43 protein-coding genes and 1 pseudogene are annotated in these 55,915 nt (G+C 55.3%); 27 read left to right on the top strand and 17 right to left on the bottom strand.

All coding sequences use genetic code 11. The features are described from left to right. The 3 genes and pseudogenes from AMR42_RS06360 to AMR42_RS06350 form a co-directional block, all read left to right on the top strand. Positions 1-601: pseudogene (locus tag AMR42_RS06360) on the top strand (photosystem II D2 protein (photosystem q(a) protein)); the annotation flags it as partial. Positions 602-608: 7 nt separating this feature from the next. Then, positions 609-1,970, top strand: a complete 1,362-nt coding sequence (gene psbC / locus AMR42_RS06355; RefSeq protein ID WP_099532620.1) for a photosystem II reaction center protein CP43 — start codon at positions 609-611, stop codon at positions 1,968-1,970. A 116-nt stretch (positions 1,971-2,086) separates the two neighbouring features. Beyond that, the gene (locus AMR42_RS06350; RefSeq protein ID WP_099532619.1) at positions 2,087-2,767 is read left to right on the top strand and encodes a YkgJ family cysteine cluster protein; all 681 of its coding nucleotides are present in this window, start codon (positions 2,087-2,089) and stop codon (positions 2,765-2,767) included. A 119-nt stretch (positions 2,768-2,886) separates the two neighbouring features. On the opposite strand, the gene AMR42_RS06345 is transcribed toward AMR42_RS06350, so the two are convergent. Both AMR42_RS06345 and AMR42_RS06340 read right to left on the bottom strand, forming a co-directional pair. Next, positions 2,887-3,159, bottom strand: coding sequence for a hypothetical protein (locus AMR42_RS06345; protein ID WP_099532618.1), 273 nt, complete (start codon positions 3,157-3,159; stop codon positions 2,887-2,889). 80 nt (positions 3,160-3,239) lie between these two features. Continuing rightward, positions 3,240-3,806, bottom strand: coding sequence for a phycobiliprotein lyase (locus AMR42_RS06340; RefSeq protein ID WP_099532617.1), 567 nt, complete (start codon positions 3,804-3,806; stop codon positions 3,240-3,242). Between the two features lie 230 nt (positions 3,807-4,036). Here AMR42_RS06340 and rpmF point away from each other — a divergent pair, with 230 nt between their 5' ends. The 7 genes from rpmF (at position 4,037) to AMR42_RS06305 (ending at position 9,340) form a co-directional block, all read left to right on the top strand. Next, the gene (gene rpmF, locus AMR42_RS06335) at positions 4,037-4,213 is read left to right on the top strand and encodes a 50S ribosomal protein L32 (protein WP_099532616.1); all 177 of its coding nucleotides are present in this window, start codon (positions 4,037-4,039) and stop codon (positions 4,211-4,213) included. A 468-nt stretch (positions 4,214-4,681) separates the two neighbouring features. Continuing rightward, complete coding sequence (locus tag AMR42_RS06330; RefSeq protein WP_099532615.1) at positions 4,682-5,290, top strand: sulfite oxidase-like oxidoreductase; 609 nt, start codon at positions 4,682-4,684, stop codon at positions 5,288-5,290. A gap of 161 nt (positions 5,291-5,451) precedes the next feature. After that, a complete protein-coding gene (locus tag AMR42_RS06325; protein WP_234406703.1) occupies positions 5,452-5,886 on the top strand; it encodes a DUF2237 family protein in 435 nt (144 codons plus the stop codon). Positions 5,887-6,550: 664 nt separating this feature from the next. Continuing rightward, a complete protein-coding gene (locus AMR42_RS06320; RefSeq protein ID WP_099532629.1) occupies positions 6,551-6,784 on the top strand; it encodes a Calvin cycle protein CP12 in 234 nt (77 codons plus the stop codon). Between the two features lie 258 nt (positions 6,785-7,042). Further along, positions 7,043-7,780 carry an orotidine-5'-phosphate decarboxylase gene (pyrF, locus tag AMR42_RS06315; protein WP_099532628.1) on the top strand — a complete coding sequence of 246 codons (738 nt, stop codon included), beginning with the start codon at positions 7,043-7,045 and terminating at the stop codon, positions 7,778-7,780. Positions 7,781-7,974: 194 nt separating this feature from the next. Next, entirely contained in the window at positions 7,975-8,256 is a 282-nt protein-coding gene (locus tag AMR42_RS06310; RefSeq protein WP_099532613.1) for a DUF4090 family protein, read from the top strand. After that, positions 8,231-9,340, top strand: coding sequence for a pentapeptide repeat-containing protein (locus AMR42_RS06305; RefSeq protein WP_099532612.1), 1,110 nt, complete (start codon positions 8,231-8,233; stop codon positions 9,338-9,340). Before AMR42_RS06310 ends, AMR42_RS06305 begins: the two co-directional genes overlap by 26 nt. Before the next feature lie 201 nt (positions 9,341-9,541). Here the strand turns inward: AMR42_RS06305 and AMR42_RS06295 are convergent, their stop codons facing one another. Both AMR42_RS06295 and AMR42_RS06285 read right to left on the bottom strand, forming a co-directional pair. After that, a complete protein-coding gene (locus AMR42_RS06295) occupies positions 9,542-9,763 on the bottom strand; it encodes a hypothetical protein (protein WP_099532610.1) in 222 nt (73 codons plus the stop codon). A gap of 200 nt (positions 9,764-9,963) precedes the next feature. Next, positions 9,964-10,371, bottom strand: a complete 408-nt coding sequence (locus AMR42_RS06285) for a hypothetical protein (protein ID WP_099532608.1) — start codon at positions 10,369-10,371, stop codon at positions 9,964-9,966. A 174-nt stretch (positions 10,372-10,545) separates the two neighbouring features. Between AMR42_RS06285 and AMR42_RS06280 the strand changes: the two genes are divergently transcribed. Both AMR42_RS06280 and AMR42_RS06275 read left to right on the top strand, forming a co-directional pair. After that, positions 10,546-11,625, top strand: coding sequence for a DUF1565 domain-containing protein (locus AMR42_RS06280; RefSeq protein ID WP_099532607.1), 1,080 nt, complete (start codon positions 10,546-10,548; stop codon positions 11,623-11,625). 83 nt (positions 11,626-11,708) lie between these two features. After that, positions 11,709-12,284 (top strand): Npun_F5749 family FMN-dependent PPOX-type flavoprotein, encoded by a 576-nt coding sequence (locus tag AMR42_RS06275; protein ID WP_099532627.1) that lies wholly within the window; start codon positions 11,709-11,711, stop codon positions 12,282-12,284. A gap of 34 nt (positions 12,285-12,318) precedes the next feature. On the opposite strand, the gene AMR42_RS06270 is transcribed toward AMR42_RS06275, so the two are convergent. Continuing rightward, a complete protein-coding gene (locus AMR42_RS06270) occupies positions 12,319-14,577 on the bottom strand; it encodes a pentapeptide repeat-containing protein (protein WP_099532626.1) in 2,259 nt (752 codons plus the stop codon). A 385-nt stretch (positions 14,578-14,962) separates the two neighbouring features. Between AMR42_RS06270 and AMR42_RS19765 the strand changes: the two genes are divergently transcribed. The 4 genes from AMR42_RS19765 to ureG all read left to right on the top strand — a co-directional run bounded on the left by AMR42_RS19765 (position 14,963) and on the right by ureG (position 24,086). After that, complete coding sequence (locus AMR42_RS19765) at positions 14,963-15,358, top strand: hypothetical protein (protein ID WP_143472961.1); 396 nt, start codon at positions 14,963-14,965, stop codon at positions 15,356-15,358. A gap of 137 nt (positions 15,359-15,495) precedes the next feature. Further along, positions 15,496-17,601, top strand: coding sequence for an FAD-dependent oxidoreductase (locus AMR42_RS06265; protein WP_099532606.1), 2,106 nt, complete (start codon positions 15,496-15,498; stop codon positions 17,599-17,601). A gap of 359 nt (positions 17,602-17,960) precedes the next feature. Continuing rightward, positions 17,961-23,351 (top strand): ATP-binding sensor histidine kinase, encoded by a 5,391-nt coding sequence (locus tag AMR42_RS06260; protein WP_099532605.1) that lies wholly within the window; start codon positions 17,961-17,963, stop codon positions 23,349-23,351. 117 nt (positions 23,352-23,468) lie between these two features. Further along, positions 23,469-24,086 (top strand): urease accessory protein UreG, encoded by a 618-nt coding sequence (gene ureG, locus AMR42_RS06255; RefSeq protein WP_368670725.1) that lies wholly within the window; start codon positions 23,469-23,471, stop codon positions 24,084-24,086. 89 nt (positions 24,087-24,175) lie between these two features. Here the strand turns inward: ureG and AMR42_RS21075 are convergent, their stop codons facing one another. Beyond that, complete coding sequence (locus AMR42_RS21075; protein WP_099532603.1) at positions 24,176-26,170, bottom strand: MASE1 domain-containing protein; 1,995 nt, start codon at positions 26,168-26,170, stop codon at positions 24,176-24,178. Positions 26,171-26,814: 644 nt separating this feature from the next. After that, positions 26,815-27,486, bottom strand: coding sequence for a Fe2+-dependent dioxygenase (locus tag AMR42_RS06245; protein ID WP_099532602.1), 672 nt, complete (start codon positions 27,484-27,486; stop codon positions 26,815-26,817). Between the two features lie 310 nt (positions 27,487-27,796). On the opposite strand from AMR42_RS06245, the gene efeO reads away from it, so the two are divergent. Further along, the gene (efeO, locus tag AMR42_RS06240) at positions 27,797-28,828 is read left to right on the top strand and encodes an iron uptake system protein EfeO (protein ID WP_099532601.1); all 1,032 of its coding nucleotides are present in this window, start codon (positions 27,797-27,799) and stop codon (positions 28,826-28,828) included. A 78-nt stretch (positions 28,829-28,906) separates the two neighbouring features. Beyond that, positions 28,907-30,154 (top strand): iron uptake transporter deferrochelatase/peroxidase subunit, encoded by a 1,248-nt coding sequence (gene efeB / locus AMR42_RS06235; RefSeq protein WP_099532600.1) that lies wholly within the window; start codon positions 28,907-28,909, stop codon positions 30,152-30,154. A 121-nt stretch (positions 30,155-30,275) separates the two neighbouring features. On the opposite strand, the gene AMR42_RS06230 is transcribed toward efeB, so the two are convergent. Both AMR42_RS06230 and AMR42_RS06225 read right to left on the bottom strand, forming a co-directional pair. Further along, entirely contained in the window at positions 30,276-31,292 is a 1,017-nt protein-coding gene (locus AMR42_RS06230) for a sulfate/molybdate ABC transporter ATP-binding protein (RefSeq protein ID WP_099532625.1), read from the bottom strand. 223 nt (positions 31,293-31,515) lie between these two features. Then, on the bottom strand, positions 31,516-32,631 hold the full coding sequence (locus AMR42_RS06225) for an alkene reductase (protein WP_099532599.1): 1,116 nt from the start codon (positions 32,629-32,631) through the stop codon (positions 31,516-31,518). Between the two features lie 389 nt (positions 32,632-33,020). Between AMR42_RS06225 and AMR42_RS06220 the strand changes: the two genes are divergently transcribed. Next, positions 33,021-33,410 (top strand): helix-turn-helix domain-containing protein, encoded by a 390-nt coding sequence (locus AMR42_RS06220; protein WP_099532598.1) that lies wholly within the window; start codon positions 33,021-33,023, stop codon positions 33,408-33,410. Positions 33,411-33,617: 207 nt separating this feature from the next. On the opposite strand, the gene AMR42_RS06215 is transcribed toward AMR42_RS06220, so the two are convergent. Further along, positions 33,618-34,595, bottom strand: a complete 978-nt coding sequence (locus tag AMR42_RS06215; protein WP_099532597.1) for an alpha/beta fold hydrolase — start codon at positions 34,593-34,595, stop codon at positions 33,618-33,620. A gap of 468 nt (positions 34,596-35,063) precedes the next feature. Between AMR42_RS06215 and infC the strand changes: the two genes are divergently transcribed. The 3 genes from infC to AMR42_RS06200 all read left to right on the top strand — a co-directional run bounded on the left by infC (position 35,064) and on the right by AMR42_RS06200 (position 39,507). Next, positions 35,064-35,606 (top strand): translation initiation factor IF-3, encoded by a 543-nt coding sequence (gene infC / locus AMR42_RS06210; RefSeq protein ID WP_099532596.1) that lies wholly within the window; start codon positions 35,064-35,066, stop codon positions 35,604-35,606. 185 nt (positions 35,607-35,791) lie between these two features. Then, positions 35,792-38,809, top strand: a complete 3,018-nt coding sequence (locus AMR42_RS06205; RefSeq protein WP_099532624.1) for an Npt1/Npt2 family nucleotide transporter — start codon at positions 35,792-35,794, stop codon at positions 38,807-38,809. A gap of 209 nt (positions 38,810-39,018) precedes the next feature. Then, a complete protein-coding gene (locus AMR42_RS06200; RefSeq protein ID WP_099532595.1) occupies positions 39,019-39,507 on the top strand; it encodes a Crp/Fnr family transcriptional regulator in 489 nt (162 codons plus the stop codon). 192 nt (positions 39,508-39,699) lie between these two features. Here the strand turns inward: AMR42_RS06200 and AMR42_RS06195 are convergent, their stop codons facing one another. Then, complete coding sequence (locus AMR42_RS06195) at positions 39,700-42,210, bottom strand: DNA topoisomerase (ATP-hydrolyzing) subunit A (protein WP_099532623.1); 2,511 nt, start codon at positions 42,208-42,210, stop codon at positions 39,700-39,702. A 150-nt stretch (positions 42,211-42,360) separates the two neighbouring features. Here AMR42_RS06195 and AMR42_RS06190 point away from each other — a divergent pair, with 150 nt between their 5' ends. Further along, positions 42,361-42,762, top strand: coding sequence for a response regulator (locus AMR42_RS06190; protein ID WP_099532594.1), 402 nt, complete (start codon positions 42,361-42,363; stop codon positions 42,760-42,762). A gap of 96 nt (positions 42,763-42,858) precedes the next feature. On the opposite strand, the gene AMR42_RS06185 is transcribed toward AMR42_RS06190, so the two are convergent. From AMR42_RS06185 to AMR42_RS06175, 3 genes are all read right to left on the bottom strand, one after another. After that, the gene (locus tag AMR42_RS06185; RefSeq protein ID WP_099532593.1) at positions 42,859-45,102 is read right to left on the bottom strand and encodes an ABC transporter ATP-binding protein; all 2,244 of its coding nucleotides are present in this window, start codon (positions 45,100-45,102) and stop codon (positions 42,859-42,861) included. Between the two features lie 221 nt (positions 45,103-45,323). Beyond that, a complete protein-coding gene (locus tag AMR42_RS06180; RefSeq protein ID WP_099532622.1) occupies positions 45,324-46,532 on the bottom strand; it encodes a glycosyltransferase family 4 protein in 1,209 nt (402 codons plus the stop codon). A 117-nt stretch (positions 46,533-46,649) separates the two neighbouring features. Continuing rightward, complete coding sequence (locus AMR42_RS06175; RefSeq protein ID WP_099532592.1) at positions 46,650-46,850, bottom strand: hypothetical protein; 201 nt, start codon at positions 46,848-46,850, stop codon at positions 46,650-46,652. A 106-nt stretch (positions 46,851-46,956) separates the two neighbouring features. On the opposite strand from AMR42_RS06175, the gene gloB reads away from it, so the two are divergent. From gloB to AMR42_RS06160, 3 genes are all read left to right on the top strand, one after another. Next, positions 46,957-47,739, top strand: coding sequence for a hydroxyacylglutathione hydrolase (gene gloB / locus AMR42_RS06170; RefSeq protein ID WP_099532621.1), 783 nt, complete (start codon positions 46,957-46,959; stop codon positions 47,737-47,739). Between the two features lie 365 nt (positions 47,740-48,104). Next, complete coding sequence (locus AMR42_RS06165; protein ID WP_099532591.1) at positions 48,105-48,908, top strand: response regulator transcription factor; 804 nt, start codon at positions 48,105-48,107, stop codon at positions 48,906-48,908. A gap of 59 nt (positions 48,909-48,967) precedes the next feature. Next, on the top strand, positions 48,968-49,675 hold the full coding sequence (locus AMR42_RS06160; protein WP_099532590.1) for a rhomboid family intramembrane serine protease: 708 nt from the start codon (positions 48,968-48,970) through the stop codon (positions 49,673-49,675). A 167-nt stretch (positions 49,676-49,842) separates the two neighbouring features. On the opposite strand, the gene AMR42_RS06155 is transcribed toward AMR42_RS06160, so the two are convergent. Beyond that, positions 49,843-52,650: a bifunctional acetate--CoA ligase family protein/GNAT family N-acetyltransferase gene (locus AMR42_RS06155; protein WP_099532589.1), complete on the bottom strand. Its 2,808-nt coding sequence runs from the start codon at positions 52,648-52,650 to the stop codon at positions 49,843-49,845. 449 nt (positions 52,651-53,099) lie between these two features. Then, the gene (locus tag AMR42_RS06150; protein ID WP_158234380.1) at positions 53,100-54,170 is read right to left on the bottom strand and encodes a glycosyltransferase; all 1,071 of its coding nucleotides are present in this window, start codon (positions 54,168-54,170) and stop codon (positions 53,100-53,102) included. A 154-nt stretch (positions 54,171-54,324) separates the two neighbouring features. Here AMR42_RS06150 and AMR42_RS06145 point away from each other — a divergent pair, with 154 nt between their 5' ends. Next, entirely contained in the window at positions 54,325-54,861 is a 537-nt protein-coding gene (locus AMR42_RS06145) for a DUF4112 domain-containing protein (protein ID WP_099532587.1), read from the top strand. A 24-nt stretch (positions 54,862-54,885) separates the two neighbouring features. Here the strand turns inward: AMR42_RS06145 and AMR42_RS06140 are convergent. Next, positions 54,886-55,915 (bottom strand): D-alanyl-D-alanine carboxypeptidase (locus AMR42_RS06140; protein WP_099532586.1); only part of this gene is annotated, 1,030 nt, incomplete at its 5' end.

The following is a 55,915-nucleotide window of genomic DNA, read 5'->3' as shown; positions in this document are numbered from 1 at the left end:
TGTGTCGGTGTTCCTGATGTATCCCTTGGGTCAATCGGGCTGGTTCTTTGCACCCAGCTTTGGAGTGGCATCGATCTTCCGGTTCCTGCTGTTCCTGCAAGGGTTCCACAACTGGACGCTGAATCCGTTCCACATGATGGGTGTCGCCGGGATTCTGGGCGGTGCGTTGCTGTGTGCCATTCACGGTGCAACAGTAGAGAACACCCTGTTCCAAGACGGTGAAAAGGCGAACACCTTTGGTGCATTTGAGCCGACCCAAGCCGAAGAAACCTACTCGATGGTGACGGCGAACCGATTCTGGTCGCAAATCTTCGGGATTGCGTTCTCGAACAAGCGTTGGCTGCACTTCTTCATGCTGTTCGTGCCCGTGATGGGATTGTGGACCAGCTCGATCGGGATTGTGGGATTGGGCTTGAACCTGCGAGCTTACGACTTTGTGTCGCAAGAGCTGCGGGCGGCTGAAGACCCCGAATTCGAGACGTTCTACACGAAGAACATCCTGTTGAACGAAGGCATCCGCGCTTGGATGGCTCCGCAAGACCAACCCCACGAAAACTTCATCTTCCCCGAAGAGGTCCTGCCCCGTGGAAACGCCCTTTAATACTGCAATGGTCGTGGGCGGCCGTGACCAAGATTCCACCGGGTTTGCCTGGTGGTCGGGTAACGCCCGTCTGATTAACCTGTCCGGAAAGCTGCTGGGTGCTCACGTGGCCCACGCTGGCTTGATTGTGTTCTGGGCCGGTGCGATGACGTTGTTTGAACTGTCGCACTTCATCCCCGAAAAGCCCATGTATGAGCAGGGCTTCATCCTGCTGCCTCACCTGGCCACGTTGGGCTTGGGTGTGGGTCCCGGCGGCGAAGTGGTGGATACCTTCCCCTACTTCGTGACGGGCGTGCTGCACTTGATTTCGTCGGCGGTGCTCGGTTTGGGTGGGATCTACCACGCCATCCGCGGCCCCGAAACCCTCGAAGAGTACTCGTCCTTCTTCGGTTACGACTGGAAGGACAAGAACCAAATGACCAACATCATCGGCTATCACCTGATCCTGCTGGGTTGCGGTGCGTTGCTGCTGGTGTTCAAGGCCATGTTCTTTGGCGGCGTTTACGACACCTGGGCTCCCGGTGGCGGTGACGTGCGCGTAATCACGAACCCGACGCTGAACCCGGCTCGGATCTTTGGCTACCTGACCAAGGCTCCCTTTGGCGGCGAAGGCTGGATTGTCTCCGTGAACAACATGGAAGACATCATCGGCGGCCACATTTGGGTGGGTCTGACCTGCATTGCCGGTGGTATCTGGCACATCCTGACCAAGCCTTTTGCTTGGGCACGTCGTGCGTTCATCTGGTCTGGTGAAGCTTACCTGTCTTACAGCTTGGGCGCTCTGTCGTTGATGGGCTTCATTGCCTCAACGATGGTGTGGTACAACAACACCGCTTATCCGAGCGAGTTCTTTGGCCCCACCGGCCCTGAAGCATCGCAGGCTCAAGCACTGACCTTCTTGATCCGTGACCAACGCTTGGGTGCGAACGTGGGTTCGGCTCAAGGCCCCACGGGTCTGGGTAAATATCTGATGCGTTCGCCCTCGGGTGAAATCATCTTTGGTGGTGAAACGATGCGTTTCTGGGACTTCCAAGGCCCTTGGCTGGAACCCCTGCGCGGCCCCAACGGTTTGGATCTGAACAAGATCAAGAATGACATTCAGCCCTGGCAAGCTCGCCGCGCGGCTGAGTACATGACGCACGCTCCTCTGGGTTCGTTGAACTCGGTGGGCGGTGTGGCGACCGAAATTAACTCGTTTAACTACGTGTCGCCCCGCGCTTGGTTGGCTACGTCGCACTTTGTGTTGGCGTTCTTCTTCCTGGTGGGTCACCTGTGGCACGCTGGTCGCGCTCGCGCGGCTGAAGCGGGCTTCGAGAAGGGGATCAACCGCGAGAGCGAACCCGCGCTGGCGATGCCCGACCTCGACTAATCGATCGAGCGATTGGCAATTTGATCGGGTTTGTCCTGCGGGATGACCCGATCGCCCTTAACAGAGACCCTCGCTAGTCGGGGGTCTCTGTGTTTTTGCAGGCGAGGCGAAAAAACATGGCAGAGCTTGACCCCAGGGCCGCCCGAGAACGCTGGCAACGGGTTCAGCAATTAGCCCAAGAGACGGAACAGGCCGCGATCGAGCGATGGTCGGTGGCGGGCTTGCCTGGTTTGTTGTGCTTGCAGCGGGAATTGTGGGCTGCGGGCGATCGGGCGATTGCAGAGCGCCTGGAGCGGGCCGATTGTCTTGTGGCCTGCGATCGGGGTTGTGATTGGTGCTGCTATCTGAACGTGCCGATCGCGGGGATCGAAGCCCAGGTGATTGCCGATTGGATTGCCGAGCTGCCGATGGCTCAGCGGCGGCTGATCCTGGAGCGGTTGGCGCAAACCTTAGGGCAGCTTGAGTTGATTAACCCGGGCGATCGGCTGGGTCATAAAATTCCCTGTGCTTTTTTGGAATCCGATGGCACTTGCGGAATCTATCCGGTGCGGCCGGCCACTTGTCGATCGCACTATTCCACCTGTGCTGCCGATTGCCAACAGGGTTGGGAAACGGGTCAATGGCCGGCGCGATCGGGGCCGATCGATGCCCAGACTTTTGACTTGGAAGCCCAGAATGCGGGGCTACAGGCGGCTTGCGTTGCCCTGGCGATTCCGTTGGCCACCGGGGAATTGCACCAAGCGCTTGGGATGCTGATGCTCGATCGGCCACAATCCAGGAACAACGGGTCAGGGTAACTGGCTAAATTTTCCCAATTTCGTCTGAGACCAACAGCGGCCCTTCCCAAGGTTGGTTTCAGCGGCAATCTCAGCGGTGAATCTTAGTGATTAATTTCAGTGAATTTCAACGATTAATTTCAACGACGATCGGGCGATCGCACCTCTGAACCCGGCGCGTGAAACGGTTGAGCAACGGGCCCTTGGGACTGGGAACGGGAAAACGCTGCCCACTGATCTAACCACTTGAAGGGCCAGCCCGCCCGATGATGCCAATTGGAAGCGGTGGCCAGAACCAAGCCCCCCACCCACAGCAGAGGAGTGGGCAGCGTCACTGCTCGGAGCAACTGCCATAGTTCCGCCGCCAGAAAGAAACCAACCACCAAAACGAGCCACACTCGAAAATTCGCCATTGTTGTTTCGATCGCCCCTCACGGCCCCAGTCTCGTCCAGATTGCTTGCCAGCCGTTGAACCCGGCGCAACGGTTCTAGGCTAATTGATCTTCTGTTCAACACCAAACCCCGCCAGCGCAATTTGATCCAACGGCGCATCCTCTGTGGCGGGGCGATGGTAGTTCAAAATTCGCCGCAGGCGAAGGGCAGGATTCACCAGGGTGATTGAATCCACCGACACCACCCGTTGATAGTGGGTTGTCATGATCAATTCCCGAGTGGCGATGGTGAAGTGAAATTGGGCCACCATTGGTTTAGCTTCCTCGTAGGCGCGATCGCGCAGGTAGTCGCCCTCCAGGATTGATCCCGTTTCAGCGTTGGGGACGAACAAAAAATTCAAGCTCTGGGCCACCCGCTCGCCATGCTCGGAAACTGTTTGGAAGTCGAGGTGATAGCCCGGAATCTGGTCGAGATCGGCCCGATCGGGTCGTTCATTGTCCTGTAGGACTTGTTGCTTTTGCTCGAGTGAAATCGGGCGAATTTGAAATTCCGTGTGCGATCGCTCCACGGTTTGGTTGCGTAAGTAATGGTAGGTGCGTTCGGCGCTCCAGTCGCCAACACAATGCTCAAAAAAGGTTTGAAATGGTTTTAGGGTTTGAAAAGTCATCGGACGGTGGTTAGGGGCGGTGGATGGCGGCAGAACGCTGAGCCGGCCGGATCGATCGCTGGCGAATCGATCACCCAGGGCAATCGCGTATCAACTTGGTTTGCACGGCGCTGCTTGAATTATCCAGGGTGGCTGCCTAGGGAGAAACCCCATTGACCGTCTAGCGATCACGACCCGACTAGTCTAGAATCGAAAGGTTGTCTGTTTGTCGCGACACGACACCTGATCGTATGGCAGTCCCTAAGAAGAAAACCTCCAACGGCAAGCGCGATCAACGCCGTGCCACTTGGAAGCGCAAAGCCAATTTGCGTGCTCAGCAAGCCCTGTCCCTGGGCAAGTCGATCCTGACCGGTCGATCGAATTTTGTCTTCCCCACCAAAGAAACCGAAGACGAAACCGAAGAATAAGTCATCTTGCGGCGGTTGATGTCGCTCTCTGCAAGTGCGCCACCACCGCCCTCGATCGCCTGTCTATTTTGCCTAGCCCCGTGACCCAAGTTTGGGGCAATCGGGTTTCTAAACCAGCTATTCATATGGTTACTTGATTCATTCTTGATTCACTATTTACTTAGTTATTAAAATTCTTCTATTGAAATGATTGGCTTATTGGCTCGTGATCCTGAATGGCTAAATTTTTACCTGTTCAGGGCTGCTCAGGATTAACCTAGTCAACATCGAGCCAGACTAAAATTGGAAGTGCCAAGAGAGCGCTTTAAAATCAACACAAGAACACTAATAACAAGACCACTCAGGCAAAAAATTAAAGCCAGAAAACTAGAGCCAGCAAGCTAAATTCCGCTCATTGAAGCCAGAAAATTAGAGCCAGCAAACTAAAGCAATTGTTTTCCTAATCAGTCTCTACCCGGTGCTGTGACTATGCTAGGCAAATTTTTCCAAAAACCAGAACCCAATCAGGGCGATCGCGTGCCACCGGGTCAATACCTAGCGACGGGGTTTCCGGTGCTGACCTATGGTGATACACCGGAAATTCGCCTAGAGGATTGGGAACTGGAGGTTTGGGGTTGTGTCCAGCCGGTTACGTTCCGTTGGGATGACCTGATGGCCATGCCCCAGTCGGACTTCACGGCAGATTTTCACTGCGTTACCCGCTGGTCAAAGCTGGATGTGCAGTGGCGCGGCGTGAAGGTAACGGACTTTATGCGGGCGATCGATCTAGATCCGAAAACTGTGCATGTGATGCAGCACTGCTATGGGGACTACACCACCAACTTGGCGATCGAGGACTTCCTGCGCGAGGAAAACTTCTTTGCGCACAGGTTGTTTGGCGAGCCTTTACCCCCGGATCATGGTGGGCCGCTGCGGTTGGTAGTTCCCCATTTGTATGCTTGGAAAAGCGGCAAGTGGCTGAAGGGCTTGGAATTTTTAGATCACGAAGCCCTGGGATTTTGGGAACGCAATGGTTATCACAAGCGCGGTGAACCCTGGGCGGAGGAACGTTACGCCGGGCGTGGCTTGTTTCTTTAACCCGAATGTGGAGTATGGGCGCAAATCCTGCAATTAATCCTGGCATGAATACCGAAAATACCGGACGCAAACCCGAGCAGGAACCGAAACCATGGCCAGAACCAAACCAGCAACCCTTCACCGCTGGCGATCGAACGGATCCATCTGATCCATCAAAAGGCATTGACCCATCAAAGGGCGCTGACCAGGGGCCAAAAAACGTCTTGGGCGGGCCGCTGGCGCTTTGTGGCCAAAATCCGATCACGGGGTTCTATCGCACGGGCTGTTGCGAAACGGGGCCGCTCGATCGGGGATCCCATACGGTTTGTGCCCAGGTGACGGCGGCATTTTTGGAATTCACCCGATCGCGCGGCAATGATCTGAGCACTCCGCTACCTTGGGCTGATTTTCCGGGACTGAAACCAGGCGATCGGTGGTGTTTATGCGCCAGTCGGTGGCTAGAGGCCGTGGCGGCCGGAGCGGCTCCGCCCGTGGATTTGCAAGCAACCCATGAGGCGGCCCTGCGAATTGTGCCCCTAGAGGCCTTAAAACGCCATGCCTTGTCCCGATCGCCTGAGGCCAGCTCAGACGGGACTCAGCCAAATCAGGCCAGTTAACCAAATCAGGCCAGTTAAATATAAACAAATCAGGCCAGTTAAATATGAATAACTTAGACAAATTGGGCAGATTAGACCAGTTTGGTGTGATCCCCGTAATCTATAGCATTTCGGTTGATTGCGACTCATTGCAAAAGACCAAGGGTGAGTAATCACTCCCAAGGGCTGCAAGGCAAGGCTAGCCGTCGTTTTCAGGGCTGTGCAGTACGGTTTTCCCACAATTCTTCGCTAGATTGTCAGGGCAGGTCAGGGTACAGTAGAAGCAGGTCAGCAACCTGCTTGGCAAACACCCTAGCGATACACCAACGCAGCAAAACACTGCATGAGGCGATCGTCCTAGCTTGGCTCAAGTAGCAATGGAATTGGGAGTGGGCCTTGGGACTGAGAACCTTACCCGGTTCCAGACTCGTCCTCTACACCCTTGAGGCTTGGCCACCGAATCTGCGCTGCATTTGCTGTGCAGGCTTAATGCTCGGTTGTGCTGGCTGATGGGCCCCTGTTGCAACAAACCTAACCCTTGGCATTTCGCCAAGACTCGATCGAGTCGTTCCAACAACGACACCAGAGCCGATCGAAACTTTCTGGCAAACTCGCGGCGCGATCGCGAAGATTTTTGCCAAACTATTCGGACGGACTCGGCTTTTATTGGGAGGGCCATCGTCAAGTGTCTGACAACACCAACATCCACGAACAAATCGAAGAAGAACGGCAGGCTGCCCGCGAAGCGTGCAGTGTGAATGGAGTTCATTCGCCTGAATGTGCGGCTGCTTGGGATGCACTGGAAGAACTGCAAGCCGAAGCATCGCACCAAAAAGAAGGGCATCTTGAAAAGAATTCCTTTGAAAAGTATTGCGATGACAACCCAGATGCGGCTGAATGCCGTCTCTACGACGACTAAGCCATAGTGCTTCTCGGTCATCTAGCAAAAGTTTGGCAGCCGAACCCCCATTCAAAATCCCAAGACTGATCACCTGAAGATTCATGATTTGGGGCGTTCGGCCACTGGCGAATCACTCACACGAGTGCTGATTTCTGACTCAGCTTGCGGGCTGGCGCTCAGGCGTTGGTTTTTTCGCTCTCGTTTGAAATCTGGCCCCAGGGCCGCAGCAACAGGATGCGCAGTCAAAGCGTTATCCTGTTTTTGCTTTTTGGGCCCATGGGGCCGATCGAGGACAAAACCGTGAGTGGCGATCGAGTAATTGTGGCGCTGGATGTGTCTACCTATGAGGCGGCGATCGCTTGGGTTGATCGCTTGCCGGAGGTGTCGTTCTGGAAAGTGGGTTTGGAGCTGTTCATCAGCGCGGGCCCTGCGATCGTGCAGGAACTGAAGCAGCGACAAAAGCGGATTTTCCTGGATCTGAAGCTCCATGACATTCCCAACACCATGGCTGGGGCGGCCCGGGCCGTGGGGCGTTATGGCGTGGATTTGCTGACGGTGCATGGGGCTGCGGGGCTGACGGCCTTGGAAGCAGCCCAAGCGGCGGCGATCGCAGGGGCCACCGAAGCGGGCGTTACGCCGCCCCAACTGATTGCCGTCACCCTGCTCACCAGCATTGGCCCCGATTGCTTGGCGGCCGATTTGCAAGTGTCTGCGAGCGTGGCTGACTACACCGCCCATTTGGCGCAATTGGCGAAAACGGCTGGCTTGGCGGGGGCCGTTTGCTCTCCCCAGGAGGCAGCCACCTTGCGATCGCACTGTGGTGCGGATTTTCTGTTGGTTTGCCCTGGGGTGCGGCCGGCTTGGGCCGCATCCGGTGATCAACAACGCACCCTCACGCCTGCCGAGGCCTTCGCGGCCGGAGCCAGTTATTTGGTGGTGGGCCGACCTGTGACGGCGGCGGCGGATCCGGTGGCCGCTTGGGAGCGATTGGTGGCCGAGGTCGCCAGCAGCTAGACCCGATGCAATTTCGCCCAAGGAGGGTGAGCGGTTCGATCGCGGTTGATGTCATCCTATTGCTATTGCGTTTTTTGCAATTGCCCTCTGCGATGGCCCTCTGCGATGGCCCTCTGTGATGGCGGTGGCGATCGCATTTATCGGCCACGGCATTTTCATTCCCCAAGATTCAACCAAAAGGATTTAGTCAAACCATGGCGCAAACGACCGGAGCAGACGCGATCGATGTGGCGATCGAGCAGGGGATTGACTTTGACGGAACGCCGATCCCGGCCGCGCGTCTGGAACTCTATCGCAAGGTGATGGCCATTGAAGCCCAGCGCCAACGCAGCGGCGTGACCAACACCATGCGATCGCGAATTGTGCGGATTGGGGCTAAGCACTTTGCCCAAGCGGAATTAAATCAAATGTTGCTGGATGCTGACCTGACCCCGCTCAAGGAGAAGGAAATTGCGTTTTACTACGGTGGCAAATAGCCTCGGGCGATCGGGCCTGATTTTTGGGGCGATCGGGCTAGGTTTGGGCTTGGGGGCCCAGCCCTTGGCGGCGACCCCCAGCAACCAGCTCACCCCCCTGCAACGGTTGCAAACCACCCGTACCTGCGTTGAGTGCGACCTGTCTGGGGTTGATCTGAGCGGCTTGGACTTGCGGGGTGTTGACTTACAGCGGGCCACCCTGACGGCAGCGGTTTTGAACGGGGCTAACCTGCGCGGGGCCCGGCTCGATGGCATTGCCGGCCAAGAAGCCCAGTTTCGGGATGCGGATTTGAGCGGGGCCACCCTGACCGATGCGCGGATGCGTGGGGCCAAGTTCCAGCGGGCTAACCTCACGGAAGCGGTGTTGGACAAGGCCCGCCTGCGAGAAGCGAACTTTCGAGGGGCAACCCTGACCCGTGCCAGTTTGGTGCAGAGCCTGTTGGTGGCCAGTCGCCTGAAGGAAGCGAACTTGCAGGGGGCCGATCTGCGGTTTGCCCAGTTGGATGGGGCGGATTTGTCCGATGCTCAGTTGCGATCGAGCAAATTGGTGCGATCGAGCGTGACGGGAGCCACCCTGCTGGGGGCAAACCTGGTGATGGCGAATTTTGAAGGGGCCAATCTCTCCCAAGCCAAGCTGGGCGGCGCGGACGGGTTTCAAGCCAACTTCGCCAATGCGCTGTTGTTGGGGGCGGGTCTGCGGCAAACCAACTTGGAGGAAGCCAACCTCAGCAGTGTGAAGGCAGCGGGGGCGCGGTTTTTGGAAACGAACCTCCGCAGCGCGATCGCCACGGGAGCCGACTTCACCCAAGCCGACCTCAGCAAGGCAAATCTTCAGCGGGCGGGCCTCAGCTTGGCTGTGTTTCGGCAAGCGCGCCTGATTGGCACGAATCTGCAACAGGCCAAGATGGGCGGGGCCGTGATGCAAGGGGCTGTGCTCACCGATGCCCGATTCGATCGCGCCTACCTGGTTCAGGCAGACTTGCGAAGCATCGTGACCCGCAACACCAATTTCACCGGAGCCGCCTTAGACGGGGCCGTGACCCGTGGGGCTGACCTATCTGGGGCGATCGGCTGGGTGCAATAGTGCTATGGGCCGTTGATCAACTGGATCAACCCGCTAGCCGATTGATCGAACGGGTCGATCGAACGGGTCAATTTCCATGGGCGATCGCGTTGACTGGGCGATCGCCTCGATCGGTCAATGGTTGGTTTAAGGGGCAAATGTCTGGATCATCCAATGGCGAGATCACAGATGATTTTGATTGATTTGACCCCAATTATTCATTTATTCATTGGGCTTTTGGTCGCGGGGAAAACCACCAATCAGGCCGCTTTCAATCATCAACCCCACACCGGCATTAATCACCGCTAGGGCGATCGTGCCCCACCAAAACCAAGAATCGCCGTTAATGCGACGCGTTACCGCTTCCCCAAATAAACAAAGACCCAAGGGAAACAGCAAGACACCCGCTTGGGCTTTGATGTACCAAGTCCACTTTTTACTCATCGGTTTGTTTTGCGCTTTTGTGCTTTTTGTTTGTACTTTTTTGATGGAGCTTGCGCTCTTTGATGCGGTGCGCGGGAATCTGATTAGAGCAAATCTTGTTAAAGCAAATCTTGATCGATGGGGGGATTGAAATCAAGACCCGCAGAATTTTGGCCGCAATTGATCGGGCGATCGAATCGATCGGGCGGCCAAAATTCAAGCTATTGATTCTTCATCTTGATCTGTTCTGCCGACAGACCATAATTCGATTCAATGTCGATCGCGGCGGAACCCCCCTTCACCATCAGGCTAAACATCGATCCCATTTGCAGCCAAATGAAAATCGCCGTGGGAACCACCACCAACAGGCTCACCCCATAGGCCAACAGGGTGAAAAATCCCAGAACCTTCAAGCTTTCGCCCATGCACAAAAAGGTGAACACCGCCAAACCCAAGTAGGCGATGCGCATTTGGGGCTTTTTATATTCCACGGTGGGCTGGGTGCGGCGGTTTTCATACCAGCGGTTCACCTGAAATTCCAGCATGTTCTTAAAAATTTGCCCAAAGGCCAGGGCAAAGAACAGGGTAACCAGAACGAATTGCGTGCTGTGGGGATTGCTGTAAATCATGGTTTGCAGGGCAGGGTTGGAAGGGCCGTTAAATCGAGCGATCGAGGCGAGATTTTGTAACGGAATTGCAACAAAGTTGGTGTTGCCATCCTACCGCATCCGCTGGGCTGACCGGCTCGATCGCCCCGCAATTCAGCTTAAAATGCAGCCTAGTTTTGATCAGAGCGTGATCTCATGGGTCTGCCACTGCGCCATTTTTCCCGTTGCTGGTCGGGTCGGGCTGTTCGGGCGATCGGGCTGGGGCTGTTGGTCGGGGCGATCGGGACAGTCGGCGGGCCGTTTCAGCCGCCTGCCCGTTCCGGCGTGGTGTTAACGGTGGATCCCCAAGGTAATGATGCGGCCGCTCGATCGGGCCGCGGCAGCTTCCGCACCATCACCAGCGCCCTTGACCATGCCAGTCAATACAGCAATGGGGTCACCATTCGTCTGGCTCCGGGCCGCTACAGTGCGGAATTAGGCGAGCAGTTTCCCCTGCGCGTGCCCGATGGGGTGACCCTCAGCGGCGATCCCGACGGCCAGGGCCAAGCGGTGGTCATTCAAGGGGCCGGCGGCTTCAGCAGTCGCAGTTTTTCTCAACAGGCCGTGGCGATCGCCCTGACGGGGAGCGGGTCGGTGTTGGGGGTCACGGTCAGCAATCCTGTGCCACGTGGTACGGGCATTTGGGTGGAAAGCGACGGAGCCACGCCCGTGATTGCCAACAACCGCCTTTTGAACAACCATCGCGACGGCATTTTTGTGACGGGGCGGGCCCAACCGCAAATTCTGCGAAATTGGTTCCAAAACAACGGCGGCAATGGCCTGTCCATCACCCGTGATGCGGGGGGAATTGTGCGCGAAAATCGGTTTCAGGCAACGGGGTTTGGCCTGGCGATCGGGGGCAATGCCAGCCCGGTGATTCAAGATAATCAAATTACCCAAAACCGAGATGGGGTGGTGATTTCTAATCAGGCCCAACCGCTGCTGCGCCGTAACCAAATTGAAGGCAACAGTAACGATGGGTTGGTGATGATCGATCGCGCACAGCCGGATTTGGGCACGGCTTTCAGTCCTGGCGAGAATCGCATTCTGAATAATGGTCGCTATGCGATCTATAACGCCACTAAGGGAACGACGGTTTCGGCGGTGGGCAATGAGTTAGATCGATCGCGGGTGATGGGATCGGTGCTGCTGTCTTGGGGTGGCTTAGGGGGATCGCAATCGATCGCCCCAGGATTCCGCCCGATCGCCCCTATCCTCTCGTTGCAACGGCTATGATCCCAGCTTCAGATTCCCCAATCTCAAATCCCGAAATCTCAAACTCCCAACCCTCAAACTCCCCAACGCCCCCATCCCCTGATTTGGCCCCTTGGCGATCGCCCTTGTCGCGAGCCTTGCACCGCAACCGATCGCTGATCTATGCCCGCTATTTGCAGTTGGCCACGGTGCGCCCTGATGGCAGTCCCGCGAACCGAACAGTGGTCTTTCGGGGATTTCGCGATCGCACGGATTGGCTCACGGTGATCACGGACAGCCGCAGCGAAAAGATGCCGCAATTGGCTACGAATCCCCGCGCGGAAGCCTGTTGGTACTTTCCCAAAACGCGCGAGCAATTTCGGATTGCCGGAACCTTGCGGGCGGTGCTGGCCACTACGCCCGACCCCACGGAACAGGCCGAGCGATCTCGCCTGTGGCAAAACCTTTCGGATGCGGCCCGATTGCAATTTGCTTGGCCCAATCCTCGGGGCGATCGCACGGTTGACCCAGCCGCCTTTGCGCCGCCGCCGCCGAATCCGATCGCGCCGCTGGAGACCTTTGTGCTGTTGTGGCTCATTCCTGATCGGGTGGATTGGTTGGAGCTGAAGGGGGAGCCGCAAAATCGCACCGGGTTCGATCGCACCCCCGACGGTTGGCAAACCCACGCCCTGAATCCCTGAATCCCTAGGGCGATGTTTGTGATCGCTTGGCTATCTATTGGGGACATTGGGGGTGAATGGCCCCTTGGGTGCAGAGATAGGCTAACTGGCGAGGATCCAGATTTTTGGCTTGGCTGAAGTCCGCCCCCTTCACCAGGGCGGAGGGTTTTTCGCTGTCAGTGCGCCCCACAAACCCGCCGGCCGGGGCTGCGTTGGTTGGGGCAAAGATCGCGCCTTTCAGGTTCGCTCCCTCAAACAGGGCCCCGCGTAAATCGGCCTGGGAAAAATCGGTGCCTTGTAATTGGGCGCTTTGCAGTTGTACCCCCTGTAAATTGGCTCCAATCAGACGGGTGGCGCTCAGGTCGGCATTCCGCAAGTTAGCCCGGTTTAAATCAGCGGTGGACAGATCGCCCCCGCGCCAACTGGCTTCGGTGAGATCGGCTTGGGCCAAGCTGGCTCCCACGGCCCGGGCTTGACCCAGTTTGGCTCCATGCAGACTGGCTTGGTTTAGCTTGGCATCCCCGAGATCGGCCCCCGTGAGGCTGGCTCCATCCAGGTTGGCCGCTTCTAGGTTGGCCCCCAGCAGTTTGGCTTGGCTGAGGTTGGCTCCAATCAGGCGTGCACTGGTGAGGTTGGTTCCATTCAGGGCGGCCCCAACCAGGCTGGTGCGCTCCAGTTGACCAGTAATTAAGGATGCGCTGGTCAGGTCGGCTCCGCGTAGATCGGCTCCGGAGAGGTCGGTGAGGGCATCGTCAAAGGTGTTCCAGCGGCCGTCGGGCCCGGCCGATCGAAAAACGGAGCCGCGTAGATTGGCCCCGGTGAGCACGGCACTGCGGAGTTTTAGCCCCGAAAGATCAGCCCGATCGAGCACCAGGGAAAATTGAGCATTAGGTGAACTGGACTGGCCCAAATCCACGCGGCTGAGGTCGATCGACCCGTCAGCGCCCGATCGCAACCGCAGCAATTTGGCGATCGCCCGTTGGGTGGCTCGCAACCGCAGGGCGGCCCGGGTGGCCTCTCCGGTGTTGGGCCCCGCCGCCAAACTATCCGCATCGGTCTTGAGGGTTTGGTTTAACCGTTGCAGATAGGGCAAGGCGGCAGGCCCGGCGCTGGTGATCGACTGTTGCAGGGCTTCGATGAGTTGTGGGGATTCCTCTTGACCCAACAAATTCAGCAACAGCACAATTTCCGGGTTTGGATCCTGCACGGCCCCCAGGGCCAGCACGGAACCCCGCCGCTGGTCAGGGGCATTTTGGCTATATTTAGCCACCAAATCCAGCAGCAGTTCCTGCTTTTGGGCTTGGGCCGCCCGTCGATCGGCCTGATCTTGAACATAGATTTGTGTAGCGGCAAAGGTTCCCAACACCAGCACCAGGCCGAGCGATCCCACCACCACAATCGCCGTGCCGGGGTTTTGGCGCACCCAAGCCCACAGCCCCCGGGCCCTGATCGGGGAAAGAATCAAATTTGTGGTTTCCGGGCCGTTGGGATGATTCAGCGTCAGCCGCGCTGCCGATCGCTCCGTGAGCGAACCACTGCCCGATTGGCCATTGACCAGGATCGATCGGCCCATGGTGGCCGGTTCGATCGGCCCCGGCTCCATGGCCGCCATCCCCGGCTCCACCCAGCCTTCCGGGTCTCGTAAATCCACAACCCGCGTCTTGGCCAGGCGATCGCGCCAGGGCCGCCGCTGAGGATCCAACAGCGCTGCTCCTGACTCCACCGCCAGCCCCACCACCGCCAAACCCAGCAAAATCGATAAATCCGGATAGGCTCCACTGGCCCGCCACACGCCATAGGCCGTTCCCAGCGGCAGCCCCCAACGGCCCACCCCTTCCCGCAACAACACCCGCCCTAAACCGGGAGCGCGTCCCTGCTCATCTGTTAATTGCAGACCAAACCAGGCCTTCGGCGAAGTTTTGCCCGTGGTGGCCAGCAAAAAAAGTTGTAAGCCGCCCAGCGCCACCGGCAACACCAACGCCCCAGACCAAAAGAGATTCGTCATCGGAGCCACGGCCGTGGGGCGCAAGTGTGGCGGGATGGCAAAGGTTTTAGCGGCCGCGTCCTCGACGCTGGCCAGCACCGGATTCAGCGGAACGGGCGGCCCCTCCAAGGCCGTGCGTGCCGCCTGCCCGATCGCAAAGGGCAAGCCGCCGCTGGCCGCAATCAGCGCCACTTCCACCGCCCAGGCCCCCATTCGCCGCCACAGGAGCGATCTCCGATTGGGGCGATCGGGCCCTTCCGGGGCGAAGGTGGAGCCAAAGTCGGGATTAAAGTCGGGATTGTCGTTCGGAGCAGTGGGCGGGCTAACCATGCGGCGATTCCTGATGACGGCCAAGGTCATGGGGAGGACAAAACCAGACTACTCGAATCGCAGGCAAGGCACAGCCCTTCCTGGGGCCGCATCAGGCTTTGGGCGCTGCCAGCCTAGAACGTAGCTTTGGGCGCAACCCATGACCAAAATTGGGCCTACCCATCATGCCACAACCCCATTGGTACTCAAGTAACTCAAGGGTTGAAAGGCTGGCCCTCAGGTCAATGAAGATTTCAGTGCGCAAGATCCCAGGTCAAGTCCTCAAACTGCTGTTAATGAAGGCTTTTGCGCCTCAAGCGGCTGACCGAGGGCCAAGGGATCGGTGAAGTGCTGGCGGGTGAAATGTGACTGTTCACCTTGCTTTCCGCTCGGGACTGGTTGCCCAATGGCGGTCTTGGGAATTGATCGCCCAATTTCACCGATTTTTGCTGCTTTACGAGTTCAGGGGCCTTTTTTCACTGTTGTTCGATCGGGCAGGGCGATCGAACAACAGATCAATGATCCAACGTTAATCCGTATTTTTTGTAGTTCTCAATACAAAAAGATCCGTAAATTTACAGAAATTACCTATTTAATAATCCAAGGTAAAAATCCAGTTAAATTCAATCACCTTTTAAATTCACATTTAATGAAAAAGGATTTGAATGACCGTTTCAGACCACTCCAGCTTGAAGCGAACTGTCTTGAATCATCGACTATTTTTTCATTAATTACCCCTTATCCTCTCTTGCGATCTCCGGAAAGAGAAAGCACTATAGATTTAATGGACAACAGTCCATAGATGGGAAACATTCGGGATCGTAGCCCAAGTGAAGTTTGGCATGATTATGTATCGGATTGGGAACAATCCTAAACAGGGGAATCCAAATCAAACCAAGCAAACTTGTTGGCTCTTAGGCATCTTAAGGAAGCTTTAGCATGGTGAAAGTTGTCATTCTCGGTGGTGGTATTGCTGGAATGAGCGCCGCCCACGAGTTAGTTGAGCGGGGCTTTGCCGTTGAAGTGTATGAACTCAAAAGTATTGCGGGTGGAAAGGCGCGCAGCATCAAAGTGCCAGACAGCGCCGCTCCAGGCAAACAGCCCCTGCCGGGTGAGCATGGGTTTCGCTTCTTTCCCAGCTTTTATCGGCATGTGACCGATACCATGAAGCGCATTCCTTACCAGCCTCCTCAGGGGGGAAAAGTGCGCAGGGTTTTTGACAATTTGGTAGACACAACTCGGCTAGCATTGGCCCAATATGAAGACCACAAAAACCTCATTATCCTGCCCGATCGCTTTCCCCAAAGCCTAGGAGACCTGATCCTCATTTTTCAGGCTTTGCTGCAAGGGGCAACCGCTGACCTCTTACCGGGTGAATTGGAGTTCTTTGCGGAGCGAGTTTTCCAACTCCTAACCTCCTGCCCAGAACGCCGCCTGGGAGAATACGAAAAAATTGGTTGGTGGGATTATTTGGATGCCCAAAACAAGTCGATCGCCTATCAAAATTTACTGGCCCGCGGCCTGACCACTTCGCTGGTGGCTTCCCGGGCTGAATTGGCCAGCACCAAGACCATGGGCGATATCTTCTTGCAGCTTTTGTTGGGCATTGTAGATCCCAGCAACAGCAGCGCCGATCGCGTCTTGAATGGCCCGACCAACGACGTTTGGATTGATCCCTGGCTAAAATACCTCAAGGCCCGGGGTGTGGACTATCATTTTTCCAGCCGCCTGCGTTCCATCCAAACGGAACGGGATGCCCAAGGCAACACCAAAATTTCGGGGGCGATCGTCACTGACCTAGAAACCAAGGTCGATCGCTTTGTCACGGGTGATGTTTACATTGCTGCCTTGCCCGCAGAAATTATCGCTGGACTGATCTCCGATGACCTGATCCAAGGCGACCCCACCTTCGCCAACCTCAAGCGCCTGGGAACCAGCACCGCTTGGATGAACGGCATTCAGTACTATCTCAACCGAGATGTGCCCGTCACCCATGGTCACGTGCTGTATGTGGATTCCCCTTGGGCCTTAACGTCCATTTCCCAAACCAAGTTTTGGCCAGAGTTTCCCGTTGAACAATTTGGCGATGGGCAAGTTCGGGGCATCATCTCCGCCATCCCCTCCAACTGGGGTTACTTCATCAACCCAAACACCGATGAAGTGGGCGCAATTAACGGTACGTTGGGGCTGAAAATTCCCAAACCAGCCCAAATTTGCAACCCCGAGGAGATTAAGGAAGAAGTGTGGGAGCAAATGAAGCGCTCCTTGAAGGAAAAGGGGAAACCACTCCTGAAAGATGAGGATCTTCATAGCTGGTTTTTGGATCCCGATATCGTTCACAACTGCTGTGACTTAGCAACCAATCCTGAAAAACTCGATGAAGTCCTGAATGGTGCATTACCTGACTTCTTCAAGGATCTATTTTTGTGGATTCATCACCAGAACCGCGAAGTTAACTTGGAGGAGATTGCTGAATATCTCAATGTGGATCAAAGCCAAGCCCGGTTGGCGGTGAATGCGCTAGTGGCGAAGGGATTTGTCGGGCCGATTCCGCTGCCAGTGCCTAACGAGAAACTGCACCTGGAGTCCTCGCCGCTATCCCAGCGCTTCCATGAACGATTGGGACGGGAAAGGCTGCTCTACAAGAGCCGCATTGGTGACCCTAACGCCAACGTCAACGGCGAACCCTTGTTGGTTAACTTGGTGAATACCTGGGTGCTGCGTCCGGAAGCCCATACCAAGATTCCCAACTTTTTCTTGGCCTCAGACTATGTGCGCACCAACACGGACTTGGCAACCATGGAAGGAGCCAATGAAGCAGCGCGCCGGGCAGTGAACGCCATCATTGACGCTTATCAAGTCAAGGCTCCCTATTGCAAAATTTGGGAATTAAAGGAGCCAATTGTGTTTGCAGTTCGCCGTTGGTCAGACTACTTACGCTACAAGCGGGGACTGCCTTGGAATGGAAAAGTTTCGCCCTGGTATTTGCGGCTATTCTTTCCCTTTATTGCCCTATGGCAATTAATAAATCGTTGGTTTAGCTAGCGTTTGCCTGCAGTGAAGTCGTCGTCGATCACGATTTGATGTTAATATTACTTTACTAATGTCTAATCGTGATCGATGTCATAACATCTAATTTGAACATTGATTACCAATCTAAATTCGACACAGCCCATCACTTCAGCGGGCAGGTCTTTAGTTGGTGAACCGAAATCAATTGATTTTGGGAATAAGAGCGAAAAATTAGTAAAAGCATGACAATTTAGCAAAATCAAGCAATAATTACAAATTCATGTGAATCTATGTTCAGGGTTGACTTACAGCCTTCAAGATTAATCATATTCCGATTTTATTTCTGCCCTGATTCTGTTTCTGTTTGTAAGTTACGCTGCCACTAAATTGTTATGGACGTGTTTGCTCAGTATCAAATTTCGGAAGTTCTTTCAACAACCGAGCGGACAATTGTCTATCGGGCGGTGAAACAACCAGAGCAAAAGCCAGTCATCTTAAAAACGGTGGCTTCTGATTATCCCAATCGGGCTGATTTGGCTAAGCTTCAACATGAATATGAAATGCTCAGAGATTTAAATCTAGAAGGGGTTGTGGAAACCTATGGACTTGATGAAATCCAGGGCAAACCCTTTTTAGTGCTTGAGGATTTTGGAGGGTGTGACTTGATCTCTTGCCTCCAAAATCAGTCGCTTTCACTGGATGATATTCTATGGATTGGTTGCCAGTTGGCAGCAATTTTAGGACGGCTGCATAACTGCCAGATTATTCACAAGGATATTAAGCCACATAATCTAATCTTTGAACCTAAGGTTCGGCAATTAAAGCTAACAGACTTTTCGATCGCCTCTCGCCTTTCCAAGGAACACCCGATCCTCAGTAGTCCCAATCTTTTAGAGGGAACGTTGCTCTATGTGTCGCCAGAGCAAACGGGACGCATGAACCGCACGGTGGACTATCGAACCGATTTCTATTCTTTGGGTGTCACGCTCTATGAGTTATTAACGGGCCAGCTTCCTTTCCAATCCAGCGATCCCATGGAATTGGTACATTGCCATATTGCAAAGTCACCCATTCCGCCTCACTACCTCAATGCCCAAATTCCGCCTCAAGTGTCAGCAGTGATTTTGAAGCTGATGGCCAAAACGGCAGAAGAACGCTACCAAAGCGCCTATGGTATTCAGCGGGATTTGGAGGAATGCCTGAGCCAGTGGCAGCGGTCTGGTTCGATCGCCCCGTTTCCTCTGGCGGAGCGCGATCAATGTGGCACGTTCAGCATTCCCCAAAAGCTCTATGGGCGGGAAATGGAAGTGCAACAGCTTTTGGATGTGTTCGATCGCGTCAGCGCGGGAAATACGGAAATGGTGCTGGTGGCGGGCTATTCCGGCATCGGCAAATCGGCTTTGGTGAATGAGGTGCATAAGCCGATCGCCCGCCAGCGTGGGTACTTCATCAGTGGCAAGTTTGACCAATTTCAACGTAATATTCCCTACGCTTCACCCATTCAAGCATTTCGTGAACTGGCACGACAGTTGCTGACCGAAACAGAGGAGCAAATTGCCGTTTGGCGCGCAAAATTAACCGCCGCTTTGGGCAACAATGGATCAATCATTACCGATGTGATTCCCGAACTGGAATCGATCATTGGTTCTCAGACCCCAGCGCCAGAATTGCCCCCTTCCGAAGCCCAAAATCGCTTCAATTTGGTCTTCCGTACCTTTATTCATGTATTTTGCCAGGTCGATCGGCCGCTGGTCATTTTTCTAGACGATTTGCAATGGGCTGATGCGGCTTCTTTGCAACTCATTGAACAGTTAATGACTGATCCTGATGGGCAATACCTATTGATGTTGGGAGCCTATCGGGACAATGAAGTGGACTCTATGCATCCCCTGTTGCGGATGCTAGGCACGATCGAAGCAGGGAGAGCCAAACTGCAAACCATTACCCTTAAGCCCCTGACGCTGGATCATGTGCTGACTTTGGTGGGGGATACCTTACACCGACCACCGGAAAGCGTGGAACCCATTGCCCAATTGCTGGTGCAAAAAACCCAGGGAAATCCATTTTTCTTAACGCAGTTGTTTAAATACCTCTATGTTGAAGGGGTCATTTGGTTTGAATCGGGGACGGGACAATGGGAATGGAGTTTTCAGCATTTGCCACCCATTGAAATCACAGAAAATGTGATTAGTTTGATGGTTCATGAAATTCAAAAATTGGATGTCTCTGTGCAACGGGCGCTGCAATTAGCCGCTTGCATTGGCAACCAATTTGATTTGGATATGTTGGCCATTGTCCATGAAAAATCCACAGCGGAGACTTCCACAGATTTGTGGCAAGCTCTGCAAGCAGGATTGGTCATTCCTTTGAATGCGGCTTATAAAATTCCGCAAGTGCTGGAAGATTGTAAAACAGTTGCGATCACCTACAAATTTCTGCACGATCGTGTGCAGCAAGCGGCCTATTCTTTAATTCCTAATGATGAAAAGCAACTCATCCATTTAACCGTGGGTCGCTTATTGCTCAACAGCATTGAACCCGATCGACTAGACGATTGTTTGTTTGATGTGGTGAATGCGATGAATGTGGGTTCTGCCCTCATTACGGATTCCCAAGAACAGCTACTTCTGGCGCGGCTGAATGATCGAGCAGGTAGTAAGGCTAAGGCAGCGGCGGCCTACAACTCGGCCCAAGAGTACTTCGCAACGGGCCGTCAATTACTGCCGGAAAATGCCTGGGACCGGGACTATGAATTAAGCCTCAATCTCTACACCGAAAGTGTGGAAGTTGAGTATCTATTAACTCAATTTGAAGAAGCGCAAACGCTTTCGGAAATCGCCTTGGAGCGCTCGCGATCGCTGCTCGATCGCACGAAAATCTATGAACTGAAAATTCAGTTTCTGATCGCTGAAAACCAGATGCACAGCGCGATCGAAACAGCTTTGCCTGTTTTGGAACTGCTAGGCTATCCCCTGGTGATTGATCCGCAATTGTTGCAACTAAATCAGCCGCTGCCGGAGTTGGATCAGTTGGCAGATTACCCAGAAATGAGCGATCGGGCTGCCTTGGCTGCCCTCGAAATTCTGATCATCATCACGGGCCCCTCTTACCAAGCAAGACCCGACTTGTTGCCCTTCATCGTCTTTCGGATGGTGAACATGTGCCTAGAGCTGGGCCATTCAGCCCTCGCCGCCTACGCCTATGGCATGTATGGATTGTTGTTGTGTGGTCCCTTAAATCAAATTGAATTGGGCTATCGATCGGGACAAATTTCTTTGCAAATTTTGGAGCAATATCCCTCGGATGCTCTGAAATGCAAAATCCACATGCTTTTCAATTCCTTTGTGGTTCATTGGAAAGAACCCCATCAAAATACGATTCAATTCCTTGAGCGCACAGTGCAAATGGGAATGGAAACGGGTGATGTGGTTTATGCCACCTACTGCGCCATGTGGTCTTGTGGCTACATGATGTTGGTGGGAACGCCCTTGACAGAAGTGGCCCGAGAGCAACAACTGTATATCGAATTGCTCCAGAAAATTAAACAGGATCATGGCTTATATCCAGCCATGACTTGGCGACAACTCACGGAAGCCTTGGAGTCGCCAGAAACACCCACTTCTCAACTGGAAGGCCGCTATATTAATCGCCAATTGGTTTCAGAAATTCAAGCTTCTGAAAACCAAATGCTGCTTTTCTTTATCTATTTTGCAGAGACTATTCTGGCCTATGTCATGAATGACTGGGAAGCAGCAAAAACCAAGGCGAATTTGGCTGACCAGTACCAAGCAGCAGCCACCGCTTCGATGTTGTCTGGTGGCTTCACATTTTATGCCGCATTGGTTTATCTCAAAACCACTCAACCCAGTGACTTGGCTGCTCTAAATGAAGAAGAACCAGATCGGCCTTCCACCTTAGAACTTTTGACGGCCAAGTTGGAAAATTGGGCACATCACGCACCAGAAAACTATCAAAGTAAATATGAATTGGTGCTGGCAGAAACGGCCCGTTGGCAAGGGGAAATTCTGCGCGCCATGGACTATTATGATCGCGCCATCAACACGGCCCAAGCCCATAGTCGCTGGCCTGAAGTGGCGATCGCGGCCGAGCGTGCCGCTGAGCTATATCACGACTCTGGGCGCGACAAAATTGCTAAGCAATATTGGCTGGATGCGGCTCATGCTTACGATCGCTGGGGAGCCAAAGCCAAAGTTGCCGCGCTCCAGGCCAAATCGCTGCCCTTACAAAATTTGTCGCCACGGCGGCCGCCCACCTTGCCGCCCACGGGCACTCAGCATTCCACCCATCCCCACACAACTGCCAGCACGGTGCTGGATATTAACACCGTGATTAAAGCGGCCCAAGCCCTTTCGGGGGAAATTGTCTTGTCGCAATTGTTAACCCAACTAACGCGACTAACCCTTGAAAATGCGGGGGCCCAAACGGGCTATTTGCTCCTCAAAGATCCCCAACAAAACAATCGGCTAACCGTGGTGGCTACCAGTCACGTGGAAGGGCAAATGGCCGTAGATGTTCCCCTAAACTGCCCCTTATCTCCGAGTTTATCTTTGCCGGTTTCCCTGATTCAATACGTGCAACGAACTCAAGAATCAGTGGTGTTGGGAAATGCCATGGCTGAAGGATTATTTACCAATGATCCTTACATTGCAAACCAGCAAATTCAATCGGTAATTTGTATGCCCATTACTCAACAAGGACAGTTGATGGGCGTTCTTTATTTGGAGAATAATTTGGCGATCGATGCATTCACGCCCGATCGCCTGGAAGTGTTGCAAATTTTGATGGCGCAGGCGGCGATCTCCATTGAAAACGCGCGCCTCTACCGAAACTTGGAAGACTACAGCAACAATCTGGAAAAGAAAGTGGCCGCCCGCACTCAGGAGCTAACCGAAAGAAACCAGCAGTTGAAGATTACGCTCCAAGAACTGCAACAAACCCAAGCGCAACTGATTCAAGCGGAAAAAATGTCGAGCTTGGGGCAAATGGTGGCCGGTATTGCCCATGAGATTAATAATCCTATTAGTTTCATTATGGGTAATATTACTCATGCTCGGTCTTACTTTTTAGACCTCCTGGATCTGTTAGCACTCCATGAGCAGCATTCCTCTGAAATTCATCCAATTGTTCAAGCAAGAATGCAAGAAATGGAGTTGGATTTCCTGAAAGAAGATCTGAACAATTTGTTCCATTCCATGCAAAATGGGGTCGATCGGGTGCGGCAAATTGTCCTAGGACTGCGAAATTTCTCGCGTTTGGATGAATCGGATCAAAAACAAGTAGACCTGCATGAAGGAATTGACAACACGCTGCTGATTTTGCAGCACCGATTACAGGTGCAAAGCCAACAGCCAGCAATCAGCGTGTTAAAAAACTATGGCGAAATTCCGTTGGTGAATTGCTACGCCAGTATGGTGAATCAGGTCTTTTTGAATATTTTGACCAATGCGATCGATGCCTTGCGATCGCCTGCCGGTTTTGCCTTGCAGCCCATGCCCGAAATTTCCATTGAAACTCGCAAAATTAGCGATCGAACTGTGCAAATTTCCATCACCGATAACGGCCCAGGCATGGAAGACAGTGTGCGCCAAAAAATCTTTGATCCCTTCTTCACCACAAAGCCAGTGGGCGAAGGCAAAGGATTGGGCCTATCGGTGAGCTACCAAATCATTACTCAACAACACCACGGACAACTATCTTGTCAGTCTGCCCCCCAACAGGGAGCAACATTAACGATTGAATTACCCATTGATGGCCCCGCTTAAGTTGTTGAAGATCTTGTCAAACCCAATGAGCCTTTGCCAGAATTTCTTCAATTGAATGAGTTGGCTATGCGTCCATCTCATGAGTTCATTTGAGTTCATTGATTAACCATTACCATGATCAGTCAATTACGAATCGGGGTGGCCGGACCAGTGGGTTCTGGAAAAACAGCCCTGGTGGATGCTTTGTGTAAAAAATTGCGCGATCAATATAGTCTGGCGGTGGTGACCAATGATATCTATACCCAAGAAGATGCTCAATTTTTAGTTCGGAGTGCTGCCCTTTCTCCTGATCGAATCGTGGGTGTGGAAACCGGCGGTTGCCCCCACACGGCTATCCGAGAAGATGCTTCCATCAACCTGGTAGCGATCGAGCAATTAGAGGCTAAATTTGCGCAGGGCGATCGCCCCATTCAAATCACCTTTGTTGAAAGTGGGGGAGATAACTTGGCCGCCACGTTCAGCCCGGAGTTAGTTGATTTAACGATTTACGTGATTGATGTGGCAGCCGGTGACAAAATTCCTCGTAAAGGGGGGCCGGGCATCACCAAATCTGATCTCTTGGTGATTAATAAAATCGATTTGGCTCCCCATGTGGGTGCTGACTTAACGGTCATGGAACGGGATGCCCAGAAAATGCGAGGCGATCGCCCTTTTCTGTTCAGCAATCTGAAAACGGGCCATGGGTTGCCAGAAATTATTGGCTTTATTGAACAGCAGTTACCCCCAGTTTCCTAGGGAATGTTTGAACCATCACAGCCTATCAGAAGCCTATCAATTGCCTGATTTTACTTCACGATGAATCAGCAGGTTAATCCGTGGGTTCATCATGAATCAATGGGCAAACGAATCAAAAACTCAGTTCCCTGATTGAGTTGGGATTGCACATCGATCGACCCGCCATGTTTGGTCACCACAATTTCTTGGGCGATCGATAGGCCAATTCCTGTGCCTTGGTTCACTCCCTTGGTCGTAAAGAGGTAATCAAAAACCCGAGCGATCGTTGCCTCATCCATTCCCTTAGCATTGTCAGCAATGCCAATCACGATCTGATTCGTTTCTAACTTTGTGGTTACGGTAATTTGATAGGAGCGGGCTGGTAAATTTTCAAGGCTCTGCTCCATGGCGGACTCGTCGATCGCGTCAATGGCATTAGCCAAAATATTCATAAATACCTGATTTAGTTGTCCTGGAAAGCAGTAGATTTCAGGCAATTTCTCATAATTACGAATCACCCGGATTTCAGAGCGATGATTCGTAGCCTTCAGGCGATATTTTAAGATTAGAATCGTGCTGTCCAGATTCTCTGTCAGTTGGGCCCTGACTTTTTGATCGGTGTCCGATCTCGTGAATGCTCGCAAACTTTTACTAATTCCAGTCACCCGATCGGTGGCATTGTGCATGGATTCAAACAATTTAGGAAAATCTTCCTCTAAAAACTCTAAATCAATATCCTCAGCATGTTCCACAATATCCCTTCTAGGTTCAGGATATTGCTTCTGGTAAAGCCGAATATGTTCCAACAAATAGTTGGCATATTCTTTCGCATTTTCAATGCTGCCATTTAAAAAGCTGATCGGGTTGTTAATTTCATGGGCAACCCCAGCAATTAAATTTCCCAAAGCAGACATTTTTTCACTTTGAACCATTTGCGCCTGAGTGAACTTCAACTCCTCAAGAGTCCGCTCTAGGGTTCGATTTTGCTGAATTAACGTTCTGGCCTGATGCTCCAAAACATGATTGGCAACCTTTAAATCTGCGAATGCTCGATCTAGCTTCACCTTAGCAGTGTTTTGCTCAGCCAAAGTTGCCGTCAAAATTAATGATGTAAAAACCACCACCACGATAAACGACTGTAAACCCATCAACGACTGATTCAGGTGAGGGCTGGCAAAACTGCCCAACCCGCGCACTGTGCCCAAAATAGCCATCAAAGAAATCAAGAAAGCTGTGAAATTAGCCCCCAAATCTCCAAAACGGAAAACAGCCCAAATTAATAAGGGAATCAAAACATAGGCGATGGATTGTCCATTCCAAAAAGCAGAAAAACTGATCAAGAAAACACTTAAACATAAAAATAAGAATTCAATTTCTTTGCTTGGAATCACCTTGATTCCTAATCGTGATAAAACACCTTGAAAAGAATGTGGATTCACAATTTTGCGATTTAAGACATGAAAAATAAGCTGTGATAGGTTGCGACAACTCAGTTGATTCAGTTTTAGGTAGCGATATCCGCTCAAAATGAGTGGTGTCAAAATAAAAATACCGGCAACGTTAGAAATCCACCAGGTTAACCAAGTGCTAGGAGCATGTTCAAAAAAATCGATTTTCCCAGCAGCAGCTAACATGCCTACGCCCATTGTTGCGTTGACAACGGGGCCCAGCAATCCTGCGTAAACCAAAAATCGAATGGTGTCAGAAACTTGGCTAAATGGATATCGACTGCGGGTTGACTGTTTAAATAAATAGGTTCCTAATTGAGTGCCCGCAGTAGTTCCGGCAGCAATGCCCAGTACGGCTACGGTAGATAACAGCAGGGTGATCAGATTGCGATCGCCCCAAAAGGCTTGAATATTAGCCCCTAAGGATCCTAAAAAAACGCCGGGAAGCACGCCTCTGCCACAGAGCAGGACAATGCCAACGGCAAATCCATCCGGTGGCCAAACTGGGGTGACTGAGTTTGGCGTGGAAGCGACGGCCCGGGACAGCTCTGCCAGGGCATCGTAAACCAAGGCGGTTGCCAAGATTGACCCGAAGTGAAACTTTTGCAGCCACGCTAGGGATTTGCGAGCTGTGATGACGTTGATGATCTGTTCCATAGATTTCCAGTGGCCGATCGAGCTATTGAGTATTACGTCGATCAATGAAAAAGTCGTGAAAATATTCAGCAAATTTGTGCAAATCCAGACAAATTAGGGCTTGCTCCCATTAATTACCCTAAATACAAGCCTTTTGGTAGTCTAAGCTTCAGACAAATCCCAATCAGTCAGTTTTTAGAAGTAGTTGAGTAATTGTTAGAGCTTTTAAAATATTTGTATGAGGTTCAAGTCTCTATTAATCAATTATCTTTTGTTGGTTAATAAGATTCTTAAATTTTAATTTCGCGTTGTTATTTATACAAATAAATCAATTCCCGTTCCTTTTGATTATTTTAGATTGTTGCTTTATGAGTCCTTTGAATTGCAATTTGATGCTATGAAATAGATGGCAGGTGAGAAGAATTTGATCGATTTGGTGACTTAAATGGCATTCAACGAATAAGATATCGAGCGTAATTTTTTAAATTTAAAAAATTATTAATTGTACGATTCGTTTAAACTTCTACACAAAAATCAACGTAAACCTATGTGACCTCAATCGATCAAGTCAGCCCCTGAAATCGATCGAGCCAGGCCGGCCCCTGGGCGCTTTACACAGAATCCATTCACGGCGCTGGGTCTGGTTAGTGTTTGCCTCGCTGTGGCTAGAGTTCTCCCCATTTCCGAAGCAGGTTGGCATGGGTTTTGGCAATGAGGTCAAACTCGGGCGTTTTGCCGGTTTTGGCAAATAGCGATTGGCGGGCGGTGTCCAGGTCAAAGAGCAGCTCTCGCTCGGCAGGATCTTTAACAAGACTTTGGATCCAAGTGACGGCCACCAGTCGCACGCCCTGGGCGATCGCCTCCACGCGGTGCAGGGTGGAGGAGGGATAGAGCACCATGGCCCCGGCTGCGAGCTTGAAGGTTTCTTCGCCATTGGTGGTTTCAATCACCAATTCGCCACCGTCGTAGGTTTCGGGCGATCGCAAAAATAGGGTGAGAGACAAGTCCGATCGAATCCTGGGATCACTGCCCATGAAAGCGTTGTCCACGTGGCTGCCGTAGGCCATGCCGGTTTCGTAGCGACTGAACAAAATCGGCCCGATCGCCTTGGGTAGTGCTGCCATTTGAAACAACGGATTGCGCCATAGGGCCTGTTGCACCAACGTTCGCAAGGGGCCAAAGGCGGGGTCTGTGCTGGCCAGTTGGGTGTTTTGCTTCACGAGCTTGGCGTGCCAGCCAGCGGTGGCCTGGCCGTCAATAAATGTTGCGCCTGCCAGTTGCGCCTCAATGGTGGCCAGTTCCGCCGCGCTCAGCACATTAGCAATAGAAATAATCATTAGTCTTTTTAATTGCAGATCTTTTTCTTAGAAAAATTACTACAGTTTGGCAGTAAGCGGCTGAGGTCTCTGGAGCAGGGTGAACTCCAAAAATGCTCAATTTCAAGAAATACAAGCATTTTCCCGATTGCGGCTGCTCTAGTCTGGTTCCAGAAAGCGGGACAAGCACCTGTTATACTCTTGCAAGTAATTCGCAATTTTTGATCTCCGCTCCAATTTCTGGAGGGGCCAATCGGCGCGCCCAAGCACCCTCTGCCCAGCAATCGTTGCCCCTGGCGATCGGATCTTTAGCCATCAGACTTCAGCAGCCATGAAAAATAAGACAAAACTTTGGGTTGGCATTGGTGCATATCTGTTAACGGCCCTGAGTCCCACGGGCTGTGCGGTTGCCCCTCAGCAAAATGCAGCGGTCTCAACCCAAGAAGCGGCCTCGCCTGGGGCTGAATCTCCCGTGGCTTCCGCAACGGCCTCGCCTGGGGCGGTGGCTTCGGAACTGGATCCCTGTCGGCGGGGCGCTGGCGGTGAAGGTGGTGAAGGTGGTGAAGGTGGCGAAGGGGCCGAAGACAGCAGTGCTGCGGTCACACCGAACCCGGCCATTAAGCCAGAGGAGCTTCAGAAAGCGGTGGCCGATTACAAGACCTATGTGGTGCAAGAGGTCGATCGCCTGGTGACCGATACGAAGGTGTTTACCGATCGAGTAATTGCCGGAGATGTGGCGGGGGCGAAAGCGGTGTATGGCTCATCGCGGTTGGGTTGGGAACGCATTGAGCCGATCGCCTCGTCCTTTGCGGCCCTGGATGGGGCGATCGATGCGCGGGTGGATGACTTTAAAGGGGAAGACGACCCGGCATTCACAGGTTTCCACCGCATTGAAATGGGGTTGTTTAAATACAACACCACCAAAGGCTATGAACCCTTCGCCCGCAAGCTGATGACGGATCTTCAGGGTCTAAAAACCTGCGTGGCTTCCCTGGAAATTGAGCCGAGGGATATGGTTCGCGGGGCTTCGGAACTGATTGAAGAAGTCTCCCTGGGCAAAATTACCGGCGAGGAAGATCGCTACAGCCGTCTGGATTTTTGGTCATTCCGCGCCAACTTGGAAGGCTCCCAAAAGGTTGTGGATTTGGTGCGGCCCATGGTGCAGCGAATTCAGCCCACGGTGCTGCAACGGGTCGATCGGGATTTTGCGGCCGTGAATCAGGTTTTGGAGAAATATAAGCTGCCCAATGGCGACTTCATGACCTACGACAAGCTTGCAGCCGCCGACAAAAAGCGCTTACAGGCAGATTTGGCCAAGCTTGCGGAAAACATTTCCAAACTACGGGGTGTAATCGGTGTTTAGGGCTAAATAGCCGTTATTCCTGCCTGCTATACCAACGGAGCAAACATCGTTTTTGAGGAAATTTCTGAGGGAAGATTCATGGTAAAACCACGCTTTTCCTGGAGTCGGCGGCAACTCCTGGGACGGGGATTGGCGATCGCCGTTGGTGCAGGCCTGGGCCTGTGGCAGGGTCAGCGTTGGTGGGGCGATCGCTCCGAAGCCGCTGCCCTGGCGGAGGCGATTCCCTTTTGGGGCCCTCACCAACCGGGCATCGCCACACCGGATGTGGCCGCTGCTTTGGTGGTGGCTCTGGACGTGACCGCACGCGATCGCCAGGAACTGACTCAACTGTTTCAAACCCTGACCGATCGCATTGCTTATTTGATGGCCGGTGGTGCCCTGAAGCCCTTGGATCAGCGCTATCCCCCCAGCGGCTCCGGTATTTTGGGCGACGAATTTCCCGCCGATCGGCTCACGGTCACCGTTTCCGTGGGGGCTTCTCTGTTTGACCAACGCTACGGCCTGGCCGCCGCCAAACCCCGTCATTTGACGGAAATGCCCAATTTCCCGAACGATCGCCTCGATCCCCAGCTTTGCCATGGCGACTTGCTCTTGCAGTTTTGCGCCAACCACGAAGAAACCAACATCCACGCCCTGCGCGACATCCTGAAGCAGTTGTCGGGGTTGGTGGTTTTGCGTTGGCAAATGGCCGGTTTCCAGCAGCCCGATCGCGACCCCCATCCCCGCCGCACTACCGTGCGCAACCTGTTGGGGTTCAAGGACGGCACGGTGAACCCGAACCCGAAAGACGAGAAATTAATGAACCGATTGGTTTGGGTTTCTCGCAACAGCCCAGAACCGGCCTGGACGGTCGGCGGTTCCTATCACGTGGTGCGAATTATTCGGATGTTTGTGGAGTTTTGGGATCGAACTCCCTTGGATGAGCAAGAAGCGGTGATGGGGCGATCGCGCAGTAGCGGTGCGCCCTTGGGTTACCGCCACGAGGAAGAGATTCCAAACTATCAACGGGCCGGCAAAGCAATTCCCCTCGATTCCCATATTCGGTTGGCAAATCCGCGCAATCCCGGCATGGGAGAACATCAAATTTTGCGCAAAGGATTCCACTACTCCCGCGATATCGATCGCGCCGGTCAGTTGGACATGGGCTTGCTCTTTTTAGCCTTTCAACAGGATGTGAAAACTGGCTTTGAAGCCATTCAAAATCGGCTGAATGGTGAACCCTTGGAGGAATACATTAAGCCGATCGGGGGCGGCTATTTCTTTGCCCTTCCTGGCGTGCCCGATCGCGACAGTTACTTGGGTCAGTCTCTGTTGCAATCGGTGTAATGGCAATCGGTGTAATTTAGACGGCGCAGCTTAAGGCGCATTGACCCAACCAATCGATCAAATCAATCGATCGATCAAATGAATTAACTAAGCAAGGTGATTCAGGCCGAATTGGACAGAGCTAGATCGAATAATGCAGCGGAAACGCCTTTGCTCCCTTGGGCTTGACGTAAACCCGTTGCTGGGGCGAAAGATCTAATTCATCAAATCGTTCCCGCGTCAGATGGGCCGTCATCACCTGCCCATCATCCAACACCAATTCCGCCTGAATTTCCCAACCCAAATGCACCAGCCGACTAACGCGGGCCGGAGCCGTGGCCTTGTCCGGTGCTAGTTCAATCACCACATCATGGGGCCGCAGGAAAATTTCCGGCTCCGTGGAATCAATGCCGTGAGCCTGGAAGATTTGGGAATCGCTGGGCAGGATGTTCACCGGCCCAATGAACTTCATCACAAAAGGCGTGGCGGGGCGATCGTAAATTTCAGCGGGCGAGCCAATTTGTTCAATCCGCCCATGATTCACAATCACGATTTCATCGGCCACTTCCATCGCTTCCTCTTGGTCGTGGGTCACAAAAACCGTGGTCACATGCACTTCATCGTGCAAACGCCGCAACCAGGCCCGCAAATCCTTGCGCACCCTCGCATCCAATGCCCCAAAGGGTTCATCCAGCAGTAACACCTTCGGTTCCACAGCCAACGCCCGCGCCAGGGCCACCCGCTGCCGTTGGCCGCCGGACAGTTGGGAGGGGTAGCGATCGCCCAACCCCGAAAGCTGCACCAACTCCAGTAGCTCATCGACGCGCTGGCGCACCTTGGCGCGATCGGTCTTTTGTAATTCCAACCCAAAGCCAATGTTTTGGCGCACGTTCATGTGCTTAAACAGGGCGTAGTGCTGAAACACAAAGCCGATGTTGCGTTCTTGTACGGTTTGGTCGGTGGCATCTTTGCCAGTGAGCCAAATTCGCCCGCTGTCCGGCTTTTCGAGGCCGGCAATCAACCGCAACAGGGTTGATTTACCGGATCCCGACGCACCCAACAGGGCCACCAGCGAACCGGACTCTAAACTAAGGCTGACGTTATCGACGGCCAGGAAATCGCCAAAGCGTTTGGTGACGTTTTCTACGACGATGCCCACGATGCCGTTGCTCCCGATGCGAAAGGTTGACCCCATTATGCAATGGATAGGTGGCCGATCGACTAAAAATCTCCACTTTCTCGGTCGTGTTACCGGGGTTTGGAGTTAAATTCCAGTCGGCTCAGGGCGCAACTTCAACCGGTTAAATCAACCGGTTAATTCAACCGATTGATTTAACTGCGATGCAGGATGCTAGTCTCCTTGAAACATCTCAAAAAAGTCCCTAAACAGGGCTATGCCCTTGATCGGCGAGCGTTGGATAGTCCGTGTAGCCGATATGCAAATCTTGATCGCCCTTTCCGTAGAATGTTTTGAAATCTGGCGGATTTAAATCTGCATTGATCGCCAAACGTTCGGGTAAGTCAGGATTGGAAATGAAGGGCCTGCCAAATGAAACCAGTTCCGCCAAACCCGATTCAAGCACTTGTGCCGCGCTGAGGCGATCGTAATTACCGTTGGTGATGATAGTTCCTTGATAGTTCGATCGTAAGGTTGCCAAAACGGGATTTAAAACGGCATCGGTTGCCAAATCAGTCTCATTCGGCTCCATCAAATGGACATAGGCTAAATTGAAGGCGTTGAGGGCGGAAAGCAAATAGCTAAATAAGGCTTGGGGATCGGAGTCTCGCATTCCATAAAATGTGTTACTAGGAGATAGCTTGATCCCAACGCGATCGCCCCCAATAGCGCTACAAATAGATTCAACAACCTCCAGTGCAAAGCGTGATCGATTTTCAATCGAACCACCATATCGATCAGTTCGTTGGTTCGATTCATCCTGCAAAAATTGATCAATAAGATATCCAAAAGCGCCATGTAGCTCTACGCCATCAAAACCAGCCCTGATCGCATTTTTAGCCCCTTGAGTAAACTGCTCGATAATGACCGGAATTTCATCGATTTCAAGGGCGCGCGGCGTTTCCAAGCTGACTTTTCCAATCGGCGTATGCAATGTCCCGATCGCCGCGATCTCACTGGGAGCCACAGGCGTTTCTCCACCCAACAGTGCCGGATGAGCAATGCGGCCGCTATGCCACAATTGCAGAAAAATTCGCCCTCCTTGGTTGTGTACTGCATCAGTAACCTGTTGCCAGCCGGCCACTTGGGCTTCGGAGTAAACACCAGGACAGTTAATGTAACCATTACTCAGAGGAGAAATCATTGTGCATTCAGTTACGATCAGTCCCGCAGAAGCCCGCTGAGCGTAATAGGTTGCCATTAAGGATGAAGGGATCGAGTCGATCGCTCGAAGACGGGTCATGGGAGCCATCACGATTCGGTTGGGCAAGAGCAACGCTCCCAACTGCATGGGCGTAAATAGATGAGTGGACGGGTTCATATTCGTTGCCTCACTTCCAAAAATGCTCAAGAAATTAATGCTCAAGAAGTTGCTGTGACGGTGCTCGAATTTTCTGAATGCTTGGGTCTAGTATTTTCCTGGTCTTTTTAACCTCTCCGAGAACTTGTTTTTCAGCTAAATTCAGAACTGATAAAAATTACGATCAAAAGACTATCAAAAACGATCTGACTCGACTAAATTTGAGCTTTATTGTAGCTAAGCAGTTGCCTATTTCAGGGTTGAATTCAATTGCCAAGGTAGATGCTTTCAATGGCATGAAGGTTTAACCAAAAAGCAAGTTAGTCAATTGGGCTTGACAGCAGCGGGGTTAGTATAGAATCTTTTTCCAAAGGAAACAATAAGGCACCAAATGGTGCGTGACCTCTGGCATGATTCGTCAATTTCCTGAACCAGACCTGTTCACGCTGAATTGCCCTACTCAGCAAGTGCTAGACATTGTGGCGCACAAGTGGGTTGTCATCATTTTGTATTGCTTGGCCTATGGGCCAAAACGGTACGGCGAAATTCATCGCCGAATAGATGGCATTTCGCAGAAGGTTTTAACGCAATCTCTCAAGAGTTTGGTGGTTAACGGACTGGTGAATCGACGGGTTTTGTCGGGCACTCCTGCTAATGTGGAATATTCACTTTCGGAGTTGGGATTGAGTTTGATTGAGCCGTTGATGGAAATTGCAAATTGGTCGCGAGCGCATTTTTCTGAAATTTTGGCGGCTCGAAACCAACTGGCCAATGACACTTCAGAGTCGCTTCAAAAATGAGACGAAATGATTCATGAATTAATAAATGGCTTAAAGAGTCGCTCAAAATGGCTCAAAAATGATTCAAAAAATGATGAATTTGAAAATAATTAGCTGTTTGGTAATCTGCATGACACCAATGAGCCGACTAGCACTAAATTTATGTGAAGCGTGGGCCTAAACCCAGGGCGATTTGCAGTTGGGTTTCGCGCAACGGCCAGCAATTCCCTAGAGTTCTCCTGCCGCGTCGGCCGATCGCCCCAGTCGATCGAGCCATTGGCGCAAGAGGGCATTCACTCGATCGGGCGCTTCATCGTGGGGACAATGGCCCGCTCCCTCGATCGGCACAAACTCCAAACGCGGTGAACAACCGACAAATTGTTGGGAGAGGGCGAAGGGAATGAGTCGATCGCGCGTGCCCCACAACAGGAGCACCGGAATTTGAATGTGGTTCAACACCCGCCGAATGGGGGGCGAAAACCGGCTGCTGGCCATGGCGCGGATGATTTGGGCAAAGGTGCGGGCCGCCCCCCGATCGCGGGCCGGCTCCGTCAAAATTTCCACCAACTCCGGATCGATCGCCCCGGGATCTCCCCAAGCCAAGCCAGCCCAGCGCCGCACCACGGCCGGCCGGCGCACCCCATAAAAAACAGCCTGCAACAGCCAGGGAGAAGCCACCAAAGCCTCCAGCCCCAGCACCAGCGGGCGCAGGGCCCTGGGAATAATTTCCTCGCGCATGGATGGATCGGGCAAGCTAATGGCCACGGCCCCACAAACCATTTCGGGGTAGCATTCCGCCACCGTGAGGGCAATGGCCGAGCCGATCGAGTTGCCCACCACCACCGCCGGAACCCCAATGAAGGTTTGCCAAAACTCCCGCACCTGCTCCGCCCAAAAGTAGGCATCGTAGGCCACCGATGGTTTGCAGGATGCGCCAAAGCCGACCAAATCGAGGGCATAAACCGGGTGGTGAGTGGCCAGGGCTTCCATGTTGGAGCGCCAATAGCCGATCGAGGCCCCAAACCCATGCAGCAACAAAATGGGCGGCCCGCCATTCACCGCCGGGCCGGGCAGGAAGCTGTAGCGGGTTGACCAACCGCGCCAAACCCAATCACGCCGATCGCCCACGCGATCGACCCACGATCGCGCCGGGCGTTGAGGGACTGGGGGTTGCGGGTCGGTTGTGGCCAGTGGAGTTGCGTTCATGGGGTGTTGTGGCCGAATACTTTTGATCGAGCGGCCTTGATGGTCGAATGGCCTCGATCGAGGCACTGGATCACAAAGACCATCATGATTCAGTTGCCTGGATCAAATACTAAGAAATCTTGCGAGTTTATTGACATCCTTAGCTGCACCTTAGCCGATCAAACCCCCTATTTCCAAGGCGCGATCGCCCGAAAAGTCCCTCATCCCATCCACCCCTGGCACAGAGTAAAATAGGTGGCAGTCTCTGTTGTTTTGGGCCAAGTCTGTCCCGCAGCAGCCAGACGCTGAATGGTTCAATACCGTTCGACACCATTCAATTGATTGCTCGATCGTGCTAAGACGGAAGCAAATCGCCTCAATCGCCCCAGGCGATCGGCTGTTTCCCGCCTTAGCAACGCTGGCCCAGCCTAAACAAACTTCAAAAGCTCCATTCACAGCGATCGCGCTACCCCAGAATCCATTTCACCAATGCCACCAGTCATCGACAAACGCAAACCCGCGAATCTTCCCCCCATCAACGAAAACATCCGCTTTCCCGAAGTGCGCCTGATTGATGCAGACGGCGCACAGGTTGGAATCATCCCCACCTACGACGCACGCCGCATGGCCGAGGAAAAGGAACTAGACCTCGTGCTGATTAGTGACAAGGCCGTGCCGCCCGTTTGCCGGATCATGGACTACGGCAAATATAAGTTTGAGCAAGAAAAGAAGGCGCGCGAGGCCAAGAAGAAGCAGCATACGGCTGACGTGAAAGAAGTCAAGATGCGCTACAAAATCGACCCGCACGATTACCAAGTGCGGATCCGCGCCGCTGAACGCTTCCTCAAGGCCGGCGACAAAGTGAAGGCTACGATCACCTTCCGGGGGCGGGAAATTCAGCACGCCCACCTGGCGGAAACCTTGCTCAATCAAATGATGCAGGATCTGCAAGAAGTGGCTGAGGTGCAGCAAGCACCGAAGCGGGAAGGCCGCAATATGATGATGCTGCTGTCACCCAAGCGGGAAAAGTAACCTTCGGCAAGGATGGCCAGGGGTGAAAACTGGGTGATGGCACACGGGGGCCCCTGGGCCCAACCGTGATCATTAGATTGACGAGCCGTCCATGGTTTTGTCACCCTTGTGTGGTGGGGGGCGTGCGATCGCGCGCCCCTCTGCCCTTGCCCGTCCGCCCACTCCATTTGATTGACCGATCGCCCATGGATGCCAACTATCAGGGAACCCGAGGCGGCGCATGGCAACAGGTGCTGCGCTGGCTGAACCTTCGGCCCGAAGAAGGGGAACGCACTTGGTTGATGTTCGCCTTCTACACCACCACCACCGTGGGGTTGAGTTGGCTGGATAACAGCACGGCGGGTCTGTTTGTCGATCGCTACGGGGCCGTGGGTCTGCCGCTCATTTATTTGGGCAACGCGGCGATCGGGGCCTTGATGGGCTTTGCTTATTCCCTGATGCAGAAGGTCATTCCCCTGCGTCAGACGATCGTCTTGATTCCGATTTTGATTGCCCTGCCCCTGGTGGCCTTTCGGGCGGGATTGGGTATTGAGCACCTGGCGGCGATCACGGTTTTTGTGATGCGGCTGTGGCTGGATGTGACCTATGTGCTCAATGACATCAACACTTCCATCACTGCCAACCAGCTTTTTAACATTCGGGAAATTAAGCGCACCTATCCCCTCATCAGCAGTGGTGTGCTGGTGGCGGATGTGATCAGCGGTTTTTCGCTGCCGGTGCTGTTGGATTGGGTGGGGCTGCCGAATGTGTTGCTGTTGGCGGCCGCCACGATCGCCTTTGGGGGCGGCATTTTGTTTTATTTGGGCCGGGCCTACAGCCAGGCCTTCCCCGATTCCCCCAGTCGCTACACCGAAGAGTCCCAGGCGGATTCTAATCGTCGGCTGCAGGGGCCCCTGCGCAGCTATGCGGGCTGGCTGGTGGCCTTTTTCATGCTGGCGCAGGTGTTGTTTCTGCTGGTGGAATTTCAGTTTTTTGATCGACTGGAGTTGCAGAGCAAAACGACGGCGGGCACGGGCACCGGGGGTGACGTGGCCAGCGAGATTGCCAGTTTTTTGGGACTGTTTAACGGGGTGTTGGGGTTGGCGGAGTTGCTGACCCAATGGCTGGTGTCCAGTCGGGCGATCGAGCGGATTGGCCTGTTTCGATCGGCGGCCATTTTGCCCACGGCGGTGCTGATTTCCGGGGTTTTGGCCCTGTTGAGCATTCCGCTAGCGGCCCATGGATTTTCGGGCGCGTTCCTGGGGGCGATCGGCCTGAAGTTCATGGATGAGCTACTGCGCTACACCCTCTTTGCCAGCACCAACCCAGTGCTGTTCCAGCCCATTCCCGACAGCGTGCGGGGCAGCATCCAAGCCCGGGTTCGCGGCGTGTTTGAGTCGCTCTCCACGGGGCTGGCGGGGCTGCTGATTTTGGGGACGGTGTTTGTTTGCAAGCACTTTTTACCACCGGACTACCTGGAAGCCCAAAGCTGGATTGTGCTGGGGGCGATCGTCATTTTGGCGGTGCTCTGGGTGGTGGCGGTGTTGGGGTTGCGATCGCGCTACATCAGCCTGTTGGTGATCAGCGCCGAGCGGGGCCGGCTGGGCACGATGGATGTGGACTCTTCCACCCTGCGCCAGGCGGTGATTGAGGCCCTGGTGCAACCGGGAACCACCCCCGAAGACAAGCGATCGTGCATCGAACTCCTGAGCCGCATTGACCCCGAGCGGGCCAGTGAAGTGCTGGCTCCCCTGCTGACCGGGTTTCCGCCCGTGCTGCAAAAGCAATGTTTGGAAGTGATGCTGGAGCGGCCCCAAACGGACTATCTCGCGCAAGTGCGGGCCCTGATTGTCCAGCAACCACCGCCGGAGGTACTGGCGGCGGCCCTGCGCTACGTCTGGATTACGGAATCCGATCAGGATGTGCGCCATTTGCAGCCCTACCTGCGGCCGGAGGTGGATCCCATGGTGCGGGGCACGGCGGCCTCGTTAATCATGCGCCGAGGATCCGCGAGCCAAAAGGCCGAAGCCACCAACAGTTTGCGCCGAATGCTCACCAGCGGCGATGTGCGAGAGCGGGTGATGGGTTGTCGGGCCTTGGGCGAGGCGGCCTATCTCCAGGCCCTGCGGTTGTATGTGCCGGATTTGCTTCAAGATTCATCGGTAGAGGTGCGTTGCGCCCTGCTGGAAGTGATTGCCTCGGCCCGGCTGGAAGACTATTACCCGGCCCTGTTGCGGGGGCTGAATTACAAGAGCACCCGGGAATCGGCCCTGCGCGGGTTGACCAAGCTGGAGCATGAGGTGCTGCCGATGCTGTTGGAAATGGCGGAGGACTGCCATAAGCCGGATCTGATGCGGATGCAGGCCTGGGGGGCGATCGGGCGCATTAGCACCTCAGAAGCCTTGGATATTTTGGTGTCGCGGTTGTTGGTGTCCTGGGGAGCCACCCGCCAAACGATTATGCGCACCCTGCTGAAGCTGCCCGATGACGCGGGGATTGAGGGCGTGTTGCGGCGGATTGGGCGAAGTGGGGTGGAAATGGCGATCGACCAGGAGTTGCGCTACGTGGGGCAATTGGCGGCGGCGCTGGTGGATTTGTCGGAAGCGTCCCTCACGGGGCGGGAGGCGGATCTGCTGCGCCAGTCCCTGCGCGATTCGATTCAGGATGCCCATGAACGGCTCTTTTCCCTGATGAAGTTCCTCTACCCGATCGGGTCGATTCAAGCGGCTTCCTTCAATTTGCGATCGGGGTCGCGGGAGTCCGTGGCTCGGGGCTTGGAGATTTTGGACAATACGCTGGATATTCCCAGTAAGCGGGCGGTGTTGGGAATTTTTGACTCCGCCAACGATCGCGATCGGCTGGCGGCGGTGAATGAGCTGATGCATTACCAACCCATGCCCCCGCGCGATCGGGTGCGGCGGCTTTTGGATTTGCGCTATTTCCTGTCCGATTGGCCCTTGGCCTGTTGCTTCCATGTGGCGCGGTCTTTGCGCTGGAGCTTGACGACGGATCAAACCCTGGCCTGTTTGCGTCACCCACGCGGCTTTGTGCGGGAAGCGGTGCTAGCCTATTTGGAGTTGGCTTCTCAGCGGATGTTGGCGGAAATTTTGCCCCGGATGGTGCATGATCCCGATCGCCTGGTTCTAGCCCAGGTGCAACATCTGGCCCAGGGGTTGGGCGTTGCCCTGCCCACCAAGTCCGCCGAGGCTTCGGGCCCTGCCTAGGGACTGGGGTGGCTCCGGGTTGATTGAACTCTGCCCGCGAAGAACCCCCAGCCCAGCACTCGCCACTCCCACAAAGCGGGATAAGATAGCGGGGTGTTGAGCCTTCATCATGTCGTTTCACCTCCAGCCTTGCCCTCGCGGTGCATCAACCAGCTTTGAGTCATTGACCGCCTGGGGCCTGCTGCTTGACCCACCGCGCCTAGCCGCTCATGCTCACTAGCGTCGATCGCCTGCTCTTTATCCGCGAAGTCCCGATTTTTAAAGAACTGCGCGACGAGTTCCTCGTGCGGTTGGCTTCCTGCATGGATGAGTTATCGTTTTCTGCCAAGCAAACGATCTTCACGCAGGGGCAAGAGGGGCGATCGCTCTACATTGTGGTGTCGGGACGGGTGCGGGTGCATCTGAACGATCGAGATTTGGCCCATCTAGGGAAAGGATCCTTTTTTGGGGAAATGTCGCTGTTTGATGCGGAACCCCGATCGGCCTCCGTCACGACGATCGAACCCTGCGAATGCTTGATGCTGACCCAACAGCAGCTCTACGACGCGATCGACGAAACTCCCGATATTGCGGTGAATGTGATTCGGCTGCTCTCTCGTCGGATTCGGGAGCTGAATCAAAAACTGAATGCCAGTCGCGAATTGGACGGCAAAGGATCCGGATCAACCCTCTTACCGTCCAATTCCCAAAACAGCTAATAGCGCGACAGGCTTAATACATTGGGTCAAAGTTGTGGAGCCAGTCGTGGTAACAAGGGGCTTAAGCCCCTTGCTGCTTAGCGATCAGGTGACGGTAACAGCCATGTAATTTAACCCAGCGAATTAAGGCAGCCACGCCACTAGGGCCAACCGCGCCCGAGCCTAAACAAAGCGCCCAGTGAAGATCTTGAACTACAGGGCGATCGCTCCGGTAATGGCCTCAGTGCTGGCCAGTTTCACCAGCCGATCGCCCTGATCCTCGCGGCCCAGAACGGGGAAATCGGCCCAAGCTAAGCCGCCCGATCGACCCGTGTTGGTGCTGATCCACCACAGGCCGTGATCGGCCACCGGAGCCATGGCCGCCAGCCGATCACCCCGCGCCAGGGTCAGAAAATTGCTGCCCGCTTCGCCCAATTCATTCAGGCGCAGGCGATCCACCCGTAGTTGCTTGCCATAGCCCCGCTCGGTGATCAGGGCCAAGGTTTGCCCCGGGCTTAAGGTGCAACAGCCCAACAACCGTTCCGATCGGCTCACCTTCGTGGCCAAGGCTCCTTGGGTGTTGCGGTTGCTGACCGGTAGGGTCACCGCGTCCAGGGGCACAATCATGCCTCGGCCCATGGAAGTGGCCACCACCAGCCGATCGCCCTCGGATCCCAAGGCGGCGGCCACCAACTGATCGCCCTCCTTCAGCTTCAGGGCCACCAGGCCCCGCCCGGTAATTCGCTCAAATTCCCCCAGGGCCAAGCGCTTCACCCGCCCTTGCTGAGTGAGCACAATCAAATCCTGGGGCGGATTGGGGCGATCGGCAAAGTCCAAGGACAACACGGCCACAATTTCCCGGGCCAGGGCCGCCACCGAATCATCCGCACTTTGCAGGGCGGTCGATCGGGCCGATTCCGGCAGGAGGGTGACCAGGGGCAATCCTCGGGGCGCTTTTTTGCTAATGGGGGGAATGTCGCCCACCCGTAGGCTATAGGCCTTGCCCGATCGGGTGAGCACTAACAATTCCCGATCGGTTTGCGTATTAAAGGTCTGTACGGCGGCCTCGTCCCGTTCCGTCAGCTCGCCCGGCGTGGGTTCGCTGCGCCGTCGCTTGGGCGGAACCCGCCGTACATAACCCCGATCGCTCAGTTCCACGATCGCCGGTTCTGGAGCCGTGGGAGCCGCCACCGTTGGCGATTCCGTGGTCGCCTGCACCGTCGCTTCATCCAAAATTCGGGTGCGGCGCGGATCGGCAAATTTCTTTTTGAACGATCGCAGGTCTTTTTTCAGGAATTTCAGCCGTTCTTGTCGATCGTCCAACAAATTCGACAGCTCTGCTAGGCGCGATCGCAGGGTTTCCCGTTCCTCCAACAGCTTTTGGCGCTCCAGTCCCGTCAGTCGCCGCATGGGCATTCCCAACACCGCCTGGGCCTGGGAATCGCTCATGCCCAGCCGCACGGCCAACTGTGCCTGGGCGGTGGTTCCGTCCGGGGCAAACCGCAAAATCTCGATCGTTTCATCCAAATGGTCCAGGGCCAGCACTAACCCTTCCACCAACTCCAATCGATCGGCCACCTGCTCGCGATCGGCCGTCAATTGCTTGGTCAGGGTTTCTTCCCGGAACGCCAAAAAGACTTGGAGGGCCTGCTTCAGGCTCAACTGCTGGGGCTGGCGATCGACAATGGCCAGCAGAATCATGCCAAAGGTGGACTGCAAATCCGTTTGGCGATAAAGCTGCTTCAAAACCGCCGCCGGTTCCGCCTCCCGCTTCAGTTCAATGACAACCCGAATTCCGTCGCGATCGCTCTCATCCCGCAAGTCGCTGATGCCCGTCAGCTTGCCCAGGTTCACCAACTCGGCCATTTTTTCTAGCCAACTGGCCTTGTTGGTTTGGTAGGGCAGCTCCGTCACCACGATCGCCGTCCGTTTTTGGCGACCCCGCCCGCCGGGAATTTCCTCCACATGGGTCACCCCCCGCAGGACAATGCTGCCCTTGCCGGTGCGGTAGGCATCCTCAATGCCCTTGGTGCCGATAATTTCGCCCCCGGTGGGGAAGTCGGGGCCCGGAATCAGTTTCCACAGTTGCGCATCGGTTAAGTCCGGGCGATCGATCAGCGCCACCAACCCATCCACTAACTCGCCCAGGTGGTGCGGGGGAATATTGGTGGCCATGCCCACGGCAATGCCCGAACAGCCATTCAGCAACAGCAGGGGCAACTGCACCGGCAACACCACCGGTTCCTGTTGGGAACTGTCGAAATTGGGCGCAAAGTTAACGGTGGCCTCGCTCAGGTTTGCCAGGGCTGAAACCTGGGCAATTTCCGCCAATCGGGTTTCCGTATAGCGCATGGCGGCCGGTGGATCGTCATCGATCGAGCCAAAATTGCCATGGCCCTGCAATAGGGGATAGCGCATGGAAAAGCTCTGCACCATCCGCACCAGCGCGTCATAAACCGCCTTGTCTCCGTGGGGGTGATATTTCCCCAACACATCCCCCACCACCCGGGCACATTTGCGAAAGGGGCGATCGGGCGTTAACCCCAACTCATGCATCGCGTACAAAATCCGCCGATGCACCGGCTTGAGGCCATCCCGCGCATCCGGCAGGGCCCGGCCGACGATCGTACTCATGGCGTATTCCAAATACGATCGCTGCATTTCCCCATGCAGCGAAGTCGGAATGATTTGCCCAGAGCCAAGAAGGTTGAGTTGCGCGGTCATCAGGCGAGTCCAGTCCAAAAAACGGCCAAGGGGTGAGCGAAATTAAAAATCGCAAGAAAGACGAGGATTAATCAGCAGTTGCTTGCACGGAAAGAGCAATGAGGCATAGCATAACAACTAGACAGCCTCGCGTTTGGCGCAACTTGCTCGATGAAAACGGTTTTGATCGTTGAAGACGACCCAATTAATGCACGCGTCTTCTCCAAAATTTTGACCAAGCGGGGCGGCCTGGCCGTGCAGCACACAGAAGATGTGGAAGAGGTCGTGAAGATTGCCCGGGCGGGCGAAGCGGACATCATCTTGATGGACGTTTCCTTGGCCCACAGCACCTATGAGGGCAAATCGGTTGATGGCATTAAAATCACCCAAATGTTGAAGGGGGATCCGGCCACGGCCAAGCTGCCCATCATTTTGGTGACGGCCCACGCCATGGAAGGCGATCGGGAAAATTTCCTGTCCGAAAGTGGCGCGGATGACTACATTTCCAAGCCCGTGGTCGATCACCAAGCCTTTGTGGACAAAATCGTCAGCCTGCTGCCCACGGACGCGTAGGGCGGGCGATCGACGGCTGGAGAGATCGTTCACGGGTCGCCAATTGCTGTTTGGGCCATCTTCCGTTGGGAGGGTGGCCCATTGCCTGATCGGCCCCTAGGCTTGATTGCCCGTGGCTTCTAGGGATTCGAGGATGTTCAAAATTTCCAGAGCGGCGGCGTAGGTATCGTTCAAAATCCGTTCGTCCTCTTCGGGATCATCGGTCAAGTCATCCAAAATGAGCCGCAGGGCCCCAATAATTTCGCTGAGGCGCGATCGCACCTGATAGGAAATTTGGGCAAAGGTTTCATAGCGATCCATGCCCCCACCTCCCGAGTCGCTGTAGAACGATCGCTGAACTTGCAGCGCGTCTTCAAACAACTCCATGGTGCTCAACATCCGAATGGCCGATCGATAGGATTCGCGCAGGAGTTCTTGGCGTTCCTCGTTGCTGTCCACCAGGTCATCCACCAGCAATTGCAGGGAGCCGACGGTGATGTTGAGCCGGGTGCGAATTTCGTAGGAGGTGCGGTTGAAGGTTTCGCTGGCGGTGGCCATCGGTTGCTGCACCCGGGCATTGCCAAACTGCATGGTGTAGAGCTTGGCGTAGGCTCCGCCCTTGGCCAGCAGTTCCGCATGGTTGCCCACTTCCACCACGCGCCCCTTGTCCAGGACAGCGATTTGGTGGGCCCGCTGCACGGTTGAGAGGCGGTGGGCAATGGCGATCACGGTGCGATCGCGGCTGAGGGTTTCGATCGCCTCCTGCACCAACCGCTCAGACACCGTATCCAGGGCGCTGGTGGCCTCATCCAAAATCAGAACTGGGGGATTTTGCAGCAAGGCCCGGGCGATCGCCAGCCGCTGCCGTTGCCCCCCCGACAACATCACACCCCGATCGCCAATGGTGGTTTCCAAGCCGCGCGGCATTCGCTCAATAAATTCCATAGCGTTGGCCAATTTGGCGGCGGCAATCACCTCCTCATCGGTGGCCGTGGGCATGGGGTAGGCGATGTTATTGCGGATGGTGTCGTTAAACAAAAAGGTTTCCTGGCTGACAATGCCCAAGGATCGCCGGAGCGATCGCACGTCAAAGCTGCGTAAGTCTTGACCATCGATGAGGATCCGCCCCGCCGTGGGATCGGCAAACCGAGGCACTAGCTCCACGAGGGTTGATTTCCCGGCTCCGGAGCTGCCCACCAGGGCCAATGTTGTGCCCCGGGGCAAGGTGAGGGTGATGTCTTGGAGTGTCAGCTCGCTGCTGCCTTCGTAGGCAAAGCTGAGATTTTCAAACCGAATATCCTGGTGCAGTCCCGTGAAGGGGGTGGAACCATTGGCCAAAAAGGTCTTGTTGCTCGATCGCAAAAAGTCTTCCACCACATCCACACTGGCGGCCGTGTTGGCCAACTGGCCCCGCAACCGGTTGAGCTGGGCCACCAGGGGTAGCAGCCGAAACAGCAGCGTCAGATAGGTTAGCAGCACCGTGGATAGGGCGCTGAGCTGATCCGCAAACAACCAACGACTGATGCCCACGATCGCCATTAGCATCACCACGCTCACCACTTCCGTGACCGGGGCGATCGCGATCGAGTTGGCCTGGGATTTAAACTCCGCGGCCTCCCGGGCCTTGGTTAGCCGCAGCATTCGATCGAACTCCCGCGCCTCCATGGCAGCCGATCGCACCAACCGCATCCCGCCCAAAATCTCCAGCAGGGCCACGGAATAGTCCTTGGAGGTTTGGGACACGTCCTTCCCCAGTTGGCGGGACTGGTTGACATAAAGCTGATTAATCCACACCACCCCCGCAAACAACACCGTGGCCACCACCGTCAGTTGCCAAGACAGCAGCAACAACAGCCCCACCATCACCAGGATCGAGACCACGGTGGCCACCAATTGCAGCAAATTGGCCACCGTGGCCGAAACCCGCCCAATTTCATTCCCCAGGCGGTTGTTGATGTCGCCCACACGGGTGCGAGCAAAGTAGCTGAGATTCACATCCAGCAGCAACTGAATGGCGTTCATTCGCAGGTCAGCCGCCAGCGATCGCTGCAAAATTCCGACGGCCAAGGCGCTGAGGTAGGTGGCCAGGTTTTTGAGGGCGATCGTGCCCACCACCGCCACGGCCATGGCGATCGGTTGGTAGGCCAAGGGCAGTCCCTCAAAGGGCGAAAAAAGTTTGCGCAAAATGGGCGGCCCGCCGGACAGCACCATCTCCTGGCCCAAAAAGCGCAGCACCACTGGCACAATCAGCGCCGTGCTTACCCCGTTGAACAGGGCCCCCGAGAAGCCCATGATCATCGTCCAAGCGGCTTGTCGGGGATAGCGCCGAATCAGTTGCCAAAGGAATTTGCGTCGGGCCATTGGATCACAAGAAAAAAGGAACGGGGTCTACCCAAAACAGGCAGCGGTGGCTAAAAACCAGCCAAGAACCCATCAGGCAAAACCTGATGCAACGTCCTGATGCGATCGCCCCGGGGATCTGGAGAAATGCGCATCTGAATTTTAGGCCGGGCATTGGCCCGATGGGGGGCGACCGCCACCGCTTCTTGGCCACCGGCCCGCAGCAGCCCCGCCTCGCTGCCCTAACACCGATCGAGAATTTGGTGCAGACCCGTGGCCATCGCTTCCAGGCTGTAGTGTTCAATGCAGCGCTGTCGGGCCCGCCGCCCGATCGCCCCCGATTGTTCCGGATCATCCAACACCTGGCGAATGGCTTGGGCCAGTTGGGGGGGCTGGCTGGGTTCCACCAACAGCCCCGTATCTCCCAGCAATTGCGGAATATCACCCACGCGGGTGGCAATGACCGGCTTGCCCATGGCCATGCCATCCGTCAGCTTCAGGGGAAATTGGGCGCGGGTTTCCGGGGTGTCCCGTTGGGGAACCACCACCGCATGGGCCGCCGCCACCACCCCTGGCATTTCCGAGGCGGGTTGTTTGGGTAAATAGATCAGCCATCGGCCCCAGCGGGCCTGTAGTTGCTGGTCATAGTCATCGTAGGGACTGCCCCCCACGATCACCAGTCGAATTTGTGGATCGTTGAGCTGATCTAAGGCCTCAAGCAAGTCTTCAACGCCCTTGTAGGGGCGGGTGGCTCCTGGAAACATCAAAATTTTGTAGTCTTGCCAGCCTTGGCGCGATCGAGCGGCGACGGGATCGAATCGATCGGGATCAAACAGGGCCGTGTCCTTGCCGCTGGGAATCAAAACCCCACCAAACCGTTGCTGCAACGCCAAGGTATTCACCGTAATTGCCGTGGCGTGGCTGGCCCAAGGCTCGATCGCCTGGAGATAGAGGGGATGATCAGGCCGGCGCAGTTCCCCATCTTTGCCCAACAAGTCGCGCAGAAATTTGCGCGGCCGCAGCCGATAGCGATAGTGATCGCCCCCGTGCCAGCTCAATTCCCAATCATCAATATCCACAATCACCGGCCGCCGATGGGTGATCGCCTTCAGCAGCCCCAAGCCGTAGCTGCTGGGCTTCAGCTTTTGGGCATAGATAATGTCGCCGGTAATTTGGGGCCAAAGCCGGGCGATCGAGCGAAAGTAGCCGGGATAGGGGCAACCCGGCACGGTCACCACCTGCCAGTGGGGCGGAGCGGGCAACGTTCCCAACTCCCCAAACACCGACCCCACGATCTGGATTCGATAACCCAGGCGATCGAGCGCTTGGGCCAACAAAAACGTGCGCACCGCGCCGCCCCAACGGCCGACCCCCTTGGTGGACAGATCGCTCACCAGAATGGTGACTTGGCGCGGTTGGGCCGAGGGTTGAGACTTGGAAAAAACAGACATCAGCGGCACAGCAGCAAAAGGGCGAGGAACCACCGCAGATCAGCCAACTTGCCAATCTGCTCAAGGGTTCTGACGGTCTAGATCGTTCGGCCAGGCCAAATTTATGGCCAGACCAGCCTATGGATGCACAATTCGCACCCGCCCCAACTTCACCAGGTCAAAGAGCCTGGACACTTGCCGCCGCTGATCGTCAGTCATCTTAAAATCACTGAGAAGGCAGTTGGCCAGGCTCAGGTAATCTTGCCGGGGAATCGCCTCGACTCCATCTAAGCGATCGAGAATTGGCTGAAGGTCGAATTCTGTCGCTTTCGTCGCCATTGACGCTGATGTCGAAGAGGTCGCAAGGCCGATCCGCCGCGATTTTCGCCGCTTGCGCGCTCTTCGCGCGGTGGGGGGTCTGTTGTTAATTCTATTTCGCACCCCAATGTACGTCGAACGCATTCCGGCTCTGTTGGACAACTATATCTTTTTGTTAGTCGATCGCGCTCGTCAAGAGGCCGCCGTGGTGGATCCGGCGGAAGCACAACCGGTGCTCGATCGGCTGGCAGCCCTCAATTGCCACCTCACCACAATTTTTAACACCCATCACCACCGTGATCATGTGGGGGGCACACCGGCCCTCTTGCAGGCCTTTCCCGAGCTGGTGGTCTATGGGGGCGCGCGCGATCGGGGGCGAATTCCCGCGCAACAGGTGTTTTTGGCAGGGGGCGAAACAATTCCCTTTGCCGATCGCACCGCTCAAGTGTTCTTTGTGCCCGGCCACACCCGCGCCCATGTGGCCTATTACTTCGCTCCCGCCAACGGCCCCGACAGCGACGGTTGGGGCGATTTATTTTCCGGGGATGTGATTTTTGGGGCCGGCTGCGGTCGCCTCTCTGAGGGCACACCGGCCGAAATGCTCCAGTCAATCGATCAACTGCGCCAACTGCCAGACAGCACCCGGATTTGGTGTGCCCATGAATACACCTTGGGCAACCTGGAATTTGCCCAAACCATCGAACCCCAAAACCATGCGCTGCAACAACGCCTCCAGGAAACTCGCCTCGCGCGATCGCGCCAGCAACCCACCGTTCCCCTCAGCCTGGGCCAAGAAAAACAAACCAACCCTTTTCTGCGTTGGGATAGTCCTGCCGTCCAAGCAGCCATGGCCACAGATGATCCCGTTCGTACCTTTACCCGTCTGCGGGGCAAAAAAGATCTTTGGTAGCGAGATCAAGATGTCGGCAAGAGGTCGCCTCCTAAGGCCTTCTCCATCGAAAACCCAGTCCGCTCCTTTGATCATCCAAGGGGCATGAAAATTGGTAACCCCTGAGGCAATTTAACCTAGGCATCAACCCAAACGACCATTGCTATCAATGGCGCAAGTGGTTTGGGGATGGGCAATTGAGCCATCATTTCGATCACTAAGGGGGCTGAACGATTTCCTAACAACGCTCCTGGAAAAGGCAGATTGACGATGAAGTTTAAATCTGCGTAGTTTCGGCTACAAATAGTCCAAAAAATCCTTGCTAGGCTACAGGGTAATTCTCGAATCTGCTGCCGCATTGGGCAACAACGAGTTGAATCAAGCCTGTGGCTCCTATTAGCATTCAGATTATTGAGACGAATCCACACCTACGCTCGTTGTTGGGGTGGCACTTACAACAACTGGGCTACGTGGTTTGTCCGTCAGCAACGCTTCAGCAAGCACGGGACGTGGCCCAGGCCCAACGGCCAATGTTGGTTGTGCTGGATCCCGATTTGCCCGATGGGGATGGTTTGGAATTCTGTGCCTGGTTGCAACGGGTTCAGCAGCCGATGGTGCTGATGATTTCGGCGCGATCGGGCGAGGCGGATGCGGTGGCGGCCCTGCGGGCAGGGGCCGATGATTATCTGCGCAAGCCTTTTGGGATGCAGGAGTTTTTGGCGCGGGTGCAGGCGTTGGTGCGTCGGGGTCGATCGCGATCGGCTCCGGCCCTGCTGGACTGTGGCGTGTTGCGGATTGATCTAATTCAGCGGCGGGTTTGGCTGTTTGAACGGGCGATCGAGCTGACTCCCCAGGAATTTAGCCTGCTCTATGCCCTGGCCCAGGCGGGCGGCGTGCCCCTCAGTCGGGCGGAAATTTTGCAGCGGGCTTGGCCTGAGTCGATCGACAATCCACGCACGGTCGATACCCATGTGCTGTCCCTGCGTAAAAAGCTGGAGGCCGATCCCCGCCAACCCAGCACCATCCAAACAGTCCGCAATGTGGGCTATCGCCTCAATTTGGAGCGCTTGGAACTGCACCGGGAACCCACCAATGGCCACGGCCCGCCGCCAAATCCGGTGGGGGGTGGGCCGGCTGGTTCCGGTGGCGGGGCCTTGTCCCGATCGATGTTGTCCGTGTCTTCGGGCTAGGGGCGATCGCGTTAGGATCCTGACAAATCAATTGGATCGAGCCAGCCCGATCATCGCGCATGTTTCCCATTGGCGACGACAATCCCACCCGCCGCACAGCCTATGTGACCTACGGGCTAATTGGGGTCAACCTGCTCGTATTCCTCTATGAAGTCAGCCTCAGCCCCTTGCAATTACGGGCGTTGTTTGAGGTGTGGGCCGTCGTGCCCTTAGAGCTGACCGCACAGTTCAACGGCTATCCAGTCACCATCCCTGGAACCAACTTGCCCGAAACCCTAACCTTGCTCACCTCCCAGTTTTTGCATGGGGGCTGGGCCCACTTGGGCGGAAACATGCTGTTCCTGTGGATCTTTGGCAACAATGTTGAAGATCGATTGGGATCCGTGAAATACCTATTGTTTTACCTGGCTTCTGGAGCCATTGCAGGGCTTTGCCAGTGGTTTTTTGCGCCGCTATCTGCTGTCCCTTCATTAGGTGCTAGCGGTGCGATCGCGGGAGTCATGGGAGCCTATATCCTGCGCTATCCCCGGGCGAGCATTTTAACCCTCGTGCCCCTAGGATTTGTGCTCATCCCCTTACGAATTGCGGCTTTTTGGTACTTGGGTATTTGGTTTTTGCAACAGGCCCTTTATGGGCTGGGATCGCTCCAGCAGCCCATGAATATCGGCTTGAGTGGGGGTGGAATTGCCTATTGGGCCCATGCGGGCGGCTTCGTGGCCGGGGCCGTTCTGGGGCCATTGTTGGGGCTATTCAAGGACGATGATTAAGCAAAAATTTCAGACCGAGAATGTTTGTTGATGAGATTCGCTAACGGGATTCGCTGATGGGAACTGAGCAGACTATCCCAGTTCCCATGGTTGGGTTTGGATGAAACCCCGATCGCCCATCCGAGCCGAACTTCGAGCCGAACTTCGAGCCAAGTTCTCCGTCAAGCCTAGAGTTCCAGCACGGCCAAGGTGATATCGGCGGCCCGTTGGATTTGGAAACCCAGTTTTTCGCACAGATGGCGCATGGGGGCGTTGTTGGGCAAAATTTCGCCCCGCAGTCGATCGATCTTTTCGTCGCGGGCAATGGCAACCAACCGCTGCAAAAGTTCCGTGCCTAGCCCCTGATTTTGGTAGCGATCGCGAATGAGCATGGCAAACTCCGCTTCATTGGAGCCATGTAGCTTGCTAATGCGGCTGACTCCCAAAATTTCCCGTTCTTCACTGGAATCGCGCCCCTCCGCCACCAGGGCCATTTCCCGATCGTAGTCAATGAAGCAAATTCGTGACAGGCGCTCGTGGCTAATCCGCTGGCTCAGTTTCAGGGCGTGGAAATAGCGCAGATAAACCGTTTGTTCCGACAAACTCTCGTGGAAACGCACCAAAGGCGGTTCATCCTCCGGGCGAATGGGGCGAATATTGACCGTTGTGCCGTCGCGCAGGGTCCAGGGAGTCGCGTATTGAATCGGATAAGGGCGGATGGCCGGCCGGGGCAACGTTGCCGGATCCATGGGCGGGTGCAACACAACCCTCGCATCCAGGGCAATCAGCGAACTGGTGGTTCCGGTGGCCACGGCCTGGCCAGCTTCGCGGGCGAGGAGGGGATTGATGTCAATTTCCTTAATCCAGGGCTGTTCCACCACCAGTTGGCTGAAACGCACCAGGAGTTGCTCCAGGGCGGCCAAGTCCACGGGGGCCCGGCCGCGTACCCCTTGCAGGGCTTTGTAAATGCGGGTTTGTTCCATCATCCGCCGAGCCAGAGTGGTGTTGAGCGGGGGCAGGCCCAAGGCGCGATCGCGGAACACCTCCACCAACTGACCGCCCAACCCAAACAGCAACACGGGGCCAAATTGTGGATCCACACTACTGCCCAGAATTAGCTCATAGCCATCTAACTTGAGCATGGGTTGCACGGTGACCCCCAAAAAGTCCGCTGTGAGGACGCGCCGTTGGGGATCTGCATCCCCTTCTTCGGTGTAGCTGCTGGTTTGTGGGGACTTGTGACGGTTGGCGATCGCCACGCCGGCCACGATCGCCAGGTAAGCCCAGCGCACCTCATTGGCATTTTGCAAATTCAGCCGCACACCGCCCACATCGCTCTTGTGGGTGATGGTTTCGGAATAGAGCTTGAGGGCCACGGGATAGCCAATATCGTTGGCAATTTCCACGGCCTCTTCGAGTTTGGTGGCGATGCGGGTTTCCACCACGGGAATTCCATAGGCGGCCAGGATTTGCTTGGCTTCAAATTCCGTGAGTAGATTGCGGCCCACCGCTTGGGCTTGTTGAATGATCCGAGTGACGGCGGCCCGATCGGGTTCAGCGGCAAAACTACCCGCGACCGCATTGGGGGTTTCATACAGTCCCCGCAGGTTGTAGCTGTAGCGCCACATGTAGTTGAACACCCGGGTGGCCGCGTCGGGGTAGGGGAGGGTGAAGATGCCCGCTTGGTTCAAAATGGCCTCGCCAGCGGCCACGGCCGAACCGCCCATCCAACTGGCCAAGATCGGCTTCCCGCAATGGGCATAGGGCCGCAGCCGTTCAGCAATTTGGGTGGGATCGGTCATGGCCTGGGGGGTGAGGATGGTCAGCAGCCCGTCTCCGTTGGGATCGGCGGCGGCGATTTCCAAGGCCTGGGAATAGCGATCGGGGTCGGCATCTCCCAAAATGTCGATCGGGTTGCGGCGGCTCCAACTGGGCGGCAACACTTGGTCTAACCGCTCGATCGTCTCCGGTGACAGCTCGGCCAAGTCGCCCCCGCCGGAAACCACCTCATCGGCCGCCAACACCCCAGGGCCGCCCGCATTGGTCAGCACAATCAACTTGCGCCCCCGGGGGCGGGGTTGTTTGGCCAGCACTTCGGTCATGTCGAACAGGTCTTCGATCGTCTCGACGCGCAACACCCCCGATCTCCGGAAGGCCGCATCCAACACCGCGTCACTACCCGATAGCGATCCCGTGTGGGAGGCGGCCGCCTGGGCCGCCGCTTCCGTGCGTCCCACCTTGATCACCATGATCGGTTTTTGCAGCGCCACTTCTCGCGCCGCCGACAGGAAGGCCCGCGCATCCCCCACCGATTCCATGTAAATGGCGATCGTGTGGGTGCGGGGATCATCGCCCAGGTATTCAATCAGGTCGCCCCAGCCCACATCCAGCATTGACCCGATCGACACAAAGGAACTGAAGCCCACCTGTTCCCGGAAGCTCCAATCCAAAATCGCCGTACACATGGCCCCGCTTTGGCTCAGGAATGCCACATTTCCCGGCCGGGCCATGGCGCTGGCAAAGGTGGCGTTCAAACCGGAAATCGGATTCATCACCCCCAAGCAGTTGGGGCCCACCACCCGCATGTTGTAGCGGCGGGCTTCGGTCAGGAGTCGTTTTTCTAGTTCAATGCCAGCGGGGCCAATTTCCTTGAAGCCCGCAGACAGGACGATCGCCCCGCGTACCCCTGCCTGGCCACAATCGCGAATCAAGTCCGGAACGGTGGCCGCTGGGGTGGCAATCACCGCCAAATCCACGGTTTCGGGCACTTCCGCGATCGAGGGATAGGCCCTGACTCCCAACACGTTTGATCGCTTGGGATTAATGGGAAACACCGTGCCCCCAAAGGGGTTTTGCAACAAATTGGTCAAGAGCGTGCGCCCCACACTCCCTTCACGATCGGTTGCGCCAATCAGCGCCACACTCCGAGGCACAAAAATTGCATCCAAAGGATGGCGATCGGGAGAGACTTCAAGGGCGATGGAAGCAACTGTCATAGCCAGCGACCTACGTGAATGCAATAGGTAAAGAAGACAAAGGGGCAATGCCGGGCCCATGGCCCAATTGTTCAGATCAACGCAACACCGCTCAGGCAGCCCCAAGGTCGCAATTCATCCCGGCCCTAGCGTTCGTTTGGGGTTGACACCATCGCCGCAATCTCAATTGACGGCATTTGCGGGGATGCAGGCCATGGGGCTGGCTGCCGCTCGGAGGTTAGGGAATCTGTCGATCGTGAAGTCTTGATCCGATCTTGACCCGACTTGATGGGGAATTCCCTAAATCGCATACAGTTTTTTCGATTCAGCGTTTTCAATTCCGCGTTATTGATGCAGCACCCTGATGTTGCCTCCTCAATAACATTGGGAACATCAGGAAAGGGGAATTCCAAGAAATCTGAACGAACTTTGAAAAAATCTGACAAGTTTGGTGTCACTCAAGATGCCCATCAATGGGGCCCCGAAGGACGGCGGATATAGCCCAGTAGGGATTGGGGATTCACCCAGCGGGCGCGGGATCCCAGCCGATCGAGCAGGTTAGCCCGCAGCCTTGGGGAACATAAACCAATCAACAGTAATCCCAACAAAGCTTTCACTGCTCCGGGCGATCGCCCAAAGGCCGGATCATGGCCCAAGAGATGCCAACCCAATTGCCAACCGAGCAGCCCTTGGCGATCGGGCGGGTTCAGTCGCAGGGTCACGGCATCCAAGCGCGGGGCCAGATATTTATAGAGCAAATATTTATAGAAATTGCCAAAGGCGATCGGCCCATGAATGGCCAGGTGGGGATGCTGGGCGATGGTTTGCCGCAAACAGGCCAACCCCGATCGCGCAATGCGGGCCACATTTGCCGACTGGGATCCCGCTGCCATCCGATAGAGCACCTGCACCCGGGGTACGCAAACCAGGGGAAACCGGGCCGCCAACCGCAACCACAAATCCCAATCCTCCGAGGGAACCAGGGTGGGATCAAAGGGGGCGATCGGGCGGGGATCGGCGGGATTCGGCCAGCCCACGGCCGCCAGGGCGGATCGGCGGATCAGCGGGTTAGAGCCATTTTCTAAAAAATTGAGCTGTAACAAAGCGGGCAGCAAGGCCCCTTCCAGGCTGACATAGCTGCCTCGGTGGGAAAACGTTGCCCGATCGTCCACGTAGTCCGTCCAGCTATAGGCCAAGGCGGCTTGGGGATTGGCGGCCAAGGCCGCCTTCTGGGCCGCTAATTTGTCCGGAGTCCACCAATCATCCGCATCGAGAAAGGCAATCCATTGGCCCCGTGCTTGGGCTAAGCCTCGGTTCCGGGCGATCGCCTGGCCGCCGTTGGCAAACCGGAATGGCCGCACCCGAGCATCCCGCGCGGCCCAAGCTTGCAAGCAGTCCCAGGTCTGGTCGATCGACCCGTCATCCACCACCACAATTTCAAAATCTGGGTCGGTTTGGGCCAACACAGAGGCGATCGTCTGGGAAAGGGTAGCCGCTGCGTTGTAGGCCGGAATGATCACTGAGATCGCTGGGTTGGGCATTGCTGAATCCGATCTTGTGGCGTTGGGCATTGCTGCTTCGGACATTGGGTTATAACGACAGGTCGCCTCAAAAACAGCAATCGAAAACGGAACTTTCGCGATCGCCGCCTACAATTTTGGCAATGCTGCAAGGGGCCCCACTGCCCTGCCACCCATGAACCGCCGATCGTCCGCCGCTTCCACCCCGATCGCCACCTCCGGGGTCACACCGCAGTTTTCTAGCCAAGATTGGCAACGCTTGAAACGGGTTCGGGCGATCGCCACCCTGATGGACAACGCGATCGAACTGCCGATTGTGCGCTACCGGGTGGGCCTCGATCCCGTGATTGGCCTGCTCCCGATCGGGGGAGACCTGGTGAGTTTTTTGCTGTCGGTTTATCTGGTTTGGGAGTCGGCCCGCCTGGGCACACCGCCCGCCCTGCTCACCCGCATGACTGTGAATATTGCCTTGGAAACCCTGGCCGGCGCGGTTCCGGCCCTCGGGGACTTGGTGGATGTGGCCTGGAAAGCCAATGCCCAAAATTTGCAGTTGCTGGAAGCCCATTTGCACGCACCCGATCGGGGGCCGGGGCGCGTGTCCAAACGGTTTGTGTTGCTGTTGATTGGGGGCCTGCTGCTGCTGACGATCGCCACGGCCAGCCTCAGCCTGTGGTTGCTGCAACTGGCTTGGCGGACTCTCGTTGGTGCATAGGTTTCGGGAATTGGAGCATCGGCCCTAGGTCTGGATGGGTTCGTTGCGGCTAGGGTCGCCCAAAAACGGCTCGATCGGGGGCGGTATTACCACCGGTTGCGGTGGGCCACCCCATTGGGTTTGTAAGTCCGTGAGGAGTTTGTCTTGCTCCGCCCGCAGGCTGTTGACTTTGGTGCTGCGGTTTTGGATCGAAAACCAAACCAAGCCCCGATCGCGCGTGGGCAAAAACCCAGACAGGGCACTGACGTTAAACAAACTGCCGGTTTTGACAGCGGAACCGGTGGGCATTTTGCGCCGGGCAATGGTTCCCCGATCGCGCCCGGCCATGGGCAACAGGGCCGCAACGCCCTCCGGAATGCCCAGCACTTGCAAGCGCCGTTCCAAGGCAATCCCGATCGCGGTGATCGCCCTGGGAGAAAAAGCATTGCCCTGGCCCAAACCGGAGCCATTGAGCGATCTCAATTCCGTTTCTGACAGGCCCGTGAGCGATCGCAACTGTTGCGCCACCTTCACGCCGCCGCCCATCTGGCGGGCCAGGGTTTCGGCCATGAAATTATTGCTGTAGAGGTTCATTTGCTTCAGCAAACTCAGCAACGGCAGCGATCGATGGCGAATCAACAAGCGCCGACCCGCTACGGGCGTGGTCGTGCCCGGTGTGGCGGTGGCGTTGGGCAGTTGGTTGGGCGAAGCCGAGGGCAGGGCATCCAACGCTGGCCGCACCGTTCCCGCAATCACCACCTGGGGCTTGGGTGTGCCGGGGGGCATAGTTCCATGGACACGGGTGAGCAAGGGCGACCAAGCCGCTCCATTGATCCCTTGGCGCAGTAAGGTTCCGCCCAGGGCTGGCCCCGGTGGGTTGGGGTCTTCTGGATCGGGCAAAAAGTTCATCTCAAAGCGCCCTTCAATCACCAGATCGCCGGTTACCCGGTTGATGCCCAATTGCTGGAGCGCATTCCCAAGGGCGATCGCCTCTTCCCAAACAAACATCGGATCGCCACCGCCGCGCACAATCAAGTTGCCCTGGAGGGTTCCTTGGGCGATCGGCCCGTCGGCC

Origin of the sequence: Limnothrix sp. PR1529 (assembly GCF_002742025.1) — a bacterium.
GTDB lineage: Bacteria > Cyanobacteriota > Cyanobacteriia > CACIAM-69d > CACIAM-69d > CACIAM-69d.
Note: the sequence above shows the minus strand (reverse complement) of the source record. Positions and strands in the feature narration are given on the sequence as shown.

Coding starts and splice junctions, on each gene's coding strand:
- psbC (WP_099532620.1), top strand. CDS start 609: ATGGTCGTGGGCGGCCGTGACCAAGATTCCACCGGGTTTGCCTGGTGG.
- AMR42_RS06350 (WP_099532619.1), top strand. CDS start 2,087: ATGGCAGAGCTTGACCCCAGGGCCGCCCGAGAACGCTGGCAACGGGTT.
- AMR42_RS06345 (WP_099532618.1), bottom strand. CDS start 3,159: ATGGCGAATTTTCGAGTGTGGCTCGTTTTGGTGGTTGGTTTCTTTCTG.
- AMR42_RS06340 (WP_099532617.1), bottom strand. CDS start 3,806: ATGACTTTTCAAACCCTAAAACCATTTCAAACCTTTTTTGAGCATTGT.
- rpmF (WP_099532616.1), top strand. CDS start 4,037: ATGGCAGTCCCTAAGAAGAAAACCTCCAACGGCAAGCGCGATCAACGC.
- AMR42_RS06330 (WP_099532615.1), top strand. CDS start 4,682: ATGCTAGGCAAATTTTTCCAAAAACCAGAACCCAATCAGGGCGATCGC.
- pyrF (WP_099532628.1), top strand. CDS start 7,043: ATGGGGCCGATCGAGGACAAAACCGTGAGTGGCGATCGAGTAATTGTG.
- AMR42_RS06310 (WP_099532613.1), top strand. CDS start 7,975: ATGGCGCAAACGACCGGAGCAGACGCGATCGATGTGGCGATCGAGCAG.
- AMR42_RS06295 (WP_099532610.1), bottom strand. CDS start 9,763: ATGAGTAAAAAGTGGACTTGGTACATCAAAGCCCAAGCGGGTGTCTTG.
- AMR42_RS06285 (WP_099532608.1), bottom strand. CDS start 10,371: ATGATTTACAGCAATCCCCACAGCACGCAATTCGTTCTGGTTACCCTG.
- AMR42_RS06280 (WP_099532607.1), top strand. CDS start 10,546: ATGGGTCTGCCACTGCGCCATTTTTCCCGTTGCTGGTCGGGTCGGGCT.
- AMR42_RS06270 (WP_099532626.1), bottom strand. CDS start 14,577: ATGGTTAGCCCGCCCACTGCTCCGAACGACAATCCCGACTTTAATCCC.
- AMR42_RS19765 (WP_143472961.1), top strand. CDS start 14,963: ATGGCGGTCTTGGGAATTGATCGCCCAATTTCACCGATTTTTGCTGCT.
- AMR42_RS06265 (WP_099532606.1), top strand. CDS start 15,496: ATGGTGAAAGTTGTCATTCTCGGTGGTGGTATTGCTGGAATGAGCGCC.
- AMR42_RS06260 (WP_099532605.1), top strand. CDS start 17,961: ATGGACGTGTTTGCTCAGTATCAAATTTCGGAAGTTCTTTCAACAACC.
- AMR42_RS21075 (WP_099532603.1), bottom strand. CDS start 26,170: ATGGAACAGATCATCAACGTCATCACAGCTCGCAAATCCCTAGCGTGG.
- AMR42_RS06245 (WP_099532602.1), bottom strand. CDS start 27,486: ATGATTATTTCTATTGCTAATGTGCTGAGCGCGGCGGAACTGGCCACC.
- efeO (WP_099532601.1), top strand. CDS start 27,797: ATGAAAAATAAGACAAAACTTTGGGTTGGCATTGGTGCATATCTGTTA.
- efeB (WP_099532600.1), top strand. CDS start 28,907: ATGGTAAAACCACGCTTTTCCTGGAGTCGGCGGCAACTCCTGGGACGG.
- AMR42_RS06225 (WP_099532599.1), bottom strand. CDS start 32,631: ATGAACCCGTCCACTCATCTATTTACGCCCATGCAGTTGGGAGCGTTG.
- AMR42_RS06220 (WP_099532598.1), top strand. CDS start 33,021: ATGATTCGTCAATTTCCTGAACCAGACCTGTTCACGCTGAATTGCCCT.
- AMR42_RS06215 (WP_099532597.1), bottom strand. CDS start 34,595: ATGAACGCAACTCCACTGGCCACAACCGACCCGCAACCCCCAGTCCCT.
- infC (WP_099532596.1), top strand. CDS start 35,064: ATGCCACCAGTCATCGACAAACGCAAACCCGCGAATCTTCCCCCCATC.
- AMR42_RS06205 (WP_099532624.1), top strand. CDS start 35,792: ATGGATGCCAACTATCAGGGAACCCGAGGCGGCGCATGGCAACAGGTG.
- AMR42_RS06200 (WP_099532595.1), top strand. CDS start 39,019: ATGCTCACTAGCGTCGATCGCCTGCTCTTTATCCGCGAAGTCCCGATT.
- AMR42_RS06195 (WP_099532623.1), bottom strand. CDS start 42,210: ATGACCGCGCAACTCAACCTTCTTGGCTCTGGGCAAATCATTCCGACT.
- AMR42_RS06190 (WP_099532594.1), top strand. CDS start 42,361: ATGAAAACGGTTTTGATCGTTGAAGACGACCCAATTAATGCACGCGTC.
- AMR42_RS06185 (WP_099532593.1), bottom strand. CDS start 45,102: ATGGCCCGACGCAAATTCCTTTGGCAACTGATTCGGCGCTATCCCCGA.
- AMR42_RS06180 (WP_099532622.1), bottom strand. CDS start 46,532: ATGTCTGTTTTTTCCAAGTCTCAACCCTCGGCCCAACCGCGCCAAGTC.
- AMR42_RS06175 (WP_099532592.1), bottom strand. CDS start 46,850: ATGGCGACGAAAGCGACAGAATTCGACCTTCAGCCAATTCTCGATCGC.
- gloB (WP_099532621.1), top strand. CDS start 46,957: ATGTACGTCGAACGCATTCCGGCTCTGTTGGACAACTATATCTTTTTG.
- AMR42_RS06160 (WP_099532590.1), top strand. CDS start 48,968: ATGTTTCCCATTGGCGACGACAATCCCACCCGCCGCACAGCCTATGTG.
- AMR42_RS06155 (WP_099532589.1), bottom strand. CDS start 52,650: ATGACAGTTGCTTCCATCGCCCTTGAAGTCTCTCCCGATCGCCATCCT.
- AMR42_RS06150 (WP_158234380.1), bottom strand. CDS start 54,170: ATGCCCAACCCAGCGATCTCAGTGATCATTCCGGCCTACAACGCAGCG.
- AMR42_RS06145 (WP_099532587.1), top strand. CDS start 54,325: ATGAACCGCCGATCGTCCGCCGCTTCCACCCCGATCGCCACCTCCGGG.